55 protein-coding genes (2 of these 55 running past the window's edge) are annotated in these 57,671 nt (G+C 35.9%); 25 read left to right on the forward strand and 30 right to left on the reverse strand.

What is annotated here, in order from left to right; translation table 11 throughout:
- Window positions 1-482, reverse strand: the 5' portion of a protein-coding gene (locus tag LC814_RS02500) for a YggS family pyridoxal phosphate-dependent enzyme (protein ID WP_226064778.1). It extends 178 nt beyond the left edge of the window; only the first 482 of its 660 coding nucleotides appear in the window; its start codon is at window positions 480-482; the stop codon falls past the left edge of the window.
- A gap of 170 nt (window positions 483-652) precedes the next feature.
- Here LC814_RS02500 and LC814_RS02505 point away from each other — a divergent pair, with 170 nt between their 5' ends.
- From LC814_RS02505 to LC814_RS02520, 4 genes are read left to right on the forward strand one after another with little or no spacing between them, the layout of a single operon-like run.
- Window positions 653-1,051, forward strand: a complete 399-nt coding sequence (locus LC814_RS02505; protein ID WP_226064779.1) for a hypothetical protein — start codon at window positions 653-655, stop codon at window positions 1,049-1,051.
- Window positions 1,052-1,060: 9 nt separating this feature from the next.
- Window positions 1,061-1,741, forward strand: a complete 681-nt coding sequence (locus LC814_RS02510; protein ID WP_226064780.1) for a hypothetical protein — start codon at window positions 1,061-1,063, stop codon at window positions 1,739-1,741.
- Window positions 1,722-2,510: a sensor histidine kinase gene (locus tag LC814_RS02515; protein WP_226064781.1), complete on the forward strand. Its 789-nt coding sequence runs from the start codon at window positions 1,722-1,724 to the stop codon at window positions 2,508-2,510. Before LC814_RS02510 ends, LC814_RS02515 begins: the two co-directional genes overlap by 20 nt.
- Complete coding sequence (locus tag LC814_RS02520; protein WP_226064782.1) at window positions 2,498-3,142, forward strand: response regulator transcription factor; 645 nt, start codon at window positions 2,498-2,500, stop codon at window positions 3,140-3,142. Before LC814_RS02515 ends, LC814_RS02520 begins: the two co-directional genes overlap by 13 nt.
- 153 nt (window positions 3,143-3,295) lie before the next feature.
- Here the strand turns inward: LC814_RS02520 and LC814_RS02525 are convergent, their stop codons facing one another.
- Window positions 3,296-3,985 (reverse strand): SIR2 family NAD-dependent protein deacylase, encoded by a 690-nt coding sequence (locus tag LC814_RS02525; RefSeq protein ID WP_226064783.1) that lies wholly within the window; start codon window positions 3,983-3,985, stop codon window positions 3,296-3,298.
- 88 nt (window positions 3,986-4,073) lie between these two features.
- Between LC814_RS02525 and LC814_RS02530 the strand changes: the two genes are divergently transcribed.
- The 7 genes from LC814_RS02530 to LC814_RS02560 all read left to right on the forward strand — a co-directional run bounded on the left by LC814_RS02530 (window position 4,074) and on the right by LC814_RS02560 (window position 10,298).
- Window positions 4,074-4,592, forward strand: coding sequence for a GNAT family N-acetyltransferase (locus tag LC814_RS02530; protein WP_226064784.1), 519 nt, complete (start codon window positions 4,074-4,076; stop codon window positions 4,590-4,592).
- Window positions 4,593-4,689: 97 nt separating this feature from the next.
- The gene (gpmI, locus tag LC814_RS02535) at window positions 4,690-6,219 is read left to right on the forward strand and encodes a 2,3-bisphosphoglycerate-independent phosphoglycerate mutase (protein WP_226064785.1); all 1,530 of its coding nucleotides are present in this window, start codon (window positions 4,690-4,692) and stop codon (window positions 6,217-6,219) included.
- A 156-nt stretch (window positions 6,220-6,375) separates the two neighbouring features.
- The gene (locus LC814_RS02540; RefSeq protein WP_226064786.1) at window positions 6,376-7,353 is read left to right on the forward strand and encodes an acyl-ACP desaturase; all 978 of its coding nucleotides are present in this window, start codon (window positions 6,376-6,378) and stop codon (window positions 7,351-7,353) included.
- A gap of 113 nt (window positions 7,354-7,466) precedes the next feature.
- Entirely contained in the window at window positions 7,467-7,898 is a 432-nt protein-coding gene (locus tag LC814_RS02545) for a BT0820 family HAD-type phosphatase (protein WP_226064787.1), read from the forward strand.
- A gap of 36 nt (window positions 7,899-7,934) precedes the next feature.
- Window positions 7,935-8,744: a type I methionyl aminopeptidase gene (gene map, locus LC814_RS02550; protein ID WP_226064788.1), complete on the forward strand. Its 810-nt coding sequence runs from the start codon at window positions 7,935-7,937 to the stop codon at window positions 8,742-8,744.
- Window positions 8,744-9,511 carry a class I SAM-dependent methyltransferase gene (locus tag LC814_RS02555; RefSeq protein WP_226064789.1) on the forward strand — a complete coding sequence of 256 codons (768 nt, stop codon included), beginning with the start codon at window positions 8,744-8,746 and terminating at the stop codon, window positions 9,509-9,511. Before map ends, LC814_RS02555 begins: the two co-directional genes overlap by 1 nt.
- A 13-nt stretch (window positions 9,512-9,524) precedes the next feature.
- On the forward strand, window positions 9,525-10,298 hold the full coding sequence (locus LC814_RS02560; RefSeq protein WP_226064790.1) for an SGNH/GDSL hydrolase family protein: 774 nt from the start codon (window positions 9,525-9,527) through the stop codon (window positions 10,296-10,298).
- On the opposite strand, the gene ligD is transcribed toward LC814_RS02560, so the two are convergent.
- Together ligD and ku are read right to left on the reverse strand one after the other, a co-directional pair.
- Window positions 10,295-12,859, reverse strand: a complete 2,565-nt coding sequence (gene ligD, locus LC814_RS02565; RefSeq protein ID WP_226064791.1) for a DNA ligase D — start codon at window positions 12,857-12,859, stop codon at window positions 10,295-10,297. The two genes, LC814_RS02560 and ligD, sit on opposite strands and share 4 nt — an antisense overlap.
- Before the next feature lies 1 nt (window position 12,860).
- Window positions 12,861-13,649 (reverse strand): non-homologous end joining protein Ku, encoded by a 789-nt coding sequence (gene ku, locus LC814_RS02570; protein WP_226064792.1) that lies wholly within the window; start codon window positions 13,647-13,649, stop codon window positions 12,861-12,863.
- Between the two features lie 183 nt (window positions 13,650-13,832).
- Between ku and era the strand changes: the two genes are divergently transcribed.
- The 5 genes from era (at window position 13,833) to LC814_RS02595 (ending at window position 19,862) form a co-directional block, all read left to right on the forward strand.
- Window positions 13,833-14,714, forward strand: a complete 882-nt coding sequence (era, locus tag LC814_RS02575) for a GTPase Era (RefSeq protein ID WP_226064793.1) — start codon at window positions 13,833-13,835, stop codon at window positions 14,712-14,714.
- 63 nt (window positions 14,715-14,777) lie between these two features.
- Window positions 14,778-15,209 (forward strand): DoxX family protein, encoded by a 432-nt coding sequence (locus LC814_RS02580; RefSeq protein WP_226064794.1) that lies wholly within the window; start codon window positions 14,778-14,780, stop codon window positions 15,207-15,209.
- A 116-nt stretch (window positions 15,210-15,325) separates the two neighbouring features.
- Window positions 15,326-17,722 (forward strand): alpha/beta hydrolase family protein, encoded by a 2,397-nt coding sequence (locus LC814_RS02585; RefSeq protein WP_226064795.1) that lies wholly within the window; start codon window positions 15,326-15,328, stop codon window positions 17,720-17,722.
- Between the two features lie 351 nt (window positions 17,723-18,073).
- Window positions 18,074-18,586 (forward strand): hypothetical protein, encoded by a 513-nt coding sequence (locus tag LC814_RS02590; protein ID WP_226064796.1) that lies wholly within the window; start codon window positions 18,074-18,076, stop codon window positions 18,584-18,586.
- Between the two features lie 97 nt (window positions 18,587-18,683).
- A complete protein-coding gene (locus tag LC814_RS02595; protein WP_226064797.1) occupies window positions 18,684-19,862 on the forward strand; it encodes an acyl-CoA dehydrogenase family protein in 1,179 nt (392 codons plus the stop codon).
- A 40-nt stretch (window positions 19,863-19,902) separates the two neighbouring features.
- On the opposite strand, the gene LC814_RS02600 is transcribed toward LC814_RS02595, so the two are convergent.
- The 3 genes from LC814_RS02600 to rsmG all read right to left on the reverse strand — a co-directional run bounded on the left by LC814_RS02600 (window position 19,903) and on the right by rsmG (window position 23,901).
- Window positions 19,903-22,629 (reverse strand): PD-(D/E)XK nuclease family protein, encoded by a 2,727-nt coding sequence (locus tag LC814_RS02600; protein WP_226064798.1) that lies wholly within the window; start codon window positions 22,627-22,629, stop codon window positions 19,903-19,905.
- A gap of 168 nt (window positions 22,630-22,797) precedes the next feature.
- Complete coding sequence (locus LC814_RS02605) at window positions 22,798-23,214, reverse strand: hypothetical protein (RefSeq protein ID WP_226064799.1); 417 nt, start codon at window positions 23,212-23,214, stop codon at window positions 22,798-22,800.
- 51 nt (window positions 23,215-23,265) lie between these two features.
- Window positions 23,266-23,901 (reverse strand): 16S rRNA (guanine(527)-N(7))-methyltransferase RsmG, encoded by a 636-nt coding sequence (rsmG, locus tag LC814_RS02610; protein WP_226064800.1) that lies wholly within the window; start codon window positions 23,899-23,901, stop codon window positions 23,266-23,268.
- A 98-nt stretch (window positions 23,902-23,999) separates the two neighbouring features.
- On the opposite strand from rsmG, the gene LC814_RS02615 reads away from it, so the two are divergent.
- A complete protein-coding gene (locus tag LC814_RS02615; protein WP_226064801.1) occupies window positions 24,000-25,199 on the forward strand; it encodes a pyridoxal phosphate-dependent aminotransferase in 1,200 nt (399 codons plus the stop codon).
- A 59-nt stretch (window positions 25,200-25,258) separates the two neighbouring features.
- On the opposite strand, the gene LC814_RS02620 is transcribed toward LC814_RS02615, so the two are convergent.
- Window positions 25,259-26,038 (reverse strand): zinc ribbon domain-containing protein, encoded by a 780-nt coding sequence (locus tag LC814_RS02620; RefSeq protein WP_226064802.1) that lies wholly within the window; start codon window positions 26,036-26,038, stop codon window positions 25,259-25,261.
- Window positions 26,039-26,041: 3 nt separating this feature from the next.
- Window positions 26,042-27,139, reverse strand: a complete 1,098-nt coding sequence (locus tag LC814_RS02625) for a Nif3-like dinuclear metal center hexameric protein (protein ID WP_226064803.1) — start codon at window positions 27,137-27,139, stop codon at window positions 26,042-26,044.
- A 55-nt stretch (window positions 27,140-27,194) separates the two neighbouring features.
- Here LC814_RS02625 and LC814_RS02630 point away from each other — a divergent pair, with 55 nt between their 5' ends.
- Entirely contained in the window at window positions 27,195-28,022 is an 828-nt protein-coding gene (locus tag LC814_RS02630) for an ion transporter (RefSeq protein ID WP_226064804.1), read from the forward strand.
- Between the two features lie 414 nt (window positions 28,023-28,436).
- On the opposite strand, the gene LC814_RS02635 is transcribed toward LC814_RS02630, so the two are convergent.
- From LC814_RS02635 to LC814_RS02650, 4 genes are all read right to left on the reverse strand, one after another.
- Complete coding sequence (locus LC814_RS02635; RefSeq protein WP_226064805.1) at window positions 28,437-29,294, reverse strand: phage tail-like protein; 858 nt, start codon at window positions 29,292-29,294, stop codon at window positions 28,437-28,439.
- Between the two features lie 311 nt (window positions 29,295-29,605).
- Window positions 29,606-30,658: a peptidylprolyl isomerase gene (locus tag LC814_RS02640; RefSeq protein WP_226064806.1), complete on the reverse strand. Its 1,053-nt coding sequence runs from the start codon at window positions 30,656-30,658 to the stop codon at window positions 29,606-29,608.
- 75 nt (window positions 30,659-30,733) lie between these two features.
- Window positions 30,734-31,243 carry an FKBP-type peptidyl-prolyl cis-trans isomerase gene (locus LC814_RS02645; protein WP_226064807.1) on the reverse strand — a complete coding sequence of 170 codons (510 nt, stop codon included), beginning with the start codon at window positions 31,241-31,243 and terminating at the stop codon, window positions 30,734-30,736.
- 101 nt (window positions 31,244-31,344) lie between these two features.
- A complete protein-coding gene (locus LC814_RS02650) occupies window positions 31,345-32,406 on the reverse strand; it encodes a branched-chain amino acid aminotransferase (protein WP_226064808.1) in 1,062 nt (353 codons plus the stop codon).
- 84 nt (window positions 32,407-32,490) lie between these two features.
- On the opposite strand from LC814_RS02650, the gene mnmC2 reads away from it, so the two are divergent.
- Both mnmC2 and LC814_RS02660 read left to right on the forward strand, forming a co-directional pair.
- Window positions 32,491-33,177, forward strand: coding sequence for a tRNA (5-methylaminomethyl-2-thiouridine)(34)-methyltransferase MnmC2 (gene mnmC2 / locus LC814_RS02655; protein ID WP_226064809.1), 687 nt, complete (start codon window positions 32,491-32,493; stop codon window positions 33,175-33,177).
- A gap of 40 nt (window positions 33,178-33,217) precedes the next feature.
- Window positions 33,218-33,634 carry an NUDIX hydrolase gene (locus LC814_RS02660; protein WP_226064810.1) on the forward strand — a complete coding sequence of 139 codons (417 nt, stop codon included), beginning with the start codon at window positions 33,218-33,220 and terminating at the stop codon, window positions 33,632-33,634.
- Here the strand turns inward: LC814_RS02660 and LC814_RS02665 are convergent.
- Together LC814_RS02665 and LC814_RS02670 are read right to left on the reverse strand one after the other, a co-directional pair.
- The gene (locus tag LC814_RS02665) at window positions 33,629-34,420 is read right to left on the reverse strand and encodes a S1/P1 nuclease (protein ID WP_226064811.1); all 792 of its coding nucleotides are present in this window, start codon (window positions 34,418-34,420) and stop codon (window positions 33,629-33,631) included. The two genes, LC814_RS02660 and LC814_RS02665, sit on opposite strands and share 6 nt — an antisense overlap.
- 1 nt (window position 34,421) lies before the next feature.
- The gene (locus LC814_RS02670; protein ID WP_226064812.1) at window positions 34,422-35,126 is read right to left on the reverse strand and encodes a DUF4294 domain-containing protein; all 705 of its coding nucleotides are present in this window, start codon (window positions 35,124-35,126) and stop codon (window positions 34,422-34,424) included.
- 55 nt (window positions 35,127-35,181) lie between these two features.
- Between LC814_RS02670 and LC814_RS02675 the strand changes: the two genes are divergently transcribed.
- Both LC814_RS02675 and rpe read left to right on the forward strand, forming a co-directional pair.
- On the forward strand, window positions 35,182-36,258 hold the full coding sequence (locus tag LC814_RS02675; RefSeq protein ID WP_226064813.1) for a M42 family metallopeptidase: 1,077 nt from the start codon (window positions 35,182-35,184) through the stop codon (window positions 36,256-36,258).
- Window positions 36,259-36,303: 45 nt separating this feature from the next.
- A complete protein-coding gene (gene rpe / locus LC814_RS02680; protein WP_226064814.1) occupies window positions 36,304-36,954 on the forward strand; it encodes a ribulose-phosphate 3-epimerase in 651 nt (216 codons plus the stop codon).
- Window positions 36,955-37,039: 85 nt separating this feature from the next.
- Here the strand turns inward: rpe and LC814_RS02685 are convergent, their stop codons facing one another.
- The 7 genes from LC814_RS02685 to cphA all read right to left on the reverse strand — a co-directional run bounded on the left by LC814_RS02685 (window position 37,040) and on the right by cphA (window position 44,744).
- On the reverse strand, window positions 37,040-37,573 hold the full coding sequence (locus LC814_RS02685) for a porin family protein (RefSeq protein WP_226064815.1): 534 nt from the start codon (window positions 37,571-37,573) through the stop codon (window positions 37,040-37,042).
- A gap of 66 nt (window positions 37,574-37,639) precedes the next feature.
- Window positions 37,640-38,059: a nucleoside-diphosphate kinase gene (locus LC814_RS02690; protein ID WP_226064816.1), complete on the reverse strand. Its 420-nt coding sequence runs from the start codon at window positions 38,057-38,059 to the stop codon at window positions 37,640-37,642.
- Window positions 38,060-38,233: 174 nt separating this feature from the next.
- Complete coding sequence (gene rsgA / locus LC814_RS02695; RefSeq protein WP_226064817.1) at window positions 38,234-39,160, reverse strand: ribosome small subunit-dependent GTPase A; 927 nt, start codon at window positions 39,158-39,160, stop codon at window positions 38,234-38,236.
- A 35-nt stretch (window positions 39,161-39,195) separates the two neighbouring features.
- Window positions 39,196-40,263: a chorismate mutase gene (locus LC814_RS02700; protein WP_226064818.1), complete on the reverse strand. Its 1,068-nt coding sequence runs from the start codon at window positions 40,261-40,263 to the stop codon at window positions 39,196-39,198.
- A gap of 25 nt (window positions 40,264-40,288) precedes the next feature.
- On the reverse strand, window positions 40,289-40,930 hold the full coding sequence (locus LC814_RS02705; RefSeq protein ID WP_226064819.1) for a DUF8439 domain-containing protein: 642 nt from the start codon (window positions 40,928-40,930) through the stop codon (window positions 40,289-40,291).
- Window positions 40,882-41,967 carry a DNA polymerase III subunit gamma/tau gene (gene dnaX / locus LC814_RS02710; RefSeq protein ID WP_226064820.1) on the reverse strand — a complete coding sequence of 362 codons (1,086 nt, stop codon included), beginning with the start codon at window positions 41,965-41,967 and terminating at the stop codon, window positions 40,882-40,884. Before dnaX ends, LC814_RS02705 begins: the two co-directional genes overlap by 49 nt.
- Before the next feature lie 140 nt (window positions 41,968-42,107).
- Window positions 42,108-44,744, reverse strand: a complete 2,637-nt coding sequence (cphA, locus tag LC814_RS02715) for a cyanophycin synthetase (protein ID WP_226064821.1) — start codon at window positions 44,742-44,744, stop codon at window positions 42,108-42,110.
- A gap of 197 nt (window positions 44,745-44,941) precedes the next feature.
- Here cphA and LC814_RS02720 point away from each other — a divergent pair, with 197 nt between their 5' ends.
- Both LC814_RS02720 and LC814_RS02725 read left to right on the forward strand, forming a co-directional pair.
- A complete protein-coding gene (locus LC814_RS02720) occupies window positions 44,942-45,829 on the forward strand; it encodes a cyanophycinase (RefSeq protein WP_226064822.1) in 888 nt (295 codons plus the stop codon).
- 39 nt (window positions 45,830-45,868) lie between these two features.
- Window positions 45,869-46,711: an isoaspartyl peptidase/L-asparaginase gene (locus LC814_RS02725; RefSeq protein WP_226064823.1), complete on the forward strand. Its 843-nt coding sequence runs from the start codon at window positions 45,869-45,871 to the stop codon at window positions 46,709-46,711.
- A gap of 90 nt (window positions 46,712-46,801) precedes the next feature.
- On the opposite strand, the gene ppdK is transcribed toward LC814_RS02725, so the two are convergent.
- Together ppdK and LC814_RS02735 are read right to left on the reverse strand one after the other, a co-directional pair.
- On the reverse strand, window positions 46,802-49,555 hold the full coding sequence (ppdK, locus tag LC814_RS02730) for a pyruvate, phosphate dikinase (protein WP_226064824.1): 2,754 nt from the start codon (window positions 49,553-49,555) through the stop codon (window positions 46,802-46,804).
- 154 nt (window positions 49,556-49,709) lie between these two features.
- On the reverse strand, window positions 49,710-50,732 hold the full coding sequence (locus LC814_RS02735) for a 3-oxoacyl-ACP synthase III family protein (RefSeq protein WP_226064825.1): 1,023 nt from the start codon (window positions 50,730-50,732) through the stop codon (window positions 49,710-49,712).
- An 86-nt stretch (window positions 50,733-50,818) separates the two neighbouring features.
- Between LC814_RS02735 and LC814_RS02740 the strand changes: the two genes are divergently transcribed.
- Entirely contained in the window at window positions 50,819-51,721 is a 903-nt protein-coding gene (locus tag LC814_RS02740; RefSeq protein WP_226064826.1) for a CorA family divalent cation transporter, read from the forward strand.
- A 71-nt stretch (window positions 51,722-51,792) separates the two neighbouring features.
- Here LC814_RS02740 and LC814_RS02745 read toward each other — a convergent pair whose 3' ends face one another.
- The 6 genes from LC814_RS02745 to LC814_RS02770 all read right to left on the reverse strand — a co-directional run.
- Window positions 51,793-54,525 (reverse strand): sodium-translocating pyrophosphatase, encoded by a 2,733-nt coding sequence (locus LC814_RS02745; protein WP_226064827.1) that lies wholly within the window; start codon window positions 54,523-54,525, stop codon window positions 51,793-51,795.
- A 138-nt stretch (window positions 54,526-54,663) separates the two neighbouring features.
- Window positions 54,664-55,275, reverse strand: a complete 612-nt coding sequence (locus LC814_RS02750) for an inorganic pyrophosphatase (RefSeq protein ID WP_226064828.1) — start codon at window positions 55,273-55,275, stop codon at window positions 54,664-54,666.
- A 9-nt stretch (window positions 55,276-55,284) separates the two neighbouring features.
- Complete coding sequence (locus LC814_RS02755; RefSeq protein WP_226064829.1) at window positions 55,285-55,794, reverse strand: DUF7935 family protein; 510 nt, start codon at window positions 55,792-55,794, stop codon at window positions 55,285-55,287.
- A gap of 30 nt (window positions 55,795-55,824) precedes the next feature.
- Window positions 55,825-56,703: a hypothetical protein gene (locus tag LC814_RS02760; RefSeq protein ID WP_226064830.1), complete on the reverse strand. Its 879-nt coding sequence runs from the start codon at window positions 56,701-56,703 to the stop codon at window positions 55,825-55,827.
- Window positions 56,700-57,377 (reverse strand): RadC family protein, encoded by a 678-nt coding sequence (gene radC, locus LC814_RS02765; protein ID WP_226064831.1) that lies wholly within the window; start codon window positions 57,375-57,377, stop codon window positions 56,700-56,702. The genes LC814_RS02760 and radC overlap by 4 nt, the downstream gene beginning before the upstream one ends.
- Before the next feature lie 56 nt (window positions 57,378-57,433).
- Window positions 57,434-57,671 carry the final stretch of an ABC transporter ATP-binding protein gene (locus tag LC814_RS02770; protein WP_226064832.1) on the reverse strand. The gene runs 437 nt beyond the window's last position, so 238 of the gene's 675 nt are visible here — the last part of the coding sequence; its start codon lies off the right edge, out of view; its stop codon occupies window positions 57,434-57,436.

Consider the following 57,671-nt stretch of genomic DNA (forward strand, 5'->3'; position numbering starts at 1 on the left):
GTGAAAGTTGCCATTCCCATCAAACCAAGAACTTTGACATTTTTAAAATTTCCAGCTACATATTCCTGGAAAAGTTCTTTAACCTCATGAATTTCAAGGCCATATTTAGTTTCTTCTTCCGCAATTTTCACCTGAAGTAAAATGTTAATTGTACGGTTATATTTTTCGGCCTGTTTGTTAATTTCTTGTAAAATCTTTCTAGAATCTACACTTTGAATAGTGTTTATAAATTCAGCGATATATTTCACTTTATTGGTTTGAAGGTGACCGATCAAATGCCACTGAATATCTTTTGGCAAAACGTCGTATTTTTCAACCAATTCTTGAACCTTATTTTCGCCGAACACACGCTGACCTAAATCGTAAACTTGTTTTATAGTATTTGATTCGTGTGTTTTCGAAACTGCAACTAACTGGACATTTTCTGGTAAAGTTTTAATAACATCATTATATCTCCCTTGAAGACCTGTAATTTCCTGCATAATAGTGTTTAAAAATTCTTTGTTGAAAGAGTAAAAGTTTCCGAGCACAAAATTACTGCTTTTAAAACTGACCTCCAAAGTGACAAATGACACATTTCTTAAAACTTTTTTATTCTAAATTAGGGTGATTTCACCTATTTAGTAAGATGTTTTAATTTTAAATTTGCGAGATGAGTGATTTAGAAAAACATTTAATAACTGGCGAGGATTGCCAGATTCTTGCGAAAGAATACGAACGCACAAATTACGCGGTCATTAACAATAGCAGAAAACACGATAAACCTGATTCAAAATACTATACCTTTGACTTAGAAGTTCTACAGGATTATATTAATGTGATCCGAGAAGGATTGGAAAAAAAGGGAATTAAAAATAAAGGAATACGTGTAAATCTGGGAAAATATCCGGAAGAAAGATTTAATGAAAAATTAGATCCGGCATACCTGGGATATCAAACAGTATTCTTTTCTGCAACATCTATCGAACCTGATTCAATGATATCTCCACAGAGAACCGAGGACGAAAAAGATTTACCAGGTTTGAATTTTGGGCAACTTTGTCCACCATAAACTTTAATTATGATTGAATGGAATAGGGATGCCGCGGGTTATGTACAACTCGTTTTTATTCTCATGTATTTTGTCCTGCTCATTGTAAAGAGAAAGAAATTAGGAAATGGAATTTTCTACCTGATCATTGCAGCGGGTATTGTGTTTTTTACTGACACTTATATTTTAACAATGCGCCTCGATAATCCGAAATTTAATAGCGCTCCCATTTATTCGGTGGCGGTAAATTTTTTCGTATTTCTGCTCTATTTTTTATATTTCAGAATTATTTTACACAATGAAAAATCCAGGCAGACCAATCTCGTAACGCTTATCATATTTGTAAGCAGCTACCTTATTTTCGCAGTAACTACAAAAAACTTTTTTAAGGTTTTTCCTTTTAATTTTTATTTTACGGAGTTAATTTTACTCGTCGTAAATATTTTCCTGGTTTTACGGGAAACCTTTAATTCCGATAAAATTCTCAATATCAAGTCGTACTATCCTTTTTGGGTCTGTATTGGTATGATGGCTTTATATTTGGGAATTACCCCACTACTAATAATCAGCCATTCCCTTGTTAATGTGATGAATGTCAATATATTTTTCATAATTTTATTTCTTATAAATATTCTTGGTTATTCAATCTTAATTACGGGCATATTTTATGGAAATAAATTAAAGAAGAAACGTGAACCTTTCCGAAATTGATTTTTTATTGGTAATCACCACATTCATTGTACTACTCGTTATCGTAATGATGATAATGGTGTATGGTATTTTTATTAAAAAAAAGTCACAGCTTATATTATCACAGCAACGAAAAGACGCACATTTCGAACAGGAACTGGCCATATCGCAGGTAGAAATTAAAGAACAAACGCTCAATTATATCGGTCAGGAACTTCATGATGATTTGGGTCAGAAATTATCGGTAGCAAGATTAATGACTAATAAAATAATTTTGGCAGGCGACCGCGAAAAAGATCAAATTGCGAAAGAAGTAAATCTTCTAATTGGCGAGTGCATACAGGACATTAGAAATTTATCGAAAGTTTTTATCAGTACGCAGGTTAAACATTTTGGATTTGTTGAATCTCTGGAAAGGGAAATTTTTCGAATTGAACGTCTGGAATTGTTAAAGGTAAAATACGATATCAATAATCATGGATTGGAAATTAGTCCTGATCATGCTTTAATATTATTCAGAATTATACAAGAATGCATCAATAATGTCATAAAACATGCAAAATCCAATAATTTGGTCATCAAGGTTAAAGATGAATTAAATTTCATAGAAATTTTTATTAATGATTATGGAATAGGCTTTAATCCAGAAAACAAAGCGGACGGCAGCGGACTGAAAAACATTAAAAACAGAGCAAAAATTATCAATGCTAATTTCAGAATTAGATCTACTGCCGCACGCGGAACTGAAATTACAATCACCTATCAAAAACCCTCACCATGGAAAGGATAAAAGTAGCAATAGTCGACGATCACAAGTTAGTCTCAAAGGCATTGGAAAACATGATCTCTTTCAATCCGAGTTTTAAAGTGGTGATGAATTGTTTTAATGGCGAGGATTTTTTGGAGAAACTGGCGGTACAAACGATAATGCCCGAGGTTGTGCTGATGGACATTAATATGCCCAAAAAAAACGGTATTGAAACCACCGCAGAAATTACCGCGAATTATCCTGAAATTAAGGTTATTGCTTTGACGATGGAAGATAATGAGACCACTATTATTAATATGTTGAAAGCTGGTGCAAAAGGGTATTTATTAAAAGATATGTCACCCGATATTCTTTTTAGTGCCATTAATATTGTTCATGAAAAAGGGATTTTTTACACGGACATTGTTACCCAAAGTCTTCTTAAAATAAAAACAGAAGAAAAAGCAACGCAAGAAATCACTAATACACTGAAAGATAGAGAATTGGAATTTATTCGGCACTCATGCTCAGAACTTACTTATAAAGAAATTGCGGAGCAAATGTTTGTGAGCCCCAGAACTGTAGATGGATACAGAGATTCTGTATTTGCAAAACTCAATGTAAAAACGCGTGTCGGTATTGTTTTGTTTGCTATAAAACACGAATTAGACTGAAAAAAGGGTGATTTAACTCTTTTTATGTGTTGCTTTAAAGTCTATTTTTGTCCTATCATTAACGCACAAATAATGGAAAAAAATAAGAAGCCGGTTTTTAAATCGGCTTTTTATATGGAATGAAGTGAAGAATATGATTAAAGACAAAATATTTTAAATACGTCGCGCTAGTAATTGCTTTTTAAGAAGTTCCATTCCTTCTGTGGCCGTAGTCTGAAAGCAATTGGAATTGGCCTTAAATTGTGCGGGAAGCTTCGGATCGATTACAAAAATTTCACAATTCGATGATACGTTATGAATGAGGCCAGCGGCGGGATAAACATTCATAGATGTTCCGATAATTAATAATAGATCTGCTTCTTCTACAATCTTAACTGCGTTTTCCATTTCGGTCACCATTTCCCCAAACCAAACAATATGTGGTCGCAATTGGATACCATTATCAGTACAATCTCCCAAATTCAAATCAATCTCCCACGAGATAATTTCCGAGTCGTCATCAACCGGGCGTGCTTTTTTAAGCTCTCCGTGAAGATGCAATACTTTAGTTGAGCCGGCGCGTTCGTGTAGATCATCTACATTTTGTGTTATAATCGTAACATCAAAATCATTTTCCAGCTCGGCTAATATTTCGTGTGCTCTGTTGGGTTTTACTTCTAACAATTGTTTTCTCCGCTGATTGTAAAAGTTTAAAACAAGTTGGGGATTTCTCTCAAAACCTTCCGGACTTGCAACATCTTCCACACGGTGATCCTCCCAAAGTCCATCTGAATCCCGAAAAGTCTTCACGCCACTTTCGGCAGATATTCCCGCACCTGATAGAACAACTAATTTTTCTTTCATCTATTTTTTTTAAAAATAAAGAAATATCCACAAAAAGCCAAATGACCGTCAGGAAACTTTTTTTAACTTTGTGAAACATCATATATTAATGGTACCAGAAAATACTAAAATTCAAATACACAAAGCTGAAACTGCTGATGCACCGGAGATCTGGAAGATACTGCAGCATGCAATCACACGGAGAAAAATTGATGGAAGCACGCAGTGGCAAGATGGTTATCCCAATCCAGACACTATTCATAATGACATCGCAAAAGGATATGGATTCACTTTTTCAGCGCAAGGAAAAATTGCCGGATATGCCGCTGTTATTTTAGATTTAGAACCAGAATACGAGGAGCTCAACACTTGGGAATGTAAACCTCCGTATGCAGTCATTCACCGCGTTGCAGTAGGTTCTGACTTTCTAAATAAGGGAGTAGCAACCGAAATTTTTCGATCTGTAGAAAAATTAGTTCTAGACAAGAAAATCGGAAGTATAAGAGTAGATACCATTTCTGACAACGAAGGTATGTTACGAATTTTTGAAAAATTAAATTACATCTACCGTGGTGAGGTTTTTGTCCGAGGCGCTGCCAGAAGAGCTTTTGAAAAAAAACTTTCCTAACAAACATTAGCCTTTTTATGTGAAAACACTTCACGTAAAATTCGCCTAATGCCACTCAAATCATTAAATTTGTATTTCAATTAAAATTTTTAAGTCCATGTCAAAAAAAGCCATTTTAGCTATATTAGACGGATGGGGTTTAGGTACCGATCCAGAAGTTTCAGCAATTGCACAAGCCAACACGCCGTTTATAGATTCATGTTATAAGAATTTCCCTCACACCACTTTAGAAGCCAGCGGAATTGCCGTAGGATTACCATTTGGTCAAATGGGAAACTCAGAGGTAGGTCATATGAATTTAGGTGCAGGTCGCGTAGTCTACCAGAATTTGGTTAAACTAAACATGGCAGTAGAAAACGCCACATTAGGAAAAGAAAATGTTATTACCCGTGCTTTTGAATATGCTTTAGAAAATAAAAAACAAGTTCATTTTATTGGTCTTGTTTCAGATGGTGGTGTTCATTCACATATTAATCATTTGAAAGGTTTGTTGACGGCAGCCCATGAGTATGGTTTAAATGAAAAAGTATTCGTGCATGCTTTTACAGATGGTCGTGATTGTGATCCTCATTCCGGGAAAGGTTTTATCGAAGAACTTTTAAATCATATGGAAATAACAACCGGAAAACTTGCAACCGTAATCGGACGCTATTACGCGATGGATCGCGACAAACGATGGGAACGTGTGAAATTAGCCTACGATGCCATGGTTAATGGAATTGGGGAGCAAAGTCAAAATATCTTGCAGTCGATTGATAACTCATACAAAAATGGAATAACAGACGAATTTCTCAAACCCATTATTGCACTCAAAGAAAGCAGTTTGCCAACAGCTAAAATAGAAAATGATGACGTCGTATTCTGCTTCAATTTCCGTACAGATAGAGGCCGGGAAATTACACAGGCATTGTCACAGGAGAGTTTCCCCGATTTTGGAATGCATCCGCTAAATTTGTACTATGTCACCATGACGAACTACGATAAAGATTTCAATAATGTGAAGGTCGTTTTCAATGAAGATGTTCTCCACCAAACGCTGGGAGAGGTTCTGGAAAATAATGGCAAGACACAGATTCGGGTCGCTGAAACTGAAAAATACCCACACGTTACCTTTTTCTTTTCAGGCGGACGAGAAGACTTGTTTAAGGGTGAATCCCGCCTACTTTGTCCAAGCCCAAAAGAAGTTCCAACCTATGATTTTAAACCAGAAATGTCGGCATTTGATATCACTGAAAAAATACTTCCTGAAATTGAAAAAGAAAGTGCAGATTTCATCTGTTTAAATTTTGCAAATGCTGATATGGTTGGTCATACCGGCGTTTTTTCAGCAGCCGTTAAAGCCGCTGAAACTGTAGATCAATGTATTGAAAAAGTTGCAACAGCGGCTTACGAACATAGGTACGCAGTTTTTATTCTTGCTGACCATGGAAATTCCGATGTGATGATCAATGAAGACGGAAGCCCTAATACCCAACACTCTACGAATTTAGTACCGTTGATTGTGATGGACAAAGATAAAACTTGGAACTTAAAACCTGGAAAACTAGGAGATGTGGCACCTTCAATTTTGAAAGTCATGGGTGTAGCCATTCCAGAGGTAATGACGGGGGAAATTTTAGTTAATTAATATTATTTAGTAAACTGCTTTGGAGTATTAATTGCTTAAAGTTAAAGGATAATGTATTTTAATTCAATCAAAACGAGTAATTTTTAATTATTAAATCAACTATGTAGTAGATAATAATTTTAAATTATATTTGTAAATAAAATAAAAAGAGCGAAAATGGATAATAAATTAATGAGAAATGAGGTTATGCGAACATTAGGCAAAGATGTCGATACCTTCATTTCATCCTACCTAACACCTGTAGAAAAAATTTGGCAACCCACGGATTTTCTTCCAGATCCGTCTGCAGATAGTTTTAAATATGATGTCGAAGAATTACAAACCTATGCTCGCGAAATGGGCTACGATCTTTTTGTCACCTTGATCGGAGATTGTATTACGGAAGAGGCCTTACCAAGTTATGAGTCATGGCTGATGGGAGTTGACGGCGTTGACCAGGAAGAAAGAAGCGGTTGGGCACAATGGGTACGTAGTTGGACGGCCGAAGAAAACCGCCATGGTGACTTATTAAACAAATATCTATACCTCTGCGGTCGCGTTAATATGCGCGAAGTAGAGATTACAACGCAGTATTTAATTCAAGATGGTTTTGATATTGGGACAACCATGGATCCGTACCGGAACTTCGTTTATACTAGTTTTCAGGAAACAGCTACCAATATTTCTCACCGTAGAGTAGGATCGTTGGCAAAACAAAGTGGAAATACCAAACTATCCAGAATGTGCGGCGTAATTGCGGCAGATGAAGCACGACACGCTAAAGCATATAAACACTTCGTTACCAAAATTTTTGAACTTGACCCTTCAGAAATGATGTTGGCATTTGAAGATATGATGAGAAAGAAAATTGTGATGCCTGCACATTTAATGAGAGAATCTGGTCAGGCTGCTGGTGAACTTTGGGAACATTTTTCAGATGCGGCACAGCGCGCAATGGTTTATACTGGTCAAGATTATATCAATATACTAAGTGAACTTTTAGATGAATGGAAAATTGAGCATGTCACAAACCTTAATGAAAAAGCACAGAAAGCGCAGGAGTATTTGGTGAAATTACCGTCTCGCTTACAAAGAATTACCGATAGAATTTCAACGCCTGATTTAGAATATCAGTTCAAATGGGTAAAATCATAACCTTATAAATTTTTACAATTAAACAATGCAGATCATTACAGTCTGCATTGTTTTTTTACTTTTTTGTAAAGTATCTAAATTTCTTACCTTTGCAACTCTGAAATTTTATAATAATGACCAACAGCAAAAAATTAGCTATTGATTTTGACGGCACCATTGTAGATGATGGATATCCCGGTATTGGCAAACCCAAGATATTTGCCTTTGAGACCCTTCGCAAATTACAGTCGGAAGGTCATCGCCTGATATTATGGACATATCGGCACGGCAAAACCTTAGACGAAGCAGTTGAATTCTGTAAAAAAAATGGGGTTGAATTTTATGCCGTTAATTCTAGTTTTGAAGGCGAGATATTTGATCACAGCCAGGCATCTCGAAAAATTGATGCCGATTTATTCATTGATGACCGAAATTTAGGCGGCTTTCCAGGTTGGGGGGAAATCTATAATATTATAAATGAAAGAATAGAATTTAGAGTAGAAGGCAAAGAGGTTTTGGCCTATTCTAAAATTAAAAAAGAAAAAAAGAAAGGCCTTTTCTGGTAATTGTATAAAGATTTTTCTACCACATATTTTTACAAATTGATACATTTAAAAACATTAGAAGAACTCCGATTGATGCGCGAAAGTGCTCAGCTGGTTTCAAGGACTTTGGGCATGCTTGCAAAAGAAATAAAACCTGGAGTTACTACTTTACATCTTGATAATTTAGGCGGTCAATTTATACGCGATCATGGCGGCGAACCAGCTTTTTTAGGAATGTATGGCTTCCCGAAAAATCTTTGTATTTCTCCAAATGCTGAAGTTGTACACGGAATTCCAAATGAAAAACCTCTTAAAGAAGGGGATATTTTATCTGTTGATTGCGGAGTGTATATGAATGGTTTTTATGGCGATCACGCCTATTCATTTGCCGTGGGCGAAATAAATCCGGAAACTAAAAAATTATTGAAAATTACCAAAGAATCTCTCTACAAAGGAATCGAGCAATGCGTTCGCGGAAAAAGAGTAGGAGATATCTCTAATGCAATTCAAACGTATTGTGAAAATCACGGATATGGAGTTGTCCGGGAATTGGTCGGGCATGGCTTGGGTAGAAAAATGCATGAAGATCCTCAAGTTCCAAATTACGGTAGAAAAGGAAGTGGAAAAGTTTTAAAAGACGGGATTGTTCTTGCCATTGAACCCATGGTAAATTTGGGGACAGAAAAGGTTAAATTTCACAGCGATGGCTGGACGGTAACTTCTGAAGATAATTCGCCATCCGCACATTTTGAACATGATGTTTGCATCATTGGTGGGAAACCAGTTTTACTTTCAACATTTAGCTATATTTATGAAGCATTGGGTATTGTAAGTGACGAAGAAAAACCATTTACAATGGACTTTTAATGAAAAAAATTGCGCGATTTTTACTCAATGCGATTCCTAGACCTTTACTTATTAATCTGAGTATTCTTCTGCGGCCTTTTACCTATTTTATTTTTAAAGGTGATCAATTTACAGATCCCATCGACGGTAAATCTTATCGTAAATTTCTTCCTTACGGCTACGGGAAACAGCGTGAGAACGCTTTATCACCTGGAACATTAAGTTTAGAAAGACATCGACAAATGTGGTTGTATCTTCAAAATGAAACCGATTTTTTCACTAAATATTACAAAGTTTTACATATTGCTCCGGAGCAGGAATTTCTGCGAAGATTTAAAAAGCTTAAAAATTTACAATATATTTCTGCAGATTTATTTTCTCCCATTGTAGATGTTAAAGCTGATATCCTGGATTTGCCTTTTGAAGATGAAAGTTTTGATATTATTTTTTGCAACCACGTTTTAGAACATATCGCAGATGATCAGAAAGCGATGAGTGAACTTTTGCGAGTTATGAAAAGTGGGGGTTGGGGAATTTTTCAAGTGCCTATAAAAAGTTCATTAGAAAAAACTTACGAAGATTTTTCCATCACCGATAAAGTTGAAAGACAAAAGCACTTTGGGCAATACGACCATGTTCGCTGGTACGGAATGGATTATTTCGAGCGTTTAAAAAAAGCGGGTTTTGAAGTTGATATTAATTTTTATTCAAAAAAATTCAGTCAAGAAGAAATTACACGTTTTGGTTTAATGGAAAACGAAATTTTACCCATCGTTTCAAAGAAATAAAAGAATGATCTGAATGAAAAAGAAATATTTCATCCATTTATTGAGATCGATTCCTTTGTTGCCTGTTATTTATTTCCAGGGAAAGAAAATCAAAAAGAATATTCAGTTTTTGCCGGAAGCAAAAGACCCGGAAGGTTTAATCGACATTAATTCTGATAAAACTTTGAACGTTCTTTTTATAGGTGAAAGTTCCTTCGCCGGAGTCGGTTCAGATTTCCATAAAAACAGTTTTGCCGGTCATTTCTCAAACGAATTAAGTTCCGTATTTCACTGTAATATTGGGTGGAAAGTCTATGCTAGAACGGGATATAATGTGCAGAAAGTTCACGAAAGAATCCTTCCTAAAATTACAGAAACTGATTGTGATTTATTGGTAATTGGCATCGGAGCAAATGATTCTTTTGAATTTACTCAGCCAAAAAAATGGCAAATAAACATTCAATTATTAATTGATTCTTTACGATTAAAATTTCCAGAAACTCCAATTTCATTTGTGCAATTACCGACTATTGAAGCGTTTCCAGCGCTCACCAAAGAAATGCAATCTGTTTTAGGAAATCATAAAGATCTGCTTGCAGAATATCTTCATCGTCAAACTTCAAAAAACGATAACATCTATTTTCCGACCAACAAAGTCGATATTCAAAAATGGATGAAACAGTTGAAAAATGGTCAAACAATCGAGGACTTTTTTAGTGATGGTATTCATCCTTCCAAACTTACTTATAGGATTTGGGCGAGAGAAAGTGTACAATTTCTGCTCGATTCAAAGCTAGATTTTTCTTAATCTTTAGAGAGCATTTCCAAGGCTTTCAACATATCAATTCCTTTCCCCAAAACCGGTTTAAACAAATCACCGTTCTTTTTGATTCGTTCCAAAGCATTATAAATGTTAAAGTCGGTTGGTTGTAAACCCTGCTTTAATTCGTCCCAATCTAAAGGCATTGAAACCGGCGCTCCAGTTTTTGGACGAATACTATAAACGCTGGCTAATGTCTGTCCGCTACGGTTTTGCAGATAATCCAGATAAATTTTATCTTTTGATCTCTTTTTTAAACTTCGTTCCAGCGTTGTAATTTCCGGAAGTTTTTTCTGTACTTTTTGCATCAGAAGATGTGCGAAATTTTTCACTTGCTCAAAATCATACTTCCCTTGCATTGGCACATAAATATGAATACCAGAGCTGCCGGAGGTTTTGCAATATCCTTTAATTTTCGCTAGATCTAAAATTTCTTTCGTTACCAGAGCAGTTTCTATTACATGGTCGAAAGAATTCCCCTCCGAAGGATCCAAATCAAGTGCCAGCCAATCCGGATAATCCAGATGTTCCACCGTAGAATTCCAGGGGTTAAGATCGATGCAACCCAAATTATTTAAATACGCTAAATCTTCTGCAGTATTGCAAATTAGATACTGAATATCTTTTTCATTTGACTCAGAAAAAATAGTTACTTTCTCGATCCAGTCCGGGGCACTATCGCCGGCATCTTTATGATAAAAACTTAAACCATTAATTCCATTAGGGAAACGGTTCAAAGACTGAGGCCGATTTTTTAAATGTGGTAAAATATATTTAGATACTGATTGATAAAATTCTACCAAATCACCTTTCGTAATTTCACTATCGGGAAAGTAAATCTTATTTTGATTGGTTAATTTTACTTGATGTTTCCCGATCTTTTTCTCCTGTTCATTTTCGCGCGTTTTTTTCATTGCTTCTTTATTTGCGGATGAAATACTTTTCTCTTTCGCTTTTCCTTTGATCTCAACTGAAGAATTTTCTACTAAATCAGCTTGTTTTTTATCATTCCGGATACCCAAAAATACAGGATGTCTAAAAATTCCGTCGGAAGTTTTTTCGGTATATTTTATCTCACAAACCAGCTCAGGTTTTAACCAAGTTGCCGGAGAATTAGTTTTAGGAATGTCGACGAAGGGAGATTTTGAAGTTATTAAAGGCATAAATAAACCATGAAGTTCTGTCAATTTTTTATCACTAAAACCCGTTCCTACGTGACCACAATATTTCAAATCTCCATCTTTGAAAGTTCCAAGAATAATAGCACCAAACTTTTTTCGGGAGCCTTTTGGTTCTGTAAAACCACAGATGAGCACGTCTTCAGTCTGTTGGAATTTAATTTTAAGCCAGTCGGAACTTCTGGAGCCTTCAGAATAGGTACTGTCAGATTTCTTTGCAATCATGCCCTCTAAATTCATTTTTTCTATTTGCTTGAAAAAAGAAATTCCCTTTTCCGGAATATGTTCGCAATATTTTACCACTTCATTTTCTACCAAGGCTTCTTTTAGCAATTCCTTCCTTTCAAGCAAAGTTAAATTTTCCGTGGAGTGACCATTCAGCCACAATAGGTCAAAAACCTGATAGGTCATCGCCATATTTGGACGATCTCCAATTTGTTGCAAAGCCTGAAAATCCGGTTGTCCATTTTCGTTGAAAGCCACAATTTCTCCGTCTAAAATCATTGGGAAAGCCTGATCTAAAAGTGCATTCTGAATTTTATAGAATTTTTCCGAAAATGAAAGTCCATTTCGGGAATAGAGTAACTTATTGTCGTTACGTAAATCAGCAACGGCACGGTAGCCATCCCATTTTATTTCGAAAACCCAATCTTTATTGTCAAATGGCTTTTCGCCAACTTGCGCCAACATTGGCTTGATAAAATCTTTTAACTTCTTTTCCCCGGAGAGGGCAGGTGCATAATTTTGATATGATTTTGATTCTGACTTAGTCGCTCTTACCCTTTTTTTTTTGGAAGGTCTGTTTTCTTCCCGGTCGGTCACTTTTGAATTTTTAGGGATATGTTCTTCAGAATCGTATTCGTCTAAAGCATATTTATCTTTATGTTTGATGAGCAACCAGGCATTTCCTTCTTTTGAATTTTTAATCTTTACAAGGGCAAATTCTCCCTTTAATTTTTTTCCGTGAAGAACAAATTTTAAAGATTCTTTGTGCAGTTCATGGCGCATAATCAAATCATCTGATTTACCTTTTATTTTTTCTAAAGGTTCATAAGTTCCCGAATCCCAGATTTCAACTTCACCACCACCATAATTTCCATCTGGAATACTGCCTTCAAAATCATGATAACTATATGGATGGTCTTCAGTCATCATTGCCAATCTCTTATCTTTCGGATTTAAAGACGGTCCTTTTGGAACTGCCCAACTTTTAAGTACGCCATCCATTTCTAGACGAAAATCGTAATGAAGGCGCGAAGCAGAGTGACGTTGAATAACGAAAATAAGTTGACCATCGCTCTTCTTAGATTTTCCTTCCGGTTCCGAAGTTTCGTCGAAATTTCGTTTTTTATTGTATTCTTCTAACGGCATATCAGGAAACTTTTTTGCTTTTTTTGGAACTTTCTAAACTGGCTTTTAGCTGCGCCATAAGATCTACGACCTTACCACTTTCTTCTGGTTCTTCTTTGCTTTTTTTCACTTTTTTACCTTTCGCTTTGCTTTCAATAATTTTCATTAAATCATCGGCATAGGTATCTTTAAAAGCGGTTGGATCAAAAATTTCCGAGGTTTGTTCAATCAATGAAATTGCCATTTTCAGTTCGCCAGCTTTCGGATCTTTTGCATTTGGAAGTTTGAGCTCTTTATATTCCCTAATTTCCTGCGCAAATCGCAAACGATTTACAATTAAAATTTCATCATTATAGGGACGGATCATTCCGAAGATTTCTTTGTCACGCATCACGAAGGTTCCGATTCCAGCTTTTTTTGTTTTAGTCAGAGCTTTCAACAAAAGGTTGTAGGCATTTTCAGCATTTTTTTGTGGCTCCAGAAAATAAGGAACTTCAAAATAAACGGAGTCAATTTCCTCTTCCTGCACGAATTGTTCGATAGAAAATACTTTTGTTTTTTCGGGACTTGCAGCGGCATAATCTTCACTTTCGAGGACGACATAATTGCCATCAAGCATATAACCTTTAACAATATTAGCCCATTTTACCTCTTTACCGCTTTTCTCATTTACCCGTTTAAATTTAATGTTAGAGAAATCATTCTTATCCAACATATCTAAATCTAAATTGGAATCCTGCACTGCGGAGTACATTTTTACCGGAATATTCACCAGGCCAAAACCAATTGCACCGTTCCAAATCGCCTTCATAACTGCTATTTTTAATTATTTCCCGTAATGAAATAATTATGCCTTTCTCATTATATTTTACTGATTTACAGATTGCTTGAAGCTTTATGGAGTGAGCCAACTTTGTTTGTAGATTTTAAACCAACATTAAAATCAAGACCGACTAAAATTCATTAACTTTGTTGACTTTAAAAATTGAATATTTTGAGCGCACATAAAGCTGGATTTGTAAATATCGTTGGAAAACCGAATGTGGGAAAATCTACACTTCTCAACCATTTGATGGGTGAAAAACTCGCCATAGTCACCCAAAAAGCACAAACTACGAGACACCGGATTTTCGGAATTTATAACGAAGATGATTTACAGATCGTTTTTTCCGATACGCCTGGCGTGCTTGATCCTAAATATGGACTACAAGAGAAAATGATGGATTTTGTAAAGGATTCTTTACAAGATGCAGATGTATTTTTATTCATTGTTGATATTACAGACCGCTCGGAACCCAGTGAATTTTTGATTGATAAACTTAACAAAATTCCTGTACCGGTCTTGATATTGGTTAATAAAATTGATGCTTCCAACCAAACTGATTTAGAAAATAGTATGGAGTTGTGGCATGAGCGGATTCCTAAAGCCGAAATTTTACCGATTTCTGCGCTTACGGGTTTTAATACAGAAGTTATATTGCCAAAATTAAAATCTTTGTTGCCGGAAAATCCGCCGTATTACGACAAAACTTTGTATACCGACAAGCCAGAACGATTTTTTGTAAATGAAGCAATTCGGGAAAAAATACTTTTAAACTATGATAAAGAAATACCTTATTCTGTGGAAGTAGTAACCGAAATGTTTAAGGAAAATGAAGGAATTATCTTTATCGATGCGGTTATTTATGTAGAACGTGATACCCAAAAAGGAATTATCATTGGTCACAAAGGTGACGCAATTAAAAAAGTTGGAACAGAAGCCAGAATTGATCTGGAAAAATTCTTCGACAAAAAAATTCACCTTAATCTCTTTGTGAAAGTTAAAAAAGATTGGCGCAAAAACGATCGCGATTTAAAGAATTTCGGTTATAGATAGTCGATGTAGCTAAAATTCCTTAGTTTAGTGTTCTTTTATAATTTCATCACTTAACCTACTTTTATGAGTTATTTTTCATCTACCAAAGATATTCCTGAACTTAATAATATCGTGATGTTAATCGCCCGGATTTTCACTGGAGTATCGATGATATTTCTGCACGGACTTCCAAAATTAATGCTATTCTTAAACGGAGGAGAAATTCAGTTTTATAACTTTCTCGGAATAGGTGAGAAGACTACTTTAATTTTGGCCATACTCATTGAGCTGATTTGCGCATTCTTAATTATTATTGGACTTTTCACTCGTGCGGCGGCTTTAATTTTATCATTAGCTATGATTGTGGCAGCATTGGGCGTTCACTTTTCTGATCCTTTCAGCGTTCGTGAACTGAGTTTACTGTATTTCACAGTTTTCGCACTTATATTTACTTTTGGTCCGCGACATTTTTCTGTAGATCAGATGATTACAAGACGAAAAGAATCTGCCTGGTAAACACTTATTAAAAATATTGATACATAAAAACCAACATTCCTGTTGGTTTTTTTAGGTCCTTACTTTCTTTGTTGCTCAAGACGTTAATTTTTAATAGTTTTGAGAAAAAAGTATTCATGAGAAAAACATTGATTGCCGTAGCGCTCCTTTTTATAAGTTTTGCAAGTGCCCAAGAAAATATTACATATCAAAAACCTTCCGCCGAAATTATGAAGCTTGCTGATTTCGAACGCGCACCCTCCGTCATGATGGACAGTAAGCGTGATTGGATGATTTTCTCTTATCGGCCAACTTACAAATCATTAGACGATCTAAATCAAGATGAAATGAAACTTGCGGGTTTACGGGTAAATCCTGTGACCAATATCTCGAGTTCTATCACTTACGCTAATAACTTAAAAACGCGACGTTTAAAAGATAAAACGGAAGCTCAGGTGAAAGGTTTACCTACAAATCCAAAAATCGCTTACATGAGCTTTTCGCCAGACGAGAAAAAACTTGCTTTTACAAATACAACTGCAAATGCGGTAGAATTATGGATTTTAGATCTCTCATCTAATACTGCTAAAAAAATATCAAGTCAGCCATTGAATGCAAATTTAGGAGGTCCTTTTACGTGGATGTCTGATTCCGAGCATTTGATTGTGAAACAAATTCCTGCAAACAGACCAGAACTTATTGACGATAAAAAAAGTTTACCAACTGGACCAACTGTATCTAATTCCGACGGAAAAGTTTCACAAAATAGAACCTATCAGGATTTACTAAAAAATCCGCAAGATGAGGCCAATTTTGAAACACTTGCAAAATCTGAATTGGTGAAAATTAGCATCGATGGTAAAGAGGAAAAATTTAAATCTGCCGAAATTTATTCGTCAATGAATTTTTCGCCAGACGGAAATTACTTAATGTTAACTACCATTCAGAAACCGTATTCCTACATCGTTCCATTAAACAGATTTCCGATGACCACGGTCGTTTACGATCAAGCGGGAAATATGGTGAAAACAGTTAATGAAACGCCCTTAAATGAGATTATGCCGAAAGGTTTTTCTTCTGTACGAACAGGGAAACGGAATGTTTCTTGGCGTGACGATCAAGCTTCTACCTTAGTTTTTGCTGAAGCTTTAGATGGTGGAGATCAGGCGAAAGAAGTAGAATTTCGGGATGAAATTTTTCTTTGGGAGGCACCATTTTCGTCTGCACCGAAATCATTTTTTAAAACGAAACAACGCTACAATGATATTGAATGGTCAAACGGAAATATTGCCATCGTCTCAGACAGCTGGTATGATACGAGAAATACGAAATCTTATCTCATTAATCTGACCGACGGAACTTCTAAAACAATTGATGACCGCAACTATCAAGATGTTTACAGCGATCCAGGAAATTTTGCCGACACAAAAAATAAGTTTGGTAGAAATGTTATTGATGTTAAGAATAATACCGTGAAACTTGTGGGAGCTGGATTTACAAAAGACGGACAATTTCCATTCATTGATGAATTAAATATACAGTCACTGGGTAAAAAAAGAATCTACACCTCAAAACTTAAAAATTCAAAGGAAAGTATTATCGATATTTTAGATGATAAAACTGTTTTGGTGGTTGAACAATCGGCAAGTCAATATCCCAATTATTATGTGCGGAATTTAAAAAATGGTAAAGCAACAGCAGTTACCAATTTTGAAAACCCTTTCGAAAGTATAAAAAATGTGTATAAAGAGGTAATTACTTACAAAAGAAAGGATGGAGTAGTGTTAAGTGGGACGCTTTATTTACCCGCAAATTATGACCGAAAAAATCATAAGGAAAAACTTCCACTTCTCATTTGGGCATATCCGACCGAATATAAGGACAAAGCCACCGCAGGACAAAGTACGCAAAACCCTTATGATTTTACGTTCCCAAGTTATGGCTCATTTATTTATTGGGTAACAAAGGGTTATGCAGTTTTAGATGATGCTTCATTTCCTATTATTGGGGAAGGAACTACCGAACCGAATGATACTTTCGTCACACAATTGGTTGCAAACGGAAAGGCTGCCATCGATGCTGTTGATAAATTAGGATATATCGATCGAAATAAAGTTGCTGTTGGTGGACATTCGTATGGTGCATTTATGACTGCAAATTTACTGACCCATTCAAATGATTATGCGTGCGGAATTGCACGTAGTGGCGCTTATAACCGAACGCTTACGCCATTTGGATTCCAAAGTGAGCAGAGAAATTATTGGGATGTACCGGAAATTTATAATACCATGTCACCATTTATGCAAGCACATAAAATGAAAACACCTATGTTGCTGATTCATGGCGAAGCTGATAACAATCCGGGAACATTTACCCTGCAAACGGAAAGATATTTCCAAGCCCTAAAAAATCTGGGAGCACCAGTGCGCATGGTTCTTTTACCAAAAGAAGCTCACGGTTACGCTGCGAGAGAAAATGTTTTGCACACTTTGTGGGAACAGGATCAATTTCTAGAAAAATGTTTAAAAAAGTAAATAACAAAGCCTTCCAGTTTTGGAAGGCTTTTTTATAATATTTTTTAGAGAAACATAAAATAAGGCGAACTATCAATCCCAAAAAGCAAAAATATATCCTATTTAACATAATATAAATTATAGGACTTTTTAAATATAGCAAAACATCAAGCTTATTACTTCAAATTAGACTTATTAGTACTTCTATATTGTCCGCGATATTATTTTAGAAATATTACAAAGTCCGAAAAATATATTTTATTGAAGTGACACAGTTCTTTAAATAAATTTAAGATGTAAGACCCATCATTTCAAAATATATTATAAAAAATCCTTAAATTTCAGCTTCTAAATACTTTCAAAAATAATTCTATGAAAAATTTTATCGCGACAGCGATTATCGTCTTATTCGCTATTGCGTGCGAAAAGAAATCCAATGAAACGGTGATAACTGATCAATCCAATATAGATTCTGTTGTAATTCCTGAAACCAATGAACCCATACAGTCTTCTACAGTGCAAACTTGTTATATGGAAGCTTCTGGAAAAGACACCTTGTTTATGACTTTAGAAGATAACCTGGGAACTTTTATCGGTAAAATGCGGTATAAAAATTTCGAAAAAGACAGTTCTTTCGGAACTTTAATAGGAAATCAAAACGGCGATACAATTAAGTTGGTCTATAATTTTGAGTCAGAAGGAACTACGTCTGACCGCGAAATTTACTTTCTTAAAAAAGACGGTCAACTTATAGAAGGAATTGGTGATTACGAAACCGAAGGAAGCAATTCTACTTACAAATCACCGTTAAAAATAAAATTCGAAGGTCATGCTCTTAAACAGGTTGACTGTACGAATTTTGATGACAAATTAAGTTCAAAATAACCAAAGAATACTGCACTCTATAAGGTTTCGAAAATATAAATGATATAAATTTTTCCAGCCTTTTAAAAAATCTTAAATTAGACCAAACAATAACAATATGTCTTATTATCCCTTGACTTCTATTCCTGATTACTTTGGAATTGACAGCTTACTCACTGAGGAACATTTACTTATACGACAGTCTGTTCGTGATTGGGTTGAAAGTTTCATTATGCCGAAAATTGATGATGCCGCACAACACCACACTGATATTCCTAACTTGATGAAGGAATTGGGGAACATTGGCGCATTAGGTCCTTATATTCCCGAAGAATATGGAGGTTCTGGTCTTGATCAAATTTCCTACGGTATTATTATGCAGGAATTGGAGCGCGGCGATTCCGCCATTCGCTCTGCGGCATCTGTGCAAAGTTCTTTGGTCATGTTTCCGATCAATGAGTTTGGTTCAGAGGAGCAAAAGAAAAAATTTCTACCGCATCTGGCCGCTGGTGAAATGATTGGTGCTTTCGGACTTACGGAACCTAATCACGGATCAGATCCTGGATCTATGGAAACTTATTTCGTCGACAAAGGTGATCATTATCTGCTGAATGGCGCGAAAATGTGGATTACCAATGCACCCGTTTGTGACATTGCCGTAGTTTGGGGAAAAAACGAAGCTGGAAAAGTTCAGGGTTTAATTGTAGAAAGAGGATTTGAAGGTTTTTCAACCCCAGAAACTCACAACAAATGGTCGCTTCGGGCTTCCAAAACCGGAGAATTAGTTTTTGACAATGTTAAAGTTCCCAAAGAAAATCTATTACCTAATGTTACCGGATTGAAAGGTCCCCTATCCTGCTTAAATTCTGCACGTTATGGAATTTCGTGGGGCGTTATTGGTGCAGCAATAGACTGTTACTGTACCGCGTTACAATATGCGAAAGAAAGAAAACAATTTGGAAAATCAATTGCTTCCTACCAATTGCAACAGAAAAAACTGGCAGAATTTGTGACGGAAATAACTAAAGCACAGCTGCTTTGTCTTCAGCTTGGAAATTTAAAAAATGATCATAAAGCGACTCCAGCCCAGATCTCAATGGCGAAAAGAAACAATGTGAAAATGGCCATAGAAATTGCGAGAGAATCCCGACAAATACTTGGCGGAATGGGGATTATGGGTGAGTTCCCAATGATGCGCCACGCTGCAAATCTGGAATCCGTAATCACCTACGAAGGCACCCATGATATTCATCTTCTGATTACAGGAATGGATATTACCGGTATTAATGCCTTTTAGAGATACACAAAAACCTTCAACACAAGTTGAAGGTTTTTTTTTACCAAGAAGCTTTTACTACTTCTACAAAATACTTCTCCGGATTAAGGATTTCCAGAATTAAATTCTGCACCGATTTCATAGGTTGTTCAAGCAGCTTATCAGATAGTTCATTTTCTTCAAAAATACTAAGAATTTGAACGCCTTGATTCGCTTCTGCAAAACTCCATATTCCGCATTGCACATGCTTATCAACAATCTCTGCCGAATGTATTGCTGCGTATGCATAAATGCAGAGCTGAAGCGCTTGTTTAAAATCATCTCTAAAGAAAAGATTTTCGAGCTTTTCCTGATCTTCTTCTTTTTTTGGAAGCACAATTGCTAAGTTTTTCGTCTTAGCTGTTTTGTAATCGATAATTCTAAGTTGACCATTTAAACGGTCAATTCGATCAATAAAACCATAAAATAATACCTGATCTGTTTTTTCTTCATCCAGGAAAAATGGTATGTTTTCAAACCTTTCTTCTATTCCTATAATTTCTAAAGTATTGCCTTTTTTGATCAAATCGAGATCAAAATTAATTATGGTGCGCACTACCCTTTCAGCAATTGATTTATGAATATAGTTCATGCCTTTTTCATAAAAATCAGGCTGATGATTCATCTTGATGATTGCAGTATTAACAACTTCCGTGATTTGGGCAGATGATAATTCTAAATCGCTGGGAACCAAATTTTTACCAACTAATTTTTCGTAAATGATTTGTAAGGAATAATGAACCAGGTTTCCGTAGCTACGCTGAGACAACTCCTCTTCTATTTCACTGGTTTCCCGAGTTCCTAATATTTTGGTTAAATAGAAATCAATAGGATTATAAATAAATGAGGTTAAATGAGAAGCTGAAACCCGGTTTTTCCATTCGTCCAGTTTCTTTAAGACAGCAGGTGTTTTTTCAATTTGAATCGATTCTTTATTAATGGGTTCAGAAGAATTTTCAATGATAATATGCTCGATGGTATGATGCTTATCTTCGATCTCAAGTTGGGTAATGAAGCGGCTTTTCTCACCTGTATTTACGCCAGAACTTAAGGCATTAAAAAGTAAATGTACATTTTTAGAATCCTGAATCAAGCGGTAAAAATGATAGGCGTAAATACTGTCGTTTTCCAGAAAGGTATGCAAATCAAAATGCTGCCGAACATCAAAAGGTAAATAGGTGTTTTGAGAATTTCCTAGCGGAAGTTTCCCTTCATTTGCAGACAATAAAATAATATTTTCGAAATTAAGTAGACGGGTTTCCAGCAAACCCATCACCTGCAAACCTTGTAGCGGTTCGCCTTGGAAATCTATGGTTTCGGAATTTACAAGCTGGTTAATCAACACTTCCAAGGTGTCCATTTTTACCTCAAATGTGTAGGGTGATAGTTGATTTTTAATAATCTTAAAACTCTTCTCGAAATGCGAAATGTTTTCATATAAAATATCATCCAAATCGCGGAATTTTAATTCATAACAGAACAAAATCAGGTCATCTAAAAACTCATTTACGTTTACAGGTTTTTCAAATAACTTGAAATACGAAAGTTCTTTTAAAAGGTCTTTGAACTGATTTTTACTGATGTATACAATATTTCTCTCTTCAATTTTCTCCTTAAAAAACTGAATAATTTGTTGATCATTTTCCGCATTTGGAAGCTCTTCTAAAACGGAAAGAACATCATTGTAATAATAAGAAGAATTATTTTTCTCTAACTGCTTTTGTAAATAAAAGAGTTGCTTCATGGCATTGCTGAAATTCAGATTTTTCAACGGAAAACCCATGGTAATATTAAGAAAATTCACTCCGCTTAAAGCATCCAAACAGGTTGGTAATAAGTTTTCATCTAAAAGTACAACAGCAGTATTTGAAAGATTTTTATCGTCGATTTCTTTAAAGATATCTGGTAAAACTTTTGCCTGCGTAATATTTCCAGAAACTTCATACACTTTTATATTTTTGTCCTGTTTAAAATCACTTTCAATCCAGTTAAAAACCCGGCTTTCATTAAATTCTTTCCAAGTTTTTATCGTTCGGAGAAATTTCCCCGATTCTTGCCTCAAATCATTAATGTAATATTCGTCAGCTTGAAAAAAACACTGTGCTTTATCCCATTGCAAGAGATTTCTTACCAACTTCTCCTCAACTTTGGTAAATGCATTAAATCCACAAAAGACGAATTCTTTGCTTGTTTTCTGCGCAAATTTTTCGACTCCACTTTTCGAAATTTCGTGAATCATTCCCGAAGTTGCCCAATTCTTTTCAGTAAGTTTTTGTTTTAAAATGGGTAAAAAATGACTCATCTTTTGCCAAAAATTCAGATATTTTCGTCTTGGTAAATCTTCAGAATCACCTAAGTTTTCAGACCAGTTTTTTATGCGTTCTTCATCAAACATATATTCTAAAACGGCTTTGTCAGAGTCAGAGAATTTTAAAATATCATCCCAATCTTTCAACACGGTTGGAAACCATTTTAAGAAACTGGCAAAATCTTCAGATGGATGAATTTCACGATATACTTCAAACGCGAAAAGCCAAAGTGCAATTCCCTGCACGGGCTGTTTACCCGCTATTTTTACAATTAAATCTTCGATGGTATAAAAATCCGGAAGCATGCCAGAATACTGCTTTTCTTTCAGAATTTTCTTAATAAAAACAACCGGTCTCTTTCCCGGTAAAATGATTGTAAATTTTGATAAGTCTGAATTCTGCTCCAGCAGATTAGCTATTACTTTATTGAGAAATTTCATGTAAATAAATTAGTACGTCTTTATAGTAAACGATTTTCAATTTCTATTTTTTTTCAATAGAATTGACATTTCTTAAAATATTAAAAATAAGGAATTAAAAAATACAATCATCTTATTGTGATAAAGATATCGCGCTTAGAGTAGAAAAAGATTGAAAAAAAATATTTTTCACTGAACCGTAATCATTTTTTCGATCCATAATGGATTTCCAGAGGAATCTATGCCTTTATAGAATTTAAAAACATATGTTCCGCGCTGTTGCGGCCGAAAATTAATTTGAGAATAATGCGTTTTTTTATCACCACAAGAAGCTTTGGTGCTGAATTTATAAGAGGTGACCTTACGCGTAAAATCATCTACATAAATATAGTCATATCCATAAAACCCTTCACAACTCGAACTAAATTCAGAATAAGTTCGAATGGTTTGTATGGTAAAAACATCCATGGAATCCTGAGCGATTTTCACACTGTCAATTTTCACGGCTTCAGCACTGTTGATATAATCTTTCTCCTCACGATCATTACATCTCAAAAAGCTTAACAGCAATAGAAAAATCAAAGTAATATGTAGAGAATTTTTCATAAGCTGAAATTTTTACTAAAAAAACACTTATAAATGAAATGATCCAGGAAATTAGGAAGAAAAATTTTCGGAAGATAAATATACTACTTTTTTGGTTTCAAAAAATTCATTTTCAAAATAATTTTGAAGTGGAAAAAGTTCAGTTTTTAAGCTAGACAATTCTTCAGTTAAGTCGCCACCTTTCAGATAAAGAACGCCATTATGTTTTCTGTTAAACTGGTCTTTTTCAAATTTTCCTTTTAGCCAGCTTAAAAAAAGAGGCATTTGCGTAACTGCACGGCTGACCACAAAATGAAATTTCCTTTTGAGTTCTTCTGCTCGCCCATGAATAGCGGTCACATTTTGTAAACCAATTGTTTCACTAACTTCTTTCACCACCGTAATTTTCTTTCCGATAGAATCTATTAAAGTAAAATGCACTTCTGGAAATAATATCGCTAAGGGAATTCCCGGAAACCCGCCACCTGTACCGATGTCGAGGACTTTTGTTCGCGGCTCAAACTCCATGACCTTTGCAATCCCGAGCGAATGTAGAATATGCTTTTCATACAACGAATCCATATCCTTGCGGGAGATGACATTAATTTTCTCGTTCCATTCCTCATAAAGTTCTTCAAGTTGAGCAAACTGTTTTTTTTGATTTTCAGAAAGATTGGGGAAATATTTTTCTAGTAATTCTACCGACATTTAGACCTATTTGCTACAAAAGTAAGAAAGCTTTTCTGAAGAATTTCCTTTTGCAGCTTCAAACTAAAAAATTAACTTTGATCTACTATAAAAAATATATGAATAAATTTTCTGACCGCCTGCAAAGGCTCAGTTTCTCTCAGACTTTTGTGATGAGCAATAAAGTTCGGGAAATGAAAGCTGCCGGAATTGATGTCATCAGCTTAACTTTGGGTGAACCTGATTTTGATGTTCCTGATGATATTAAAGATGCCGCTTTTGCAGCAATTAATAATAATTTTAGCCATTATTCGCCAGTTCCTGGTTTTATGGATCTTCGTGAGGCAGTTTGCGAAAAATTATTGCGCGATAATCATTTAAAATATGAACCTTCGCAGATTTGCGTTTCTAACGGTGCAAAACAAGCAATTCTAAATGTGCTTGCTTCTATTATTAATGATGGTGATGAAGTCATTTTACCCGCGCCATTTTGGGTGAGCTACGAAGAAATGGTGAAGATGATGGGCGGAATCGGAATCGTGGTTCAAACCAGTATTGAAACTGAGTTTAAAATCACGGCTGCACAACTTGAACAAGCAATAACACCAAAAACAAAAGCACTACTCTACAGTTCGCCGTGCAACCCTTCGGGGAGTTATTATACTTATGAGGAATTAGAAGCAATTGCGAATGTAGTTGCTAAATACCCGCAGATTACCATTATTTCCGACGAGATTTACGAGTTTATAAATTACGAAGGTAAACACACTTCTATTGCTGAATTTCCTCAAGTTTACGAACAAACAGCAGTGATCAACGGAATGTCGAAAGCATTTGCAATGACAGGCTGGCGAATTGGGTATTCCGCCTGTCCGAAATGGCTGGCAGAAGCATGTGAAAAAATTCAAGGACAAATGACAAGTGGTGCTAATACCATGGCACAAAAGGCATCGATTACTGCCCTAAGAACTGATCCGTCTAATTATGGTTATATGATCGATGAATTTAAAAAAAGACGGGATATTGTATTTTCATTAATGAAGGAAATTCCAGGTTTTAAGGTAAATTATCCGAAAGCCGCCTTTTACTTTTTTCCAGATATTTCCTATTATATCGGTAAAACAATCAACGGAACATTTATTAAAGATTCTGATGATTTCGCTATGTTATTACTGGAAAACGCCCACGTGGGCTCAGTTGGTGGCGTATCATTTGGCAATTCTAATTGTGTGCGCTTTTCTTATGCCGCTGCGGAAAAGGATTTAAAGGAAGCAATGAATCGGATAAAATCTTTTCTGGAACGTGCAGAAATTTCCTGAAAATTTTATAAAAAAACCGGACTGAAAATTCAATCCGGTTTTTTATATTTTAGAAATTATTAAAATTTAATAATATCTTTCATTTTTTCATTTTCTTCGTTCACCATATCGTCGTCAACCAAGATTTTTCCTGAATGCTCATCAATGATGATTTTTTTACGTTGCGCAATCTCCATTTGTTTTTGGGGAGGAAGTGTAAAGAATGACCCTTTTGGAGCGCCTCTTTCTAATCCTACGACAGCCAGACCAGTTGGTGAACTCGTTCTAATTCTGTGATAAGAAGCCAACAAACGCTCATCGATTTTCTTTGCAAATTCTTCAGATTTTCCAAGTAAAAAGTCTTCTTCTTTTTGAGTTTCAGAAACCAAATTTTCAAGCTCCTCTTTTTTAAATTTCAAGTGGTTCTTTAATTCTTCGATTTTAGTTGTCAATTCTTCCAAAGTTTCGTTCTTGTGACCGATTTTCGCGCCGAATTCGCCGATTCTCTTTTCAGACAACTGAATTTCTAAATCCTGGAATTCTATTTCTTTTTCTAAAGATTCGAATTCTTTATTATTCCGTACGTTATCCTGCTGAGCTTTATATTTTTCAATCAAAGATTTAGCATAATTAATAACTTCATTTTTGTTGTTGATTTCATCATTCTGAAGTTTAATCTCACTTTGGAATTTCTCTGCTCGTTTTTCCAAACCTTCAATCTCGATTTCTAAATCTTCAACTTCGATCGGCAATTCACCGCGTGTGCTGCGAATTTCATCCAATCGAGAATCAATAATTTGAAGATCGTATAATGCTCTTAGTTTTTCTTCAACGGAAATTTCTACAATTTTCTTTGCCATATTTTATAAAAAATAGTTTACAGGGTTGGTTTTCTCAGTAGATTTTGAGATGGCAAAGGTAGTGAATTTTTGTGATAAAATTTCAACTAAATGCTCAGTTACAAATTGTTCAGATTCAAAATGGCCGATATCACACAAGAGTATTTGACCTTCGCTCCGGAAAAAATCGTGATATTTTAAATCGCCGGTAAGATAAGCGTCGCATCCCGAAGAAATTGCTGCTTCCAAACCACTCGCACCGCTTCCACCCAGAACTCCTACACGCTTTATCTTTTTTCCTACAAAGTCTGAATGTCTAATAACCTTTAAATTAAATTTATTTTTAACGAAATTCAGAAAAGTATGTTCTTCTAGTTCTTCCTTCAAATCACCATATCTCCCTAAACCTAAGTATTGATTATCATTTTCAATTTTAATGATCTGATGCGCAACTTCTTCATAAGGATGTGTAAGATTCATCGCTTTTACGATATTTCGCTGCTTATGGCTTTCAAATACAACTGAAAGTAAAACTTCATCAGAATTTTCGCGTAAACCTACTTCTCCGGAAAATGGATTAGCGCCTTCCTTTGGACGGAATGTACCCTGCCCCGGAATTGAAAAACTGCATTCATCATAAAATCCGATATTTCCTGCACCGGCTTCAAATAAAGAATTTTTAACCGCCTCCGCATTATCTTTCGGAACGAAAACTTCTAAAATCCGAAGTTGTTGGGAGGTCGGCATCAAAACTTTTTGGTTAATGAGCCCCAGTTCTTCACAGATTCTGAAATTTACACCAAAGTAATCATTGTCGAACGCTGTGTGAACGGCATAAATAGCAATTTTATTTTCTATTGCTTTCAGAATCGTTTTTTCGACATAATTTTTTCCCGTGATGCTTTTTAATCCAGAAAATATGATAGGATGAAAAGTGATGATTAAATTTAAACCTTTATTAATTGCTTCTTCCACCACATTTTCCAACGCATCATGACAAACTAATATTCCGGAAACTTCTCGCGCAGGACTTCCACAAAGCAGTCCAACATTATCAAAATCTTCAGCCTGTGCTAAAGGAATTGTTTTTTCCAGCTCACCAATTACTTCATCTACTGTCATTTTATTATGTTTGTAGCGAATTTAGCGATTAATTTTAATTGGAACGATAGGAAAAATGGAAAGAGAACATAATTTTATCCCCGAAAGAACGAAATGGAAACGCCAGCTTTTCCGGATCATCTTTAAGTCAGACACCAAATTAGGAAAACTGTTTGACATCATGTTGTTGTTTCTTATTTTGCTAAGTACCTTCATCGTGATGATGGAAAGTGTAGAGGTTTACGACGCAAAACTTCATGTTATATTTGTAATTGTAGAAGTTGCTATCACTGTAATTTTCACTATTGAATATGCACTTCGGATTATAACATTAAGGAACAAAAAAGAATATATTTTCAGCTTTTTCGGTATTATTGATTTTTTGGCTATTCTTCCTTTTTATCTTAGTCTTTTCATTCCCATTACGAAGTATTTCCTTATTATCAGGATGTTAAGAATGCTGCGAATTTTTAGAATCATGAATTTAATGGATTTCATGAATGACGGTTACTTCATTGTTAGAGCTTTACGAAACAGCTCCAGAAAAATTTATATATTCCTTTTATTTTTAATGATATTTTCAGTAATCGTAGGTTCGATGATGTTCATGGTTGAAGGTCACCGAGAAGGATTTGAAAGTATTCCCCAAAGCGTTTATTGGGCGGTTGTGACCGTAACTACGGTTGGATATGGTGATGTTTCACCGGGAACACCCTTGGGCAAGTTTCTTTCTGTACTTTTGATGTTGGCTGGTTATTCTATAATTGCTGTTCCGACCGGAATTGTAACGGCAGAAATGCGAAATAAAAGACAGGAAATAGGTAAATTTTGCGACCGTTGCGGAAATAATGATATCGATGATGACTCAAGATTTTGTAAAATTTGCGGAGAAAAAATTGTATAAAAGAAGGCGCATCGTAAAATGCACCTTCAATCGTTCTCAATGTTTCACGCTTTTTTAATCTTTACTATTAAAAAATTCTAATCAATCTCGGAGTGCAAAGTTTCTACTTTCGCTTGTACTGGTTATTAGTATTCACCCAATTGTTAGCTTTTTTTGAAATTTAAAAATTTAACGTGTGAGAAATTTTTTAATTACAAAAAATATTTTCCGCAAAAACCTAACTGGTATAAATGTGCCATAGCAATATTTTTGTTTATCAAATATAGAATTTATCTGGCATTAATCATTAAGTAAAATAACCCTATTAATTGGTATTACGTAGTTATTAGTAAGTAGAACAGAAAAATAAGAAATAACATAAAAAAAGTGCATCAAAGATGCACTTCCCTCATTTGTGTTTTGCAGTATAAAAATTTAATCCTTGAATAATGATATTCTTGTGATTGATTCAACGGTGAGAGTAACAGAAATATCTGATTGAACAAATAATTGATATCCAGCACCTGGCGCAAGACTATCAGGATCCGCAATAGTATAAAAATAAAAAGTTAGCGTATTTCCTGCATCCTTTGATCCACCAGGGATTACCTGAACAGATGTAACATTAAAACCGGAGTCAGGATTTTCGAAAATTGCCCGCACGGAGCCTGTGGCATTGTCACCTGGAGTTACAGTTGTTATCACCCTCCAGACGTGAACTTGACCTGGTACAGGATTCTCTCTCCACCTTTGTGTAGCAGGTGTAGTTCCTTGATAAATAGTGCTTGTATTTCCTGGAAATGGAATAGAGGTTTCGGGCCAACTGGTTGTCGGTGATGGGGCAAAAATTAATGGTGTATTATACAAAACCTGTACTTTAGGTCCGTATGAATTACCACTATGATTAAGTGAATACGACGGCTTAACTCCGCCTGCTCCAGAATTAATTTTTACTACGCCATCATTGCCTGCAAGAGAAGATGATGTAACAAATAATTGTTTCCACAAAGTACCATCCCAATATTGGAAAGCATTGGTTGTGGTGTTGAAAATAAGCGTTCCTTCACTTAAAGCTGGATTAACAACTCCTGCAGGTGGAACTGTCGCGGGATTGTTGTCGGCAAGGTTCGCATCCCGTTCTGCATCAGTAAGTTTAGGAATTAGAATTCCTTTTTCATTAGAATGAATGTCTAAAACAGTTGCTCCGTTGGGTGTCGTTGTGTTTATTCCGACCTGAGCATTCATAAAAATGCCCCATGCAAGTAAAATTGCAAAAGTAAATTTCTTTTTCATATCGATGTTTTTTGTTTTTACGAAGTTACGGCTAATCAACTTTGATAATATACAGTGAAAACACCCTTTTATTAAATATAATTCGTTTTAGTGCCGGAACTGTTAAATATTATACCTCTGTTTACGAAAATGTTAAAATATTTAACAATTAAGTAATTGTCAAAAATGGTGACCGGAAAATATTTTTGATGAGCATAACAATCAAACTATTTGATATTTCCCAACAATGAAGCTGAGTTTCTACAAAAAATAAACACTCCAAAAATTTGGAGTGTTTATTAAATTTGGGTAAATAAATACCAAAAAATATTCTATTTTGTGGCTGCAGAATTAATCTTTACAAGCTGAACATCAAAAATAAGCCAAGCATTTGGTGGAATTACACCGGCAGCGCCTCTTGCACCATAACCTAATTCAGATGGAATTAGCAATGTAGCAGATTCTCCTTCGTTCAACAGAAGTATTCCTTCGTCCCAACCTTTAATAACCTGTCCAACTCCAATAGGGATTTCAATAGGCTCATTTCTTTTAAAAGAAGAATCAAATTCCGTCCCGTCAACCAGTTTACCAGCATAATGTACAGAAACATCATCTCCTACTTTTGGTTTTCTTCCTTCAGTAGATTCTGTAATTTTATAATAAAGTCCAGAAGGTGTTGATTGCATTCCCGCTTTTAAATCATCAACCATTTTTTGTTGATTGGAAGCAAATTCCTCTGCTTTTTCCTTTTTATCAGCTTCTATTTTCTCTAGAATTGCTTTGTTATTCTCTTTGATTTTACCTTTTCCTTCATTGAAGATTTTGGCTGCGTCATAAGATTTATATTCATCGCCTTTCGTAAAAACAGATACTTTTTCCAAGACGACATCGGTTTTTGGTTTATCCTGTGGGCCTTTTTCCACGTTTGCGATTGTATCAATTACTTCAATTCCGTCAATTACTTTACCGAAGACCGTATGTTTACCGTCTAACCACGGCGTTGCAATTTCAGTAATGAAAAATTGAGAACCGTTTGTATTCGGACCTGAGTTTGCCATTGACAAAATTCCTTTTCCGGAATGTGTTAGGTCATTTTTTTCATCTTCGAATTTGTAACCCGGATCGCCCATTCCAGTACCTTTTGGATCGCCACCTTGGATCATAAAATCTTTGATCACACGGTGGAAAATAGTTCCGTCATAAAAAGGAACTCCTTTTCCTTTTGCTTTGTTATCGATTTTACCTTCGGCTAATCCGACAAAATTAGCGACCGTAACTGGTGCTTTTTTATCTTCTAATTGTACGATCATATTTCCTTTAGAAGTTTGGAAATTGGCGTAAAGGCCATCTTTTAAGCCTGCGTAAGTTTCTTTGTCTACATTCATTTTTTTATAAATTGGGGTGCAACTTGTGAGTGATATCGCTGCTAATGCGATTAATAAATTTTTTTTTATCATATTTTACAATACTTTAAGTTTAATAATAAGCGGCATATCAGTAGAAATTCGATCACCATCACCAACCGCGCCGTAACCCAGTGCAGATGGAATCAGAAGTATTACTTCTTCGCCTTTATTTATATAGCGAAGTGCATCTTCTATTGGTTTTAATTCTTCGAAACGCCCAAATGTCACATTTATATTTTTTATTGGATCATCATAAAGTTTGACCCAATCAAAATCGTAAATTTCATATTGATATGAAATTATTTCACCATTTGTCTTTCTGGACCGATCGTGTAAATTTCCTACGTTTATCCAGTAATTTGAACTGGTCGCTTCATAATTTTCTGCCTGAGATTTTATCCAATCTTCAATCTGACTTTTTTCTAAAAGATTCAGCATTTTAGTCCGCTCTCGGGAAGTTTGTAAATCTTCCTGACTTAGGGATTTCCCCGCAGGCGAATAGGAAGGTGTATGTTTAATACATCCTACCAAAGCAAATAAACAAAGTAAAATAACAGGCTTCATAAAACTTCTGCGAAAATAAGCATTTCGATTTAGATGCTAAAACAAAAAACTGGGAACCTCGATTCCCAGTTTCTAAATATCTAAAAAATATAGCCTAAATATTAAAGTTTCGGCTCAACTTTATATCTCCAACCAAATGGATCTTCAGCATTATTTGTCTGTATATCAACCAAATCTTTTTGTAGAGTCAATGCGAAACTTTCCTCCATCGTTAATTTTGGAAGTTCAAGTTTATTACCTTTATAACCAATTGCTTTAAAAACACTTGTTACTACAGCAGTTCCAACGCCCCAAATCTCTTTTAAAGTTCCATTTTCATGAGCTTCGACTACTGTTTTCACTGATATCGGTTCTACTTTTAATTCGATTCCTCTTTTTTCAGCAAGTTTAATAAAACTGTCGCGCGTAATTCCATCTAATATTTTTTCAGAAGTTGGCGGCGTATAAATCGTATCATTAATTCTCACAAAAACATTCATCGTTCCACTTTCCTCAAAATACTCGTGGGTAGAATCATCAGTCCAGATAATTTGCTCGTAACCTTCATCATTTGCCAATTTGGTCGGATAAAAAGCGGCAGCATAATTACCCGCAGCTTTTGCAAAACCTACTCCACCGTTCGCGGCTCTGGAATAATAATCAGATATTTTCACAGATACAGGCTCAGAATAATAACTTTTCGCTGGTGTTGCTACAATTGCAAACATATATTTATTGGCAATTCTTGCTTTCAATGCTTCTTCTGTAGCGAAAATCAAGGGGCGAATATAAAGAGAGTTTCCTTCACCATAAGGAATCCAGTCTCTGTCTAAATCTACCAAAGCTTTCAAACCTTCTAAAAACATTTCTTCCGTAACTGCTGGCATTGCCAAACGGCTTGCAGATTTATTTATACGTGCAAAATTCTTTTCTGGTCTGAAAAGAAAGATATCACCATCTTTATCTTTGTAAGCCTTCATACCTTCAAAACAAGCCTGACCATAATTTACTCCCATCATCGCTGGAGAAAAAGGAAGTGGTCCATAAGGAACAAGCTTCACATCACCCCATTTCCCGTCTTCATATTCACAGATAATCATGTGATCTATAAATGTATTTCCAAACGCAAAATTGTTAGGATCAAAAGTAGAAATTCTAGGATTAGTAGATTTTTGAATTATCATTTTTAAAATTTTTGTTGATGTTCTACAAATTTAATATAATTTTTTAAATTTCAAAATTTTAAATTAATTTTGGAAAAAATTAGCATGAAACGGGAAATAAAAACAACCTCTGATGGTAGTAAAACATTATATATCAATGATTTAAATGAAAGCTATCATTCACAGCATGGCGCCCTTCAAGAAGCTCAACATGTCTTTATTGATAATGGATTAATATTATTAGATAATTATGATATTCATATTTTAGAACTGGGTTTAGGAACAGGTCTTAATGTTTTGGTCACAATTAATGAATTTATGAAAACTGATAAAAATCATACGATTCACTATTACGCGATAGAAAAATATCCCGTAAACAAAGATGAACTTGAAATTTTAGATTACGGTTCATTTTTCGAACTTGATCTCGTAAAAGATTCCTATTACAAAATCCATGATGCAGAATGGAATTTACCTCTAGAAATTATTCCCAATTTTATCTTAACCAAATATAAAAACGATTTTTTCGATCTACCCAAACTTAATATGAAGTTGATCGATCTGGTATATTTTGATTGCTTTGGTGCGCGCGTACAACCTGATTTATGGGAAAAACCTCTTTTTGAAATGGTCGCAAATAAAATGGCTGATGGTGCATTATTAACGACTTACTCTTCGAAAGGAAGCGTTCGTAGAATTCTACAAGATTTAAATTTTAAAGTGGAAAAAAAAGCTGGCCCACCTGGAAAACGGGAAATGATTAATGCTTATAAAATGCCTCAAAAAGTGTAAGTCATAAATTACTAACTTTGTTTTTATAGAAAAAATACCAATGATTGATAAAATTAACGTTCGCGTTTATGTAGCCATTCTAAAAGACAATAAAATTCTTGCTTTGCACGAAGAATACGTGGGCCAACAACTGTTAAAATTTCCTGGTGGAGGGTTGGAATTCGGTGAGAGTGTTATCGAATGTCTTCAACGCGAATTAGATGAAGAGCTCAACATTAAAGTAAAAAATATCACTCATCTTTACACGCAAGAAGATTTTATTGTGTCCAAGTTTCGCGATAATGAACAACTTTTAAGTATCTATTATGAAGCAGAAATGATTGATGAAAAAGAGCTCCTCATTATGGATCCTTGTATTGAAAAAATAGAATGGATTTCCCTCAGCGAAGAAGAAAATCCATTTTTATTACCTGTTGATAAGGTTGTGTTTGAAGTGCTTAAAAAGAAATATTTATAGAATTTCGTTCAGCATCTTAGCCAATCGCAGTCCGCCGTAAAGTAGCTGTCTTTCTAACAAAGGTTCAAATTTATAATTGTAATCATAAGAGTAAGAACCTTCTGCTTTGGTATTTGCATAGATGTTATTCGCTGCTTTATGACTGTCATATAGCCAATCTTCTAAAGTTCCCATCTGAATTAATTTCACTTCATCTTTTGATTTCACATCTAAAACTCTTGAGAATTCGGTGTAGCTATATTTTTGAAAATCTACCAGCTTGGTATCCCATAACGAATGTAAGTTCGTATTTTCTCCAAAAAATTTGAGTTTAATTCTGTTACCTCCTAAATCTTCCAAACGTCCCACATGCATTGGCTGAGCAGCGTCTCCCATGAGGTGAATAAGAAAACGCAAGGAAATCTCGCGATCTTGCGGTGATGTTTTTTTATCTTTTATTTGATTAGAAAGCGTTTGTATTTGGGTGTAAATATTTGGGCCATCCTGAACTTTTAAAGTATCGGAAAACTGCTTTAAATTAGATTGTGAGCTTACATTTACGTAATGCCACTGCTCTGTTGGTTTCCAAACTCCCGTGGTATCAGATTTTATATAATCTGGCCAGTTTGCCCAATATGCCAATTTCTGATCACCGATCATTTTTTTTAATTGCCTTTTCGCTTTCGTTGAAAGATGATTTTCTGCAATGTCAGCAATTACACGGTGTCCCGTAGTTCCCCAGCAGTATGCCAGATTAAAACTCAACAATGCCAAAAGCACCAATGAATTTTTCAAAGATTTATTCATATTATTTCTTTACTTTAAAACTTAAATATCCTGGATAAGGCTGCAAGTAACCACTATTCCAGTTATGTTGCAATAAAGATTCTATAAATTCGTCGCTGCGGTCTTTATGAGGATCGTAGGGTTGTTTGATGCTGACATCAGCAATATTCCCTTTCACATTCCACCAGAAAGCACTCCAGCCACCACGAAGTTCTCTAATAATATCATACACGGTTTTACCAGTTGCGCGGTTCATTAATTTTGCAAAAACCCTCCCTTCAGTTGTAGTAAGATCGCGCAACTGAAGTTCATATTCATCAGCTAACTTTTGCTGGCGCTCATTTAAATATTTTTTCTGTGATTTTTCATCCATCTGGATCATTTCATCCTGAATATCTTCGTATTGCTCTAAAGCAGTCAAAAAAAGTGGGTAGACCCGATTGAGTTTTTTGTTGAGAAAATAATAATAGTTCTGATCTAACTGATTGTTAAACTTCGGCTTATTTAGTAAAATAAGTTCGTCCATTACGACAACATTTTCACCATCAATTTCGTAGATTCTGGCCTTTTGGCTTTGATCGTAGTAATATTTGTTGCCAAGTTGATCGGTTTTCAGCAGTTCTGGCGGATACTCACTGATGGGTTTTGTTTTAACTATTTCCTGCTGAGCATTTAAACAAAGTCCGAAAAACAGGAGAAATAGTAAGACTGGTTTATTAAAAATCATTATTTTTACCTTCTATAAAATCAAAATTTAGTCTAACAAAAGTCATTCCTTTTATATGAAATTTGAAAATAAATCTCTAAAGTTTTTAGAAGAATATTTAAACACCGCATCGCCAACTGGTTACGAACATAACGGCCAAAAAATATGGATGAATTACCTGAAGCCGTATGTTGACAAAATTGAAATTGACCACTACGGAACCTGCTACGGCATTATAAATCCTGACGCCGAATTCCGGGTCGTAATTGAAGCTCATGCCGACGAAATTTCGTGGTACGTGAATTATATCACAGATGAAGGTTTAATCTATGTCATCAGAAATGGTGGATCTGATCAGATGATTGCGCCGTCAAAAGTAGTTCATTTGCATGGGGAAAAAGGTATTGTGAAAGGCGTTTTCGGCTGGCCTGCAATTCACACTCGTGGTGTAAATTCAGACGAACCGGTGCCGAAACTTGAAAATATATTCATTGATCTTGGAGCATCTAGTAAGAAAGAAGTTGAGGAATTAGGAGTTTTCATTGGAACAATGATTACCTATCCGGATGAATTTTTTCAGCTCAACGAGAAGTATTTTGTTTCGCGCGCACTTGACAACAGAATTGGTGGTTTTATGATTGCCGAAGTCGCCCGACTTTTAAAACAAAATAAAAGCAAATTGCCGTTCGGACTTTACATTACTAATTCAGTTCAGGAAGAAGTAGGTTTATACGGTGCAGATATGATTGCAGATACTATTAAACCCCATATTGCGATTATTACTGATGTTACTCATGACACCTCTACCCCAATGATTGAGAAAAAGAAAGAAGGCGATCAAAAATGTGGAGAAGGACCAGTGATTTATTTCGCACCAAGCGTACATCACAATATTCGGGAACTCATTGTGCAGACTGCAAAAGAAAAAGACATTCCTTTTCAAAGAGCCGCTTCCAGCCGCGCAACAGGAACCGATACGGATGCTTTCGCCCATTCTAATGGCGGAGTGCCCTCGGCGCTGATTTCGCTGCCTTTACGATACATGCACACTACCGTAGAGATGGTTTCTCAGGACGATGTCGCTCACGTCATCGATCTAATCTACGAATCTTTACTGAAAATTGACCCAAAGATGAATTTAAAATATCATTAGAAAATTAGAGACCAAATACAACATTGAAAAAGCTAAAATAATATCATGAAAACACGATTAATTGCTCCTTCCCTACTTTCTGCAGATTTTGGAAATCTAAAAAGAGATATCGAAATGCTCAACCGTTCGCAGGCCGACTGGATGCATGTTGATGTAATGGATGGTCGCTTTGTTCCTAATATTTCATTTGGTTTTCCGATCATGAAAACTGTGAAAGAGTACGCCGAAAAATTCATCGATGTGCATTTGATGATTGTGGAGCCAGAAAAATATGTGGAGGAGTTTATTGCGCTGGGAGCAGATCTTGTTTCTGTACATTATGAAGCGTGCGTTCACCTGCACCGAACCATTAATTTAATTCAAGATAAAGGTGCAAAAGCAGGTGTAGTTTTAAATCCTTCAACTCCTGTTTTGCTTTTAGAAGATATTATTGCTGATGTCGATTTGGTTTTATTAATGAGTGTAAATCCTGGATTTGGCGGACAGAAATTTATTGAAAATACATACAAGAAAATCGCCGAAACAAAAGATTTAATACTATCAAACAATTCCACCGCTTTAATTGAAGTTGACGGCGGCGTAAATCTAGACAATGCAGCGAAACTTTTTGAGGCAGGTGCTGATGTTTTAGTCGCTGGAAATGCAGTCTTTTCCTCGGAAAATCCAGAAAGAACAATAGAACTGTTGAAAATATAAGATGTACGTAATTTTATAAATAAATAATCTCTAAAACAAAGAAAGTCCCACATCGGGACTTTCTTTGTTACTGTTGAATTTAATACTAAAAACTAATATTCACAAAAGGTACAAATGGGCTGCTGTACACACTTTTATCTTTATCGTACAAGAGGTTATATTTTCCTCCTACTGAAATCTTTGGCGTAATCTGATAACCAGCGCCCAAAAATAAGGCAGAATCCCAGAAATTATCGTTCGTGTTCGTATAGATTATTTCTCGGTCAACATACATTTCTGCAAACTCTATTGTGGTTAATAATTTTTGTACAGGGTAATAATTGCCCAAAACATTGGCACCGATCGTTGTCGTTTTCTGTAAATCTTTAATTGCTGAATAATTAAATAGTAACCCAGATCCTAGAGAAAACCTCTCATTAACTCTATACACTAAGTTCGGGGAAAGGCTGATGCTCGTACCATCCACAAAATTAAGCCCAAAACCTAAACCAAAATTTAATCTTTTAGCTGGTTCGATGGGATTTTCCACAGTTTTTATACTGTCTATTTGTACTTGCGCGAATGTGATTTGTGTCACAAACATAGTCGCTATCAAACTAAAAAAAATATATTTTTTCATTATTTTAAACTTAAAAAAAATGTTCAGCAAAAACTGAACATTGAAGGGTGATTTTATATCTATTTCTTAAAAAAGTTCTCTTCCAGCAAAATGGAAACGAGCTTCTAATAAAGCATTTTCGTCAGAATCTGAACCATGTACTGCATTTTCACCTAAGCTTCTAGCAAACATTTTTCTTATGGTACCTTCCGCAGCTTCAGCTGGATTGGTAGCTCCGATTAAAGTTCTGAAATCCGCAACAGCGTTATCTTTTTCCAAAATTGCTGCAACGATTGGTCCTGAACTCATAAAGTCCACCAATTCCCCATAAAAAGGTCTCTCCGCGTGAACATCGTAGAATTTCTTCGCATCTGCATTCGTAAGTTGTGTTAATTTTAAAGCTTTGATTTTAAATCCTGCTTCAGCAATTTTCCCTAAAATAGCACCAATATGACCGTCTGCAACTGCATCAGGTTTGATCATGGTGAATGTAATTCTATCTGACATATCTCTTGTTTTATTGTGGCGCAAAAGTACAAAAACTTTTATATATTTGTATGGAAATTCTCATTGAGAACAGCTAAATTCATTTGGCACGAAAGTTGTAAAATTTGTTACGATTCTCATGTTTAATTTGAGTTTTCATGGTTATTAGTTTTTACCCAGCCTCGGCTGGGTTTTTTATTGTGCGTTGTTTTCCTCCGCCTCTTCCATGATTTTCACATAAGTCAAATATCGGCTTTCCTGAATCTTTCCTTCTTCCACTTCGGCTAAAACTGCGCATTTAGGTTCGTTAAGATGCATACAGTTGTGGAATTTACATTTTCTTCCGGTTTTAAAAATTTCCGGAAAATAATGCTGAATTTCTTCTTTTTGAACATCGATCATGGCGAACTCCCGAACTCCAGGAGTATCAATAACACTCCCGCCAAAATGCCAGAAATGCATCTGTGCAAAAGTTGTTGTGTGTTTTCCTTTTAAATGTGTTCCCGAAATTTCAGATGTTTTTAAGTTAAGTTCTGGCTGTAACGCATTTACCAAAGTAGATTTCCCACTTCCCGAATGCCCAAAAAATACCGAAACTTTATCTTTTATCGTATTTTGAAGCGTCTCCAAATTTAACTGAGAATATGATGATATTTCCAAAGAATTATATCCAATTTCCTCGTAAATTTCTTCAATAAAACGGGTCAAATCTATTTCTTCCTCCGAAAGAACATCCATTTTATTAAATAAAATCAAAGGTTTAATGTTATACGCTTCACAACACACCAAAAATCGGTCGAGAAACCCTAATGATGTTTCGGGATGTTTTAAGGTGAAAATAAAACAAGCAAGATCAATATTTGAGGCAATAATATGCGCTTCTTTCGAGAGATTTACCGATTTACGAATAAGGTAATTTTTACGCGGTTCAATTTTCGTAATCCACGCCACGTCATCTTGTTCCAGGGAAAATTCCACCATATCACCAACGGCCAAAGGATTGGTCAATCTCGTTTTAATAAGCTTAAATTTTCCGCGGATTCGGGCTTCAAAAAATCTGCCCGTTTCTGCTCCTAAAACCTGGTACCAGCTGCCGGTAGATTTTGTTATGAGTCCTTTCAATGCGAATTGATAATCTTTAAATTAAAAAAATAAAATTAAATACTGTTTTGAACTTCGATGGATTCCTCGTGAATCGCTTTAAACACTTTCTCAATAAATTCAGCAGACATACCAGATTCATCAGCTTTTTGATTGGCATATTCGGTAATAACTTTCCATCTTTCTGGCTGAAAAATTGCGATATTATTGTCTTTCTTCAAACTTCCAATTTTTTCAGAAATTTTCATTCGCTGTCCTAAAAGTTCAATCAGTTGAAAATCTAAATCAGAAATTAATGTTCGGTGACGGCCCATTTCTCCTTCAAAAGCAGAGATATCTGAAGTTCTAACCTGTAAATTCTCAATAAGATTCCCTAAAATTTCAGGTGTAATTTGCTGGGAAGCATCACTCCATGCCTCATCAGGATTGCAATGCGTTTCAATCATCATTCCTTCATAACCAACATTCAGAGCTTCTTGCGCAATACCTGCCAAACCTGTGCGATTCCCACAAATATGCGAAGGATCTACTAAGAGCGGAATATTAGGAAATTGATTTTTAAAATCAAGGGCGATTTGCCAGTTTGGAATATTACGATATTTGGTTTTTTGATAAGTAGAAAAACCGCGGTGAATAACGCCAAGATTAGTAATATTTTGTCCTAAAAGTCTTTCGAGCGCTCCTATCCATAGTGCTAAATCTGGATTCACAGGATTTTTTACAAGTACAGGTTTATCAGTTCCTTTCAAGGCTTCCGCAATTTCCTGAACGGTGAAAGGATTTACTGTAGAACGCGCGCCGATCCAAAGAATATCAACATCAGCTTCTAAAGCTGCTGCGACGTGGTGCGCATTGGCAACTTCGGTCGCCGTTTTAAAACCATACTCCTGTTTTACCTTTTTCAACCAGTTTAGACCGATAACACCTACTCCTTCAAAACCGTTTGGTTTAGTTCTGGGTTTCCAGATTCCAGCTCTGAAAACAGGAACCGGCGCCCCAGATTCTTTAATTCGTTTTGCAGTTTCCAGCATTTGCGATTCACTCTCCGCACTACATGGACCAGCTACTATAAAGGGTTTTGGAAACTCATCTACCCAAGTGTTTTGTAAATCTTGTAAATTCATTATGGAAAAAAAGGAAATTTATATTTTAATTAAAGTCAAGTTTAAACAGATCATCTAAATCTTTTAAAACCGGATTTATTTCGGCAAATTTATTGAAAATCTTTCGTTTGGTGATGATTTCTTTTTTCATAGATCCATCCAGTTTAAATTCCAACGAAATATTAAAATGATTCACCTTGTGCATGAAATGATTGAAAAACTCTGGACGTATTTTTTCAAACTCGCTTTTTGCAGATTCAGATGGATATGTTATCTGGATAATATTCTCGTCTTTCTTCTGAAAAGCAAACGAATTGATCGCATTGTAAATAATAATATCGCGCTGCTGAAGCTCTTCTAAAAACTTTTGCCATTCACTTTGTAAATCGGTTTCACTAAAATGCTGGCTGGGCAAAGCTTTTTTGACTTCGGCATTTAGAACCTCTGGAATATCTTCTGATTTTTCCAGCGCTGCACTGATGCTGAATTTAGAGGGCTTTTTTAATGTGCCAGTGGGTGCTGAACTTTTTTCAACAATTCGTTGAATCCTTTCTATATTTTCTGGGGGTGAATTTTTTGGTGCTTCTTTTACCTCTGCTTCAACTACTTTTTGAGTATAACTGAGAAGCGGTGCTAAAATCAGGAATTTTTTTTTTTGGAATCTTGACCATTTGTAGTCAAAGAACACAATTGCATCAAAGCAATTTCAACTGTAAGTCGTGGATTTTTTGAATTTTTATAATTGATGTCTGCATGATTACAAATCTCAACAGCATCCACCAATTGTTGTGCAGACCATTTCTTACTCTGATCAGCAAATCTTAATTTGGTTTTCTCCCCAACTTCAATTAAATCAACAGTCTGCGGATGTTGAGACATCATTAAATCTCGAAAATGACTGCCTAATCCCGCAATAAAAATATGAGGATTAAATCCTTTCTTAATAATCTCATTCAAAGACAATAAAGATTCCGCGATTTTATTTTCGTGGGCTAAATCTACAATACCTAAATATTGTTCATAATCCAAGACGTTTAAAACTTCGGCAGCTTTAGCCAACGTAATATTTTTCTGAGAAAATGTAGAGAGCCGATCGAAGATTGAAAGTGCATCTCGCAAGGCACCATCAGCTTTTTGAGCAATAAGGTAAAGGGCATCATCTTCGTAAAGAATTTCTTCTTCAACAGCGATTTTTTTCAAGTGAAGGTGAATATCTTCAATGGTTATCCGCTTAAAATCAAAAATTTGACACCTTGACAAAATTGTCGGTATGATTTTGTGTTTCTCTGTTGTCGCTAAAATGAAAATTGCATGTGCAGGAGGTTCTTCCAGGGTTTTCAGAAAAGCATTAAACGCTGCCTGAGAAAGCATGTGAACTTCATCAATAATGTAAATTTTATATTTACCAACCTGTGGCCCGAAACGAACCTGATCTGTAAGTTCCCTAATATTATCTACAGAGTTATTGGATGCCGCATCCAATTCAAAAATATTATAGGCAAAACCGTCTTCAGAAGTTGAACCGTCGCGCTCATTAATCTTTCTCGCTAAAATCCGCGCACAAGTTGTTTTACCAACGCCACGAGGACCGCAAAATAGCAACGCCTGCGCCAAATGATTAGATTCGATGGCATGTTCTAAAGTTTCTGTAATATGCGACTGCCCAACAACAGTATCAAACTCTTGCGGACGGTATTTACGTGCAGAAACTACGAAGTTTTCCATGGGGTCAAAAATAGACAAATAAATGAGAAATAAAAAATAGAGCGCACTTTATTAAGATTGAATTACATTAAAAATGACCACAAAATATTAAAAATATAATATAGAAAACTCCCGAATAAATATTGGGGAGTTTCTACAATTTAGTGGATAGGTAATTTTCCTTCTTCAAGTATTTCCCTATTTTGATATTCCTGAACGAGATCAATTGCGTTCGTCACGACATCACTTAGCGCAGTAATAAAAGTTCCTTCTTCCGCCATACTCATCGCGTGTTTAAGAGCTTCGATCTCTTTTGGGATACTTTCATAGCTTACACTTCGTCCTGCCTGCTGAATTCCCGTAATAATCAAGTCATTAATTTCTTCTTCGGTTCGGCCACGAAGATGTTTCTCATTGCGAATGATGATATAATCGAACATTCGTCCGGCAATTTTTCCACATTCTCGAATATCTTCATCACGACGATCACCTACACCGGAAATAATACCGATTTTCTTGGTCGCTTCTACATTCTTTAAATAATCTTCAATGGCCTCATAGCCCGCCGGATTATGTGCAAAGTCAATAAGAACCTGGAATTTTTTAAATTTAAAAATATTTAATCGTCCAGGAGTAAGCGCAGGACTTGGAATTAAGGTGCGCAGAGAATTCGCAATATCATCAATTTCAAAACCGTAGAGATAGGTTGATAAGCTGGCAGCAAGCACATTTGAAATCATAAATTTAGCCTTACCTTCCATTGTAATAGGAACATTATTGGCTTTGATGATACGGATTTTCCAGTCGCCTTTTTTAATGGTTACAAAACCTTCTTCGTAAACGCAAGTGATCTTACCTTCTTTTGCAAATTTCTTCATATGAGGGTTATCCTCGTGCAAACTGAAAAGCGCAATTTTTGATTCCAGTTCAGGCATCAACCTCATTGAATATTCATCGTCTGCATTGAGAACGCTCCAGCCATCTTTGCGGACCGAATCCATTACAACCTGCTTAACCTTTGTTAAATCACGCAAGTTATGAATGTCGTTCATTCCCAAATGATCTTCTTTAATATTAGTCAAAACGCCAATGTCGCAGGAATTAAATCCTAAACCTGAGCGTAAAATTCCTCCACGAGCGGTTTCTAAAACTGCAAATTCAACAGTAGGATCTTTAAGCACAAATTCCGCCGAAATGGGACCCGTAGTGTCGCCTTTGGTAAGCATTACATTTTGAATATAGATACCATCGGAAGTTGTAAATCCGACGCGATAGCCGTTATTTTTTACAATATGTGCGATCAATCTTGTTGTAGTCGTTTTACCATTAGTTCCGGTTACTGCAATAATAGGAATTTTTGCAGGTTTTCCCGGCGGATAAAGCATATCAACAACTGGTGCGGCAACATTTCGGGGCAAACCTTCACTTGGTGCCAAATGCATTCTAAATCCGGGTGCGGCGTTGACTTCTAAAATAGCTCCTCCACTTTCCTTTAAGGGTTGTGTCAGGTTTTCTGCCATAATATCAATTCCGCAAACATCTAACCCAATAATTCGGGAAACACGTTCGGCCATTGTTATATTTTCGGGGTGAACCATGTCGGTTACATCGATAGATGTTCCACCCGTTGAAAGATTAGCGGTCGATTTTAAGTAGACGATTTCTCCGTTTTTAGGTACGCTTTCTAAAGTATAATGAAGTTTTTCTAAAAGCTCATTGGTATCTTTATCAACGGAAATTTCGGTGAGAACTTTCTCATGACCATAACCTCTTCGCGGATCAAGGTTTTCCTTTTCTATAAGCTGTTGAATGTTCAGCTCTCCATCCCCGATTACGTGGGCGGGAACTCTTCTGGCAGCCGCAACCATTTTATGATTAATGACCAAAATTCTAAAGTCATAGCCGGTGATATACCTTTCTACAATTACATTTGGCCCGTAATTTTGCGCATGTTCCAAACCAACCATTGCAGTTTCAAAATCCATCACATTAATAGAGGATCCTTTCCCGTGATTTCCGTCTAAAGGTTTCAACACAATCGGATAACCAATTTTTGCGATAACATCTCTTAAACCTTCTTCATCAGAAACAAGATCTCCGGAAGGAACGGGAATTGCTGCTTCGTCGAGCATTCGTTTTGTCAATTCTTTATTACAGGCGATATCGACAGCAATAGAGCTTGTTTTTCCTGTAATTGTAGCCTGGAAACGCTGTTGATTAACGCCGTAACCTAACTGAACCAAAGAGTTTCGACCTAATCTGATCCACGGTATTTTTCGTGCAGCAGCTTCTTCCACAATACTTCCTGTAGAAGGCCCTAAACGGTGAAGCTCTCTAATTTCCCTTAAATTCTGAATACATTCAACAATATTATACTCCTGATCTTCTATAAGACACCTTGCAATTTCTACAGATTGTTCTGCAGCATAAACACCTGAATTTTCTTCGAGATAACTGAATACTACATTATAAATGCCTGGTGATTTGGTTTCACGAGTTCTTCCAAAACCCGTATCCATCCCTGCGATAGTCTGAATTTCCAATGCGACATGTTCAATAACGTGACCCATCCATGTTCCCATTTCAACCCTTTGAAAAAATCCGCCTTCTACACCTTCCGAACACCGATGGGTAATTAAGGAAGGAATTAGTCGCTCCAAGCGCTCTCCGAATCCATCAATCTTATTGGTAGGCAAATGCTCTACTTCTTCTAAATCCAAACGCATCTGAATTAGATTTGGGCGTCTTATACTCCAGATGTTGGGACCACGTAAAACTTGTATTTTTTCAATTTTCATAAGGAATGACTGTCTTTTTTTAGTGCTTTTCTAATTTTCCTAATATCAAAGATAATAGAAAAGCTTAATAAATGGAGAAAAAATAATTCAATTAGAAATTTAGTGAGCAAATTATTCTTTCTAAATTCAGGGATTAATGATAAACCATTAGTCAAAATTAAGGAGCTGAACGGTATTTTTTTTCTAAATTTGCAAATATGGAAGCAGTTGGAAAATTGATGATTATCGGTGGCGCAGTAAATAAAGGAAGTTTTTCTGAAACCGATTACGACCAAAACATTGAAAAGAATCTTAATTTTTTTGAACGCGGAATTCTCCGAAAAATAATCAACGAATCTAGATTACAAGAAGATTCCGTAATTGAAATTATTACCACCGCTTCACAAATTCCACAAATTGTAGGACCAGAATACAAAAAAGCATTTGAATTTCTGGGTGCGAAGAATGTTAATATTTTAGATATCCAAAATCGCGAGCAGGCAAACAGTGATGTGATTACAGAACGTGCTACAGCAGCAGATATTGTAATGTTTACGGGCGGCGATCAACTTCGTTTGACTTCCATTTTAGGCGGCAGCAGATTTCACGATATTATTTTAATGAAATATTTGAAAGAAGATTTTATTTATGCGGGCACTTCTGCAGGTGCAGCGGCTTCCTCTGAAAATATGATTTATCAGGGCTCCAGCGGAGAAGCATTGCTAAAAGGTGAAATTAAAACGACGCAAGGTTTAGGCTTTATTGAAAATGTAATTGTAGATACCCATTTTGTACAGCGTGGCAGAATAGGAAGATTGTTTCAAGCGGTGGTAAATAATCCGCGAACCTTAGGAATTGGTCTTGGTGAAGATACCGGTTTATTTATTTACAAAGATATTATGACCGCTATTGGCTCCGGACTTGTTATTCTGGTTGATGGTCGTTTTATAAAAGACACGAACCTGACGAATATAGAACTGGGTAAACCGATTTCTATTGATAATTTAATCGTTCATGTTTTATCTCAAAATGATTATTACGATCTTAAAACTAAAGATCTTACTATCGTTAATTCACAATATAATCCAATTCCACAAGTACATTAGTACGTTTTCTATTTCTCTTAATTTAATTAGATTTTAACAATGAAAATAATTATCCACGGCGGATTTTTTTCCGAGAGTGAGCAAAGTCACAAAGTAAAAGTCGCAAAACAAAATTCTCTAAAAGCTATTGCTAAAAGATCTTTTGAATATTTAGAAAAACACAGCGCTGCCGAAACCGTAGTTTTTGCAGTGAAACTTTTAGAAGATAATGAATTGTATAACGCTGGAACCGGCTCCCAAATTCAAAGTGACGGAAAAATTAGAATGAGCGCTTCTCTTATGAATGGAGAAACGCAAAAGTTTTCTGGCGTAATTAACATTCAAAATGTTAAAAATCCTATCGAAGTTGCAGAGGTTTTGATGAAGGAAGATGATCGCGTTTTGGGCGACAACGGGGCAAAAATTTATGCAAAAAAGAACGGGTTTTCTGATTATTCTACCGAAACAGTTCAAAGACGAAAAGAATTTGAAGAAAAAGCAAAATCTGGTGGAAAAGGCACAGTAGGCTGCGTGGCGCTGGATCAAAATGGTCATCTTGCCGCCGCAACATCAACAGGTGGGAAAGGTTTTGAACTGGAAGGGCGGATTTCTGACTCTGCGACGGTAGCAGGTAATTTTGCCAATCAATTCTGTGGAGTAAGTTGCACAGGCGTTGGCGAAGATATTGTAAGCAATGCAACTGCAGCTAAAATTGTAATTCGTGTCACTGATGGAATGAAGATCGAGGAAGCTTTTCGTAAAACCTTCTCAGAATTAAAAGAAATCGATGGTTTTGCAGGTGCAATTTCAATCGATCACCAAGGAAATATATTTCATCAGAATTCCCATCCGACAATGGTTTTTGCTAGTTTTGACGGAAAGAACTTCGGAGTATTTGAATAAGATGAAGATTCATAAATTATTCTCTTTTTAAAAAATAAAAAAATGCGTCGGTTGACGCATTTTTCAATTATTTAATAGTTATTTACTCGGTTAAACTTTATCTTCTATCGCTGCTTGCGCCGCTGCCAATCTTGCGATCGGAACGCGATAAGGAGAACAGCTTACGTAATTCATTCCTAATCGGTGGCAATATTTCACTGATTCTGCATCTCCACCGTGTTCACCGCAAATACCTACTTTTAAATTTGGTTTTGTTTTACGGCCTCTTTCCACACCAATTTTGATTAACTCCCCAACTCCACTCTGGTCAATGGTTACAAATGGATCATCTGGTAATAATTTCAGGTCAAGATATTGTGGCAAGAAACCTCCGATATCGTCTCGAGAAAAACCGAAAGACATTTGGGTCAGGTCATTCGTACCAAAACTAAAGAAATCTGCTTCTTCTGCCATAGAATCTGCTTTTAGCGCAGCTCTTGGAATTTCAATCATCGTTCCGTAGAGATAATCGATTTTTTTAAGTTTCAATTTTTTCAAAGTTTCCTCATACACGCGATCAACTATCGCTTTTTGATGACGTAATTCGTGTTTACCCATGGTTACAGGGACCATTATTTCCGGCATGGCATGTTTACCATCTTTAATCAGTTCGCCGGCAGCTTCTAAAATAGCTCTCACCTGCATTTCTGTAATTTCTGGATAAGTTACTCCTAAGCGAACACCACGGTGACCCAACATTGGATTGTTTTCATGAAGTGCAAGAATACGTCTGTTGAGGATGCTCATGCTTACTCCAAGCTCTTTTCCTAAAGCCGTTAATTTTTCTTTGTCATGTGGCACAAATTCATGTAAAGGTGGATCTAACAATCTCACCGTTACAGGATTGCCATCCATCACCTCTAAAGTTGCTTTAATATCTTTTTTAACATATTTAAACAATTCATCAAGAGCAGATTTTCTTTCTTTCAAAGAATCGCTCATGATCATTTTTCTCAACAGGAAAAGTGGTTTTTCGCTTCCCTCGCCGTAGAACATATGTTCTGTTCTAAATAAACCAATTCCTTCTGCACCAAAATAGGCAGCCTGCATGGCATCTTTCGGATTATCTGCATTTGTTCTCACTCCTAATACTTTGGCTTTACTCACCAATTTCATCAGGGTTTGATAAGATTTATTTTCATTAAGGTCGGTGGCTATTAACTCCAGAACACCTTCATACATTACGCCTTTTGTTCCGTTTAAACTTACCCAATCACCTTCGTAGAATTTTTTACCCTCTTTTGTAATGAGCATTTTTTCATGCTCCCGAATGTCGAGTTCACTACAACCAACGATACAGCATTTTCCCCAACCTCTTGCGACCAAAGCCGCATGAGAAGTCATTCCACCTTTCGATGTGATAATTGCCTGCGATTTGTGCATACCATCAACATCTTCAGGAGAAGTTTCTTCGCGGACAAGAATTACTTTTTCACCTCTAGAAGCCCACTCTACAGCATCTGATGACTCGAATACCAATCTACCGACTGCTGCACCAGGTCCTGCCGGAAGTCCTTTTGCAATAGGTTTGTGTTTTAGTTCTTCCATTGGGTCGAACATGGGTAATAATAATTCAACCAACTGATTTGGAGCAACTCTCATGACGGCAGTATCGGCATCAATTAGTTTTTCTTTAAACATATCCGTTGCCATTTTCACTGCGGCAACTCCATTTCTTTTTCCGCCTCGGCACTGTAACATGTACAATTTACCTTTCTCAATGGTAAATTCTATATCCTGCATGTCTTTATAATGACCTTCTAATCGTTTTTGAATTTCATCAAGCTCTTTAAACTGAGATGGCATTAATTTCTCTAATGTGATTAATTTTTTACTGTGGTCATTTTTTGAAGAATTGTTAATCGGTGCTGGAGTTCTAATTCCTGCAACCACATCTTCACCCTGTGCATTTACTAAATATTCACCATAAAAGTGATTATCTCCGTTTCCAGGATTTCTGGTAAACGCAACGCCTGTACAAGAACCTTCGCCCATATTACCGAAAACCATTGCCTGAACGTTTACGGCAGTTCCCCACTCATCAGGAATTCTTTCGATTTTTCTATATTCAATAGCCCGTTTACCGTTCCAAGAGGCGAATACCGCTCCAATACCACCCATCAACTGATCCCAAGGATCTTCTGGAAAATCTTGTTTTAGATGTTTTTTGGTAAGATCTTTAAACTCTTTTACCAACTTTTTTAAATCTTTGGCTTCAATTTCTGTATCGAGTTCTACACCTTTTTCTTTTTTCAGCTGTGAAAGTTTTTCATCCATAATACGGCGAATACCAACTCCTTTTGCCGGTTCCATTCCTCCAGCTTTTTCAATCACAACATCTGCATACATCATCACCAATCGGCGATACGCATCATAAGCGAAACGCTCGTCACCTGTGACTTTAATTAAACCCTTTACCGTTTCGTCATTTAAACCAATATTTAAAACAGTATCCATCATACCTGGCATTGATTTTCTGGCTCCGGAACGTACAGAGAGCAAAAGTGGATCTTTAACATCTCCAAATTTTTTGCCCATCAATTTCTCAACTTTAGATACCGCGTCATGAATCTGCTTATCTAATTTTTTAGGATATGTTCTGTCATGCTGATAATAATAGGTACAAACTTCGGTAGTTATTGTAAAGCCTGGTGGTACCGGAAGTTTTAGTTTAGGATGGCCGGCCATTTCTGCCAAGTTAGCTCCTTTACCGCCTAGTAAATTTTTCATGGATTCATTTCCATCTGCTTCTCTGCCACCAAAGAAATAAACATGTTTTTGGTCTTTTTTTGCTTGAGTTACCATAGTATAATTTTAAGAATGAAAAGTGTTTCACTCGATTTCTATGTAAAGTTACAAAGGTAAAGTTGGCAGAACTGAATAAAAAAATGACAAAAATCAGAATTGATTAATGTCATTTTAGAGGTATGGTTCACATTTAAAACTATGCGATTATTTTTTAATACTCAAATAAGACAGATCCCCAGGTGAATCCACTACCGAAAGCTGAAAGTAAGACGAGATCTCCGCGGTTAATTTTTCCGTTTTGAATCGCTTCGCTCAACGCAATTGGGATAGAAGCCGCTGTGGTATTGCCAAAACGCTGAATATTATTATAAACTTTTTCATCGGGTAAACCGAATCGTTGCTGTACGAATTGTGCTATTCTTAAATTGGCTTGATGTGGAATAAACATGTCTAAGTCCTCTGGAGTTTTTCCTGCCTTTTCTAAGGCTTCATTCATGGTTTCAGGAAAACGCGTCACCGCATGTTTAAAAACAAAATTTCCGTTCATGATCGGGTATATTTCTTCATCTGTCACATTTTCAGGTTCTAAACGCATCCGATCGCTCCACCCAAATTTAGAGCCGGGAAATTTCGTACATAATTCTTCAGCATGTTTTCCTTCAGAATGCATATTTGTACTTAAAATATCACCGCTTTTCTCATCTTCTGAGGCAGATAAAATGATGGCACCTGCACCATCACCAAAGATTACGGAAACGCCACGTCCAGCATCAGAAAAATCGAGTCCAAAAGAATGAATTTCAGCGCCAACAACTAAAATATTTTTATACTGACCGGCTTTAATAAAGGCATTTGCAACACTCATAGCATATACAAAACCAGAACATTGATTTCTAACATCCAGCGCACCAATTGTATCGCACCCTAACATCTCCTGAAGAAGGACGCCACAGCCCGGAAAATAATAATCTGGTGACAACGTAGCGAAAACTATAAAATCGAGATCTTTTGCCTCTAAATTTGCCATTTTAAGAGCAGATTCTGCAGCTTTAAAACCAAGATAAGCAGTTGTTTCTTCTGAATCATTTCTGTTTTTACGGTGATGACGCTCTTTGATTCCGGTACGTTCGGTAATCCACTCATCATTTGTCGTCATTAATTTAGACAGATCATCATTCGTAACTATATTTTCGGGAACGTAATGACCGATCCCTTTTATGGAACTTTTAATCATAAATTTAAGATTTAAACAAAGATAAATTAATTTGATTGATTCATATGTTTTTGATTTGAAATCTAATTTTATCCTACATTTGCGATATGCCAATTGAAATTCTTTTTAAAAACACCAACTGTGAGTGGATCGACGTAGAAAGCCCGACTGAAGATGACCTCGCTTATCTGCATGAAAGATATCAAATTAACACGCTATTGCTAGAAGATACGATTGATGCGAATCACCTGCCAAAATTTGAACAGGATGGAAATATTAATTTTTTCCTCATGCGAGAAAATACGCAGTCGGAAAGATTCAATTTGAATACAATCAGTGATGTGTCGACCAAACTCGGTATATTTTTGATGGATAAAGTGATCATCACCATTCACCGTTTGAACAACAGAAGCATTTATGAATTTAAAAAGGAAATTCTGCTGCCACAAAATGAAGATATTACAAGAGACCGAATCGCGTTGAACCTGGCATTAAAAGTCCTTAAATCTTATGATGATGAATCTAAAAATCTGATGGAAATAATGGACCAGATTGAAAGTGAAATATTTTTAAAAACCACCAATCATTCTAACCATATCCGCCGGCTTTACCGACTTAAAAGGAAATCCGGTCTTAACTCCAGAATCCTTAATATATCTACAGTTTGGGTTGAGAAATTTAAAATGCTGGACCTCGATGATTCACCGGTGACGGATCTTAAAGACAAACATAAGGATGTCATCGGAGATTTTGATCATCTTAATGTTCAGGTTGCCAGTTTAATCTCAATGTTTCTAGCGATGAGTGACCAGAAGGCCAATCAAGTGATGAAAGTTCTAGCGATTTACTCCATGTACTTTTTCCCGATTACTTTTATCGCGGGAATTTACGGAATGAATTTCCATTTTATGCCGGAGCTCAGTCTAAAATATGGCTATTACATAACTTTAGGTATCATGGGCATCATTTCGCTTATCACCTTTGTTTATGTGCGAAAGAAAGGTTGGTAAACTTTCGCGAAACCACATAAAAAAAATCCCAACTTCTCAATTGGGATTTTTTTATTAAAATTTTATGTTTTTTAGAAACTCAGAACTCGAACATCAATTCGTCGGTTTTGGGCTTTACATTCATCAGTATCATTACCTTCACAAACCGGGAACTGAGAGCCATACCCTTCAGCTTCAATTCGATCTGCTGCGATACCCATTTCCAACAATTTTAATTTTGCTGATTGTGCGCGAAGATTAGACAATTTCATATTTGTATCTTCATTTCCTGTATTATCAGTATAACCGCCGAGTTTTATTTTAGAATTCGGAAAAGCATTTAAAATTTCTGCCAAGTTGCTCAACTGCTCTTCAGCACCTGGTTTTAAATTACTGCTGCCACTTTGGAAAAATAAATTTTCAATAGTGTACCAACGATCTGGAACCAACAATGATTTATCTTCTAACTTTAATCCATTATAAAACGCGTAGAGTTGACTGTTTTCACCAACTGCAATCGATTTGTTTGATAATTTTATTTCCTGAATATCCCCAGTGTCATAAACATAATCACCTTCATCATTCAAACTTCCGCTTACTACTGCCGCTGGCACTCCTGCATTCATTCCTTCAACAACTGCAGGTTTTACAGAAACTCCAGACATTCTCTGAAGTGATTCTAACTTCGCGGCTCTGTTGCTTTCAATTTTATCTTTATGTAGAATTGCCAATGTTGGTGCAATTACCAAAGAAACAATTGACATCAATTTAATTAAAATATTCATCGATGGACCTGAAGTATCTTTAAATGGATCGCCCACTGTATCACCAGTAACGGAAGCTTTGTGCGGTTCGGAACCTTTGTAATGCATTTTTCCATTAATGTCAACCCCTTTTTCAAATGATTTTTTAGCGTTATCCCAAGCTCCACCGGCATTGTTTTGAAACATTCCCATTAAAACACCGGAAACAGTTGCTCCTGCTAAAAATCCACCTAATACTTCTGGGCCAAAAATAAATCCGACCAATAATGGAGATATTAAAGCAATTGCACCTGGTAAAAGCATTTTTCTAATCGAAGCATCGGTTGAAATGGCGACACATTTTTCATATTCTGGTACTGCTTTTCCTTCTAAAATACCAGGAATTTCCCGGAACTGACGACGAACTTCTTCAACCATGGCCATTGCCGCTTCTCCTACTGCTTTGATCGCTAGGGAAGAGAATATAAAAGGAATCATCGCTCCTACAAATAATCCGGCTAAAACATCAGCGCGGTAAATGTCAATTCCGTCAATTCCTGCAATACCTACAAATGCTGCAAATAAAGCTAGAGCTGTCAAAGCTGCAGAAGCAATAGCAAACCCTTTTCCTGTAGCTGCGGTTGTATTTCCGACCGCATCTAAAATATCTGTTTTTTCACGAACTTCTTTTGGCAATTCACTCATTTCAGCAATTCCACCAGCATTATCGGCAATGGGCCCAAATGCGTCGATAGCAAGCTGCATTGCAGTAGTTGCCATCATTCCGGCAGCAGCGATTGCTACTCCATACAAACCAGCACATAAATAAGAACCATAAATACCACCAGCAAGAACTAAGATCGGTAGAAATGTAGATTCCATACCCACTGCCAGACCACCAATAATGTTCGTTGCGTGACCAGTAGATGATTGTTTGATAATACTTTTAACAGGTCTTTTTCCCATCGCAGTATAATATTCCGTGATTATACTCATTAGAGTACCAACCAAAAGACCCACCATAATTGCACCAAAAACACCCATTTTAGTAAACTCATGATCACGAAGTGACATGGTTTCTGGCATTAAATAATTCACCAAGAAATAAGATGATATCGCCGTTAGAACTATACTTCCCCAGTTACCTAAGTTTAGAGCATTCTGCACAGGAGCGGTATCTAATTCTGTATTTTCTCCAATTTTAACGAATAAAGTGCCAATCATAGAATATATAATTCCTGTACCTGCAATTAACATCGGTAAAAGAATCGGTGCAAATCCACCAAAAGCATCATCTGAAAAAGTTTCACGACCCAAAACCATGGTTGCCAGAACTGTGGCTACATATGAACCAAATAAATCGGCTCCCATCCCGGCAACATCTCCAACATTATCCCCTACGTTATCCGCAATAGTCGCTGGATTACGTGGATCATCTTCTGGAATTCCAGCTTCTACTTTCCCAACTAAGTCAGCACCAACATCTGCAGCTTTGGTATAAATTCCGCCTCCAACTCGGGCAAAAAGGGCAATCGATTCTGCGCCTAAGGAAAATCCAGTTAGAATTTCGATGGTTCTCTCCATTTCAACAGAATCTACTCCAGCGCCTGGTGCAAAAATTTGTTTAAGAATTATATAGAGTCCACCCAATCCTAAAACGGCCAAACCAGCAACACCCATTCCCATGACAGAACCTCCGGTAAAAGAAACTTTCAATGCTTTCGCGAGTGAAGTTTTTGCTGCTTCTGCTGTTCTTACATTGGCTTTTGTAGCGATACGCATTCCGATAAATCCTGCCAAAGCAGAAAGAATAGCACCGAAGACAAATGATAAACCAATGGACCAGTGTGAATTTTGATTCGAAGCTCCCATTAAAGCAAGTAAAACTGCTACAATCACCACGAAGTAAAGCATGATTTTGTACTCCGCTTTCAGGAAAGCCATAGCGCCATCAGCGATATGACCACTGATTTCCTTCATGCGGTCATTTCCTGCATTTTGCTTCTGCACCCACGAACTTTGAATAAAGGTGTAGATTAAAGCCACAATACCGAAAAGTGGTACCAAAATAAATAAATTCATATATTATTGTTTAATGTTAATTTTTGTTAATTTAAATTCAACCCGAAAATACACATTTTTTTTTTACTGACGTGCTCTACATCAAAAAAAATAGACAAATGAAAACATTTGTCTATGTGAATTAAAAAAGAGAATTTCTTAGCCACCAAATTTATTGGCATAATCCTTTTGTGAAGCTATAATTACTTTCTTAGCGTGCTCTGCTCCGTATACTTCCTGAATTCTACATTTTGCAGGTTCATCTGGTAGATTTTTGTATGTTAAGAAGTAGTGCATCAATCTTTTAACCTCTGCCTGAGGCAATTCTGTAATATCGCGGAAGTGGCCAAAAGCGTGATCACCTTTCATTACTGCAACTATTTTATCATCAGCTTCGCCCTTGTCAATCATCTTGAAGCCACCGATCGGAATTGCTTCCATCAATAATCCTCCTGCATGAATATTGTGAGAACTCAAGACGCAGATATCAAGTGGATCTAAATCACCTGTATTAACATCAGTTGCTCCACTATCGATCGCCAACTGAAGGACTTCATCATGACAATAAGTTCTTGGAACAAACCCGTATAAAGCAGGAATAATATTAGAGAATTGTTGCGGTCTATCAACTTTTAGATAGCCACTTTGTTTATCAACTTCATATTTAATGGTATCACTTGGAACAATTTCCACAAATACATTTACAACATTTGGAGCTTCTTCGCCCACAGGAATCCCGTGCCACGGATGTGCTTTAAAATTAGGTATCATTTATTTATTTTAATTTACGATTAGGTTTTCTTTTCTTAAATCTTCAATTGAGGCCGATATATAATCTTGCTCATTCATATAATTCATTAGAAATACAGTTTTAAAATCTTGCAATGTACTTTCATTACTAAGATTTTCATATGTTTTATGAAGCAGATGAAGAATATTATTCTTACAATTTACAACTTTATTCCAAGAATTTTTTGTCAGATAAAGCTGTTGAGATGCATTATAATCGAACTCTTCATTAATGGTTTTTTCCACCAAAAAAAGATATTCGTGTGCAGCTAAATTTTGATCAAATTTTGAAACCAGGTTGGACGGCTTCAGACGTTCCAGAAAAAGCGTGATCCGTTCGTAAGCATGAATGCGCTGTTCCGACTGGCCTTTAACAGTTAATAAATTGATTTGCTGTTTTTTTAATTTAATGTAAGTGTACACAAACTGCCGCGTATAAACCAAAAAAGGTATTGCAATAAGCAACGCAAATGCGTAGGGAAAATAGGGCGAATCGATCATGTTTTTTATGAAAGCACAAAATTACGAATTTTAGTACTTTTTAATGATGTTTTTGATTAAATCTTTCCCCGAATTTTCGATAATACAATACTCTTGCAGTTCAGAACCAAAACTCTTAAAGAAAACTTCGATACCACGAATGCTGCTTCCCATAAAATCGAATGATTTTAAAGAGATGTTTTCCCGTAAAATTCGATCGATAAGAAATGAAGCTCCGTTATCTGAACGGAAATTTTCATCATTGACCAAACCTAAGAGAAAAAGTCGGTCGTCAGTAGAAATCATAATTGCTAAACTTATAAGTTGCTCATCTTTAAAAGCCCCGAAAAGTTTCAGCATATTTTTACTCTGCAGAAAACTTACATACTTAATGAATTTATCTAAATCACTTTTCTTCTCTAATCCTTTAAAATTTTGAGTGATAAAGTGTAGATTTTCACCTAATGTTAATTCCTTGCTCTGTAAATATTGCGCTGTTTTTACCGTTGATTTTCTGCCTTTAAAATATTGTTTCCGGAGCGAAGAAAATTCAGTTTTACCTATAAAATAATTTTTCTTCTTCGGCAGATCGCTTATGAAATTGTTAGAGAAATGAAAACTATAATAGACGATTTTATAATTCCGACGTAAAAAAAGGAGAAACAGTTCTTCAACTTCGCGATCATCACGTGGACCAGAAACTCCCAGCTGCTGGCAAAACAATGGCATTATTACAAAATTTAGCCCGTACTTTTTCCGGATCGGTACGGGCATCACAAATTCATAATCGTCAAAAATTAATAAATCCCAAGTTTCACACAGATGATCTAGAATAAAACGGCTTGCATAAAAATTCTTTTGAGCTGAATTTTCCAAACAATTTTGATATTTTTTGAAATCAATCTCGGCGTACTTCAGTCTTTTAATCATAATAAATTTTCATCAGCAAAACTTAAATAAGAGTTTTGCGCAATAATCAAATGATCGAGCAACTGAATATTTAAAATTTTTCCGGCTTCTGTAATTTGTTTTGTAATTTTCAAATCTTCTTGACTCGGCTTTAAATTACCTGATGGATGATTGTGAGCAACCACTAATCCAGTCGCAAAATGTTCTAAAGCATTTTTAAAAAGAATCCGGATATCAACCACCGATTGATTAATTCCACCTGATGACAATCTACTTTTTCCGATAATTCTGTTGTTTTGATTTAGAAAAATAGCCCAGAATTCTTCAGTTTGTAAATCGGCCAAAAAAGGTGCTAATATTTTGTAAGTATCCTGACTGTTTGTAATCTGGATTTTTTCTGGAACTTCCTGAGCTGCCCGGCGCCGGCCTATTTCAAGTGCAGTGGCAATTGAGATTGCCTTTGCTTCGCCAACTCCTTTAAATTTTATAAGATCAGAAATTTGCAAAATCGACAAATTATGCCAGTTATTTCCGACGGAGTTCAATATTTTTCGACCAAGTTCAACGGCAGATTCCTCTCGGTTTCCACTTCCCATAATAATTGCCAATAATTCTGCATCAGACAGTGAATTTTTACCTTTCAATAAAAACTTCTCCCGCGGTCGGTCGTCTTCAGCCAGTAATTTGATTGACATTTAAGGTTCATTTAAAGTTGAACTTTTAAAATTAAGAAATAAAAATTAAAAGCTAATTAAAGTCCCTGAATAATAAGACCATCTTTCATAACGAGTTTGCGGTCAGTAGTATCTGCCAAATGCGTGTTGTGCGTTACAATTACAAAAGTCTGATGATATTTATCTCGCAAATCGAAAAATAATTGGTGAAGGTCATCAGCGTTTTTAGAATCGAGATTCCCCGTAGGTTCGTCAGCAAAAATAATTTTCGGAGAATTGATCAGCGCGCGCGCAACCGCTGTTCGCTGTGCTTCA

Origin of the sequence: Kaistella polysaccharea, from assembly GCF_020410745.1 — a bacterium.
In the GTDB taxonomy this organism is placed as follows: domain Bacteria; phylum Bacteroidota; class Bacteroidia; order Flavobacteriales; family Weeksellaceae; genus Kaistella; species Kaistella polysaccharea.

Coding starts and splice junctions, on each gene's coding strand:
- LC814_RS02505 (WP_226064779.1), top strand. CDS start 653: ATGAGTGATTTAGAAAAACATTTAATAACTGGCGAGGATTGCCAGATT.
- LC814_RS02510 (WP_226064780.1), top strand. CDS start 1,061: ATGATTGAATGGAATAGGGATGCCGCGGGTTATGTACAACTCGTTTTT.
- LC814_RS02520 (WP_226064782.1), top strand. CDS start 2,498: ATGGAAAGGATAAAAGTAGCAATAGTCGACGATCACAAGTTAGTCTCA.
- LC814_RS02525 (WP_226064783.1), bottom strand. CDS start 3,985: ATGAAAGAAAAATTAGTTGTTCTATCAGGTGCGGGAATATCTGCCGAA.
- LC814_RS02530 (WP_226064784.1), top strand. CDS start 4,074: ATGGTACCAGAAAATACTAAAATTCAAATACACAAAGCTGAAACTGCT.
- gpmI (WP_226064785.1), top strand. CDS start 4,690: ATGTCAAAAAAAGCCATTTTAGCTATATTAGACGGATGGGGTTTAGGT.
- LC814_RS02540 (WP_226064786.1), top strand. CDS start 6,376: ATGGATAATAAATTAATGAGAAATGAGGTTATGCGAACATTAGGCAAA.
- LC814_RS02545 (WP_226064787.1), top strand. CDS start 7,467: ATGACCAACAGCAAAAAATTAGCTATTGATTTTGACGGCACCATTGTA.
- LC814_RS02555 (WP_226064789.1), top strand. CDS start 8,744: ATGAAAAAAATTGCGCGATTTTTACTCAATGCGATTCCTAGACCTTTA.
- LC814_RS02560 (WP_226064790.1), top strand. CDS start 9,525: ATGAAAAAGAAATATTTCATCCATTTATTGAGATCGATTCCTTTGTTG.
- ligD (WP_226064791.1), bottom strand. CDS start 12,859: ATGCCGTTAGAAGAATACAATAAAAAACGAAATTTCGACGAAACTTCG.
- ku (WP_226064792.1), bottom strand. CDS start 13,649: ATGAAGGCGATTTGGAACGGTGCAATTGGTTTTGGCCTGGTGAATATT.
- LC814_RS02580 (WP_226064794.1), top strand. CDS start 14,778: ATGAGTTATTTTTCATCTACCAAAGATATTCCTGAACTTAATAATATC.
- LC814_RS02585 (WP_226064795.1), top strand. CDS start 15,326: ATGAGAAAAACATTGATTGCCGTAGCGCTCCTTTTTATAAGTTTTGCA.
- LC814_RS02590 (WP_226064796.1), top strand. CDS start 18,074: ATGAAAAATTTTATCGCGACAGCGATTATCGTCTTATTCGCTATTGCG.
- LC814_RS02595 (WP_226064797.1), top strand. CDS start 18,684: ATGTCTTATTATCCCTTGACTTCTATTCCTGATTACTTTGGAATTGAC.
- LC814_RS02600 (WP_226064798.1), bottom strand. CDS start 22,629: ATGAAATTTCTCAATAAAGTAATAGCTAATCTGCTGGAGCAGAATTCA.
- LC814_RS02605 (WP_226064799.1), bottom strand. CDS start 23,214: ATGAAAAATTCTCTACATATTACTTTGATTTTTCTATTGCTGTTAAGC.
- rsmG (WP_226064800.1), bottom strand. CDS start 23,901: ATGTCGGTAGAATTACTAGAAAAATATTTCCCCAATCTTTCTGAAAAT.
- LC814_RS02615 (WP_226064801.1), top strand. CDS start 24,000: ATGAATAAATTTTCTGACCGCCTGCAAAGGCTCAGTTTCTCTCAGACT.
- LC814_RS02620 (WP_226064802.1), bottom strand. CDS start 26,038: ATGGCAAAGAAAATTGTAGAAATTTCCGTTGAAGAAAAACTAAGAGCA.
- LC814_RS02625 (WP_226064803.1), bottom strand. CDS start 27,139: ATGACAGTAGATGAAGTAATTGGTGAGCTGGAAAAAACAATTCCTTTA.
- LC814_RS02630 (WP_226064804.1), top strand. CDS start 27,195: ATGGAAAGAGAACATAATTTTATCCCCGAAAGAACGAAATGGAAACGC.
- LC814_RS02635 (WP_226064805.1), bottom strand. CDS start 29,294: ATGAAAAAGAAATTTACTTTTGCAATTTTACTTGCATGGGGCATTTTT.
- LC814_RS02640 (WP_226064806.1), bottom strand. CDS start 30,658: ATGAATGTAGACAAAGAAACTTACGCAGGCTTAAAAGATGGCCTTTAC.
- LC814_RS02645 (WP_226064807.1), bottom strand. CDS start 31,243: ATGAAGCCTGTTATTTTACTTTGTTTATTTGCTTTGGTAGGATGTATT.
- LC814_RS02650 (WP_226064808.1), bottom strand. CDS start 32,406: ATGATAATTCAAAAATCTACTAATCCTAGAATTTCTACTTTTGATCCT.
- mnmC2 (WP_226064809.1), top strand. CDS start 32,491: ATGAAACGGGAAATAAAAACAACCTCTGATGGTAGTAAAACATTATAT.
- LC814_RS02660 (WP_226064810.1), top strand. CDS start 33,218: ATGATTGATAAAATTAACGTTCGCGTTTATGTAGCCATTCTAAAAGAC.
- LC814_RS02665 (WP_226064811.1), bottom strand. CDS start 34,420: ATGAATAAATCTTTGAAAAATTCATTGGTGCTTTTGGCATTGTTGAGT.
- LC814_RS02670 (WP_226064812.1), bottom strand. CDS start 35,126: ATGATTTTTAATAAACCAGTCTTACTATTTCTCCTGTTTTTCGGACTT.
- LC814_RS02675 (WP_226064813.1), top strand. CDS start 35,182: ATGAAATTTGAAAATAAATCTCTAAAGTTTTTAGAAGAATATTTAAAC.
- rpe (WP_226064814.1), top strand. CDS start 36,304: ATGAAAACACGATTAATTGCTCCTTCCCTACTTTCTGCAGATTTTGGA.
- LC814_RS02685 (WP_226064815.1), bottom strand. CDS start 37,573: ATGAAAAAATATATTTTTTTTAGTTTGATAGCGACTATGTTTGTGACA.
- LC814_RS02690 (WP_226064816.1), bottom strand. CDS start 38,059: ATGTCAGATAGAATTACATTCACCATGATCAAACCTGATGCAGTTGCA.
- LC814_RS02700 (WP_226064818.1), bottom strand. CDS start 40,263: ATGAATTTACAAGATTTACAAAACACTTGGGTAGATGAGTTTCCAAAA.
- dnaX (WP_226064820.1), bottom strand. CDS start 41,967: ATGGAAAACTTCGTAGTTTCTGCACGTAAATACCGTCCGCAAGAGTTT.
- cphA (WP_226064821.1), bottom strand. CDS start 44,744: ATGAAAATTGAAAAAATACAAGTTTTACGTGGTCCCAACATCTGGAGT.
- LC814_RS02720 (WP_226064822.1), top strand. CDS start 44,942: ATGGAAGCAGTTGGAAAATTGATGATTATCGGTGGCGCAGTAAATAAA.
- LC814_RS02725 (WP_226064823.1), top strand. CDS start 45,869: ATGAAAATAATTATCCACGGCGGATTTTTTTCCGAGAGTGAGCAAAGT.
- ppdK (WP_226064824.1), bottom strand. CDS start 49,555: ATGGTAACTCAAGCAAAAAAAGACCAAAAACATGTTTATTTCTTTGGT.
- LC814_RS02735 (WP_226064825.1), bottom strand. CDS start 50,732: ATGATTAAAAGTTCCATAAAAGGGATCGGTCATTACGTTCCCGAAAAT.
- LC814_RS02740 (WP_226064826.1), top strand. CDS start 50,819: ATGCCAATTGAAATTCTTTTTAAAAACACCAACTGTGAGTGGATCGAC.
- LC814_RS02745 (WP_226064827.1), bottom strand. CDS start 54,525: ATGAATTTATTTATTTTGGTACCACTTTTCGGTATTGTGGCTTTAATC.
- LC814_RS02750 (WP_226064828.1), bottom strand. CDS start 55,275: ATGATACCTAATTTTAAAGCACATCCGTGGCACGGGATTCCTGTGGGC.
- LC814_RS02755 (WP_226064829.1), bottom strand. CDS start 55,794: ATGATCGATTCGCCCTATTTTCCCTACGCATTTGCGTTGCTTATTGCA.
- LC814_RS02760 (WP_226064830.1), bottom strand. CDS start 56,703: ATGATTAAAAGACTGAAGTACGCCGAGATTGATTTCAAAAAATATCAA.
- radC (WP_226064831.1), bottom strand. CDS start 57,377: ATGTCAATCAAATTACTGGCTGAAGACGACCGACCGCGGGAGAAGTTT.